Raw genomic sequence first — 57,030 nt, 5'->3', positions numbered from 1 at the left:
CGGTCGTGGCGATGCACCGGCCGGAGCGTCGGTCGACCATGAGCGACAGGCCCACCCAACCGGGCATGTCCGCCAATTCGGACATCACTTCATCGCGCATGTAGGCAATCCCGGCATCAATAGAGGACAGCTGCGCTTGAATCGTGCTAGAGCGTGCGAACACGTTCGATCCACCTCCTCTGAGCGGGGGCAGCGCCTCGGTGACGCCACCGACGCCCCTCAGCCTGCCCCGGCAAGATCGCTGTGGCAATAGCCTGTCGGCAAACGCCCGGCAGCCATGGGTGAACAGTGGAAACAGATCACCCGGCGCCGCCCCGGTGTCTGAGCGGCAATCCCGACTTCCGGTGTATGTGGGCCGACGGCGGCGTGGTCGCAGTACCGCCGATTTGACGAATGCAGCTGCGAGACCTGGAAAACGGCAGAGAGCGAACGGTTCTCGTGCAAACCGGCATGGTGCGCACCGCGGCTGGCAGGTGACGCAGTTCCTGCCGCCGGTGCACCCCTGAAGCTCCGCGGCCGTTATCCCGCAGCTTCCTGCTCTCGGCGGACTGCGGCTTCGTAGGCGGCAGTCAGTTCCGACAGGACGCCGTCGGTCGGGGGCGGTGCGCCGTGTAGGTGGATGGCACGGAGTTCGGCCATGAATCGCTCCCACAGTGCGGGGCCGCCGGCGGCCAGGAGTTCGGCTCGCACGGTCAGCTCCGGGGTCGTATCGAGCCAGCGTGCGCCCCAAGCGCCGAGTTGAGCCATGACCGGCACGAGCTGGATCGCCGCTTCGGTGAGGTGGTATTCCACCTTCTGCCGGTGGCTCGGATCGTTGTCGCGGGTGAGCAGGCCCGCGTCGACGAGTTTCGACAGGCGAGCCGCGAGGATGTTCGAGGCGATGCCCTCGATGGATCCGGAGAGTAATTCGCGGAAGTGAGTGGCGCCGCTGAACATGATGTCGCGCAGGACGATCAGACTCCACCGGTCCCCGAGCAGCTCGACCGTCATATTGATCGGGCAGCCCGACTTGCCCGGGGGCGTCGTCAGCTTGTCATGAGCAACTGGTTGCACCATGAGATCAGTCTAGGTACAGTCCGAACTGATTGCAGATTGCAACCAGAAGGGATTGTCGATGGCGCAGATGGTTCGGGTTCACAATTTCAATCTCTCCAGCGATGGGTACGGCGCCGGTGAGGGGCAAAGCCTCGCGCACCCGTTCGGTGATGCCGACGCGACCGCGCTGTTCTCCTGGTCCGGCGCCACCGCTCACGCGCCCACCCGGACCGAGCCCGGCGGCAGCTACGGCCTCGACGACTACTGCACCCGGGAATGGCACCGCAACATCGGCGCAGAAATCATGGGCCGCAACAAATTCGGTCCCCAACGCGGCCCGTGGGAGAACTACGAGTGGGAAGGCTGGTGGGGAGAGGAACCGCCCTTCCGCACACCGGTATTCGTCCTCACCCACCATGTACGGCCGTCGATCACCCGGGGCGCCACCACATTCCACTTCCTGAACACATCGCCGAAGGATGCCCTGGAACAGGCGCTGGAGGCCGCCGCCGGCAAGGACGTTCGCATCGGCGGCGGCGTGGCCACCGTCCGCCAATTCCTCGACGCCGACCTCATCGACACCCTCCATTTCGCCGTCGCACCAGTCGAATTCGGGCACGGCGAAAGACTGTGGACGAGCCCCGACGAACTCACCGACCGCTTCCATCTGGAGCAGATCCCGAGCCCGAGTGGCGTGACGCACCACTTCTTCTGGCGCCGATAGGTCGGATCAGCCGATGGTGCCGCCCGGGCGCATAGGGCGGCACCGAGTCCGACCCGGTCCCGCCGACAGCGGCAGCGGTGACGTTGCAGGACACTGAAGTGATGGCTAATCGCTGGGTTGGGGTGACCATCGACTGCGTCGACGTCGAACGGGTGGCGGGCTTTTGGAGTGCGCTGCTGGATCGGCCGCGAGGGCCCTCCGAACCCGGCTGGGTCTATCTCGGAGATCCCGGAGATCAGCAGCCTCGCCTTGTTTTCCAGCCAGTGGCCGAGCCCAAGCATGGCAAGGTGCGCGTGCATCTTGATGTCGCAGTGGACGATATCGATCAGGGGATCGCCCAGGTTGTCGCGCTCGGTGGAAGATGGACGGGGGAGCGGCACGACTATGACGAGGGTGTAGTCGTCGTGATGGCTGATCCCGAGGAGCATGAATTCTGTCTGGTCCAGTACCACTCGTAGTTCGGGGCTGACCCGACTGATCGCGGTGGAACGGATCATCCCACCGATGACGGATTCGATGACCAATTCAATGCCCTACTGCGAGATGCCAAGTCCCTGTTAAAGTTCGCCGCCGTCTTTGTTTCGGGGGTGGCGGGGATTCGACAAGAGGAATGGGTTGGGGATGAAGCGTGTGTTCGGGGTGGGGTCGGCCGGCGCGGCGGCGTTCGCGATGGCAGTGGGTGTAGCAGGTGCCGCTCCCGGCGATGTGAGCAACGGCGACCCGAATGTGCTTGCACAGCAGCAGATCCGGCACGTGTCGGTAGGAGTGGACATCCCATCCGACATGTGGGTCTTCTCGCCCCCGGCCGCCGGACTCGCCTGCTACTGGGGTTACGTGCCATACCCCGGCTATGACGCCCAGGGCAAGCCGTATTCGCCGTGGACGGACACACTTCACGTGGTCGGCCCCGGCGGCTGGACCGAACACCTCGACCCCGGTTCGGTGATCGAAACCAACTGCTACATGCACCGATCCGGAGTGTAAACCGGCACCGGTGGATCAGGTGGCCTGTGCGGCGAGTGCTCGCGTCCAGAACTCGATCACGACCTCGACGGAGGATTCGATCGTGTGGCCGTCGAGTGGCTCGAGCACGACACCGTGGATCTGCGCCTCGACCGCTTGAATCAGTAGCAGCGCGGTCAATGCGGGATCGGCTCCGGCCACACCGAGACGGCTGAGGTGAAATGCGACCTCGCCGGCCAGCAGTTGCTCGAACTGTCGCAGCTTCGCCGTGCTGGCGGGAGTGCGAGGCGCCTGCTCGTAGAGCAGCCGATGCATGTGCGGCGCGGCAGTGTGCAAGCGGGCGACCGCAGTGATCAGCCGTCGTACGGTGTCGGCCAAAGGTGGCTGTTCGCTGCGTAATTGGGCTGCTTCGGCCAGCAGGTCCTGGGCGCCGTCGCGGAGATGGCGTTCGGCCAGGGCGTAGAGCAGCGCGTCTTTGTTGGGCACGTAGTGGTAGAGCGTCCCGATGGACACGCCGGCGAGCTCTGCCACCTTGTTGGTGGTGGTCGCGGCGTAGCCGTGCTGCTGGAAAAGTCGAGCAGCCGCATCGAGGATCGCGTCGAAGGTGAACTCCGATCGCTGTTGGCGCGGTGTTTTACGGGGTGTCGACATGGGCTCCCGAAACCGAGTTGTCAGAACCGAGGATTACTCGAATTATTGTGACATGCACGGCATCTACCTCGCCTTTCTTCCCGCTGACCTCCGGCACGGCCTGCAACTCCGACCCGAGTCGACATGGTGGCGATGGCGTGGCGCGCGCATCCACATCGAGCGCGTCCCCCGACCGCAGGCGCGCGTGCGGATGCTGCTGGTGCACGGTGGTGGCGGACATTCGGCGCTGATGTGGCCGTTCGCTGCCTTGGCCATCGCTCAGGGCTTCGAGGTATCGACGCTCGACCTGCCGGGGTATGGCCGCACCGAGGTGGGATCGCCTCGGGCAGTGCGTTATTCGGACTGGGTGGACTGCGTTGCCGACCTGGTCCGGGCTGAGAAGGCGGCCGATCCGCGCCCGTTGGTCGTGTTCGGGGCCAGCATGGGCGGGATGCTCGCCTACGAGGCGGCGGCCCGCACCGGGATGGTCGACGCGATCGCTGCCACCTGTCTCCTCGACCCTCGATCGCCGCGAGTCCGTAGCTCTATCGGGAGATACCGCTGGCTCGGCCGCTACGGCACACGGCTGCTCGTCCCCGCGATCGACCGTGTCCGGGTGCCGATGCGATGGGTCGCCAACATCACGGCAATGTCCAGCCTTCCCGACCTCACCGCCACCGTCATCGCGGATCCCCGGGGTGGGGGAGTCCGGATACCGCTGGGCTTCCTGCGCACCTACATGCGAACAGCCCCACTGGTCGAGCCGGAGAACTTCGCCGCCTGCCCGGTGTGGCTGCTGCACCCGGGCGCAGACCGCTGGACACCATTGGCGCTCAGCGAAACGTTCTTCGACCGACTCGCTGCCCCGAAACACCTTGTCGTCCTGGACGATGCAGGCCATTACCCAGTGGAAGACCCCGGAATCCGCCAGCTGACCACAGCATTGGCGGACATCCACCACCAGATTGCCGCCGCCACCTGACCGAGATGGCATCGGAACACCGGCCAGCTGACCGCCACCGAGGAGACAGACTCGATTCTGTGGCTCGCGACTCCCCGCCGACGGACCTACCGTGATCTTCCTCGACCGTTTACCTTGGCGTTCAGGGGCAGTTGGTGGCCAATGGCGCACCACGCAGCGCGGAATCGATCAACTGCTGCAATGCACCGTCGATCGGCTCTTGGCCGTGGGAGACCGTACGGCCGGGGCAGAAGGATTGGATACTGACATTGGTCGCACCCGGCAGCGGGCTCTTCTCCGCCCCAGCGTTGTCGGAGGAGAAGTGGTAGGCGATCAGGCCCGACGGCACTGCGGGATCCGCATTGAGCCGAGTCAGGAATACCGAACCCGGCACCAGATCTTGGCAACCCGGGGACACCCCGGAGCATAGGGTTCCGAGGTCGTCACCTTGTTCGGGTGTGCCGTAGTCGATGTAGGTTCCGACCGAATCGATTCCGCCGAGGAATTTCACATAGGCCCGCTGTGCGAGACCGCCCATGGAGTGACCGACCAGATCCCCCCGTCGCGCCCCGGTCTGTCGACGGATGTCGGCGACCTTGTCGGCGACGGCCTGTGCTGACTCCGAGATCGCTGCTGTCCCCGTGGGATTCCCGGCCAGCACCATCGAAAAGGTGGAATATCCGCGTGCATCGAGCCAACCCTGGAGGCTCTCCAACCGCGCCTGATCCGCATAGATGCCGCCGATCACCAGGACCGGGTCCCGGTCACCGCCTTCGGCTGCCGCGGTCCCGACGTGCCCCGTGACCAATCCTGTTGCCGCGCACAGCAGGACGATGCCTGTGCGTGCGATCTGCCTGAAGGAGTGCATCGGCCCGCTTTCGTTGAAGATCTGACTGCCGTTCTACCACCGCAGTTATCAGTGTGCCGGGTCGGTGCAGTCCATCCGAATTTCTCGAGTGCGTTGCAGTGGTTCGTGACGGCTTGGCTTCAGAGCCTAGGCATCGACCTGACGGCCCAACCGGTCGCCGAGATCCTGTGCAAACAGCAGAAAGGCCCGGCGGAAGCCGGGCCGGATCTGGTCGAACTCTGATACGCGATACTGGGATCGAACCAGTGACGCGCACGTCAGCTGCATACTCGATGTACAGCGAAAATAGCTTGCTGCCAGTGACTTTCGCGAAGATGCGGCGGTGCACTGGTCTGAATGGGTACCGCCAACCAGCTTCCAATCCACCACGGCGACGGTCTGCCCAGCATCGACGAGCCGGCCGGCCAGGGGCGGTTCTGCCTGCCCCGCTCCGACGATGATGGCGTCGAACGCCATTGCCTCAGTCGACATTCGGCCTTACAGGCTCATGGCCAGAGCGACGATGACGAAACCGCCGCCCACCGCGAGGACGTCTTCAGCCAACGCCACCGGAAGGTCGCGGCCGCCGGTCCGCTCGACCAGCAGTCGCCGCGCGTGGAACCCGCCCAGTGTCCCGATTACCGCGCCGACCACGCCGCATACCAGCCCGGTGAAGGTGTGGTGCCACCCGGCACCAACGACAGCACCAGCGAACGCGCCGGTGACGATCCGGGCCAGGAACTGCGACGGTACCGTCCGCGGCGGGGTCGAAGGCAGTTGATCGGTGATCAGCTCGACCACCAGCAGGATGGTCAGCACGGTCACGGCGACCGGGTGTGCGATCCAGCTGGCCCAGGTGTCCGCCACCGGCAACCAGCCGAGCGCGGCACCCCAGGCCACCACCGCGGGTGCAGTGAGCGCCCGCAGGCCCGCAACTACACCGATAAGCAGGGCTGACAGCAATACCAGCGCGTGTGTCATGTAGCCCTCTTCTCGTGCAAGTGGGTGAAGGAGTATCCGCCGTTGACCGGGATCGTCTGGCCGGTGACCCGGCTGGCCGCGTGCGAACGGGATGCGAGCGGGTCGGCTACCACGTGAGCAGCCCTGCTGATGACCACGAGCGACCGAGCGCGGTGTGTCATATGCCGCTCAGACCTGCGAATCTTCCACCTCCGACGTCGTCGGCGCCGCAGGTGCGGCGGCGGCGTTGCCTCGGCAGTGGACGTAGCCATCGAGTTCGATGATCATGACGCGCTCGTCGTGCTGGTTCGAGAGTTCCCCCTGGACGCGGACTTTCGCTCGCCCGCTCCGCCTCTGCGCGACCTCAGCGATCGTGACCCGGCCCGTAAGGGTGTCTCCGGGGTGGACCGGTTTCGGCAGCGTCATGCCCCTGATGTCGCGTCCGGCGACGACGGCCCATCGCGAGTAGACGCCGGCCACGGCGAGTCGTTGGAACACGCACAGAGTGTGTAGGCCGCTGGCGATCACACCGCCGAAGTGTTCGCCATCGCCGACATGGATCGCCAGCGGATCCCACTGCTGCGCGAACGCGCGGATGGCCTCCTCGGTCAGGCTGTATCGGCCGAGTTCCTGCGTGACACCGATTATCTCGGTGAGGTCCTCGGCGTAGAGGCGCTCGCCGGTGGACTGGTTTCCGTTCATGGGATATCTCCTTGGCGTGGCTCAGTGAGGAGACACGGTGGACGGCGGTGACGTCGACGGCGAGGATCACTTGGTTGGCGGACCACTGACCACAGCAACCAGATGATCCTCGCCGGCCTATCCGGCAGGCGCCGTCGTCACCGGGTGTACAGACCGCGGGCGATGATCATCTTCTGGATCTGCGGTGTGCCGTCACCGATCTGGTAGCCCGACACGTCGCGCAGCATGGCCTGCAACGGCATTTCCTCGGACCAGCCGATGTGGCCGTGCAGGACGACGCAGTCGTTGACGGCGGCCATCGCGACCTGCGGAGCCCACCACTTGAGCATCGCCGCCTGGGCGGTGTGCGGCTCGCCCGCCATGCGCAATCCGAGGGTCTGATAGGCCAGCGCCCGGACCGCGGTGATGTAGGTGCTGTGCTCGGCCAGCGGGAACTGCACACCCTGGTTCGCCGCCAACGGCTGCCCGAAGGTGGTGCGCTGCTTGGTGTATTCCACTGTCATGTCGACGGCGCGCTGCGCGGTGCCGATCACCATGAGCCCGATCAGAGTTCTGGTGAGGTCGAATTCGCGCATGATCCCGTGGAAGCCGGTGCCCGGTTCCATCATCACGGCGGAGTCGGGCACGAAGGTGCCGTCGAAGGTGAGCGCGCCGCGGCCGATGGGCTTGCAGCCCGGGTCGTGGAACCCCTGACGCGCGATGGTCGGATCGTCCAGCGGCACCACGAAGGCGCCGATTCCCTTGGCACGCTTGCCCGGATCGGTCTGCGCGATGACGGCGGCGACATCGGCATGCGGGGCCTGGGTGATGGAGGACTTCTCGCCGTACAGTTTCCAGCCGCCCTCGACCCGCTCGGTGCGGCAGGTCAACGCGGAGGCGTCGGAGCCGGTGCCGGGTTCGGTGAGTGCGGTGCAGCCGATGGCTTCGCCGGAGATCAGTTTGGGCAGCCACTCCTCGCGCACCGCCGCCGGGGCGTGTGCGGCGAAGAAGCTGGTCTGCACATTGACGAAGAAGTACGCCAGCGCCATGGTCGAGCAGGCGTAGCCGATTTCTTCGGCGCCGATCCCGAGGGCGAGCAGGTCCGCGCCCTGTCCGCCGTATTCCTCCGGCACGGCCAATGCGGTGAGACCCGCGGCGGCCAACTCCCGCAGCTCCGCGCGCGGGTATTGCGTGCTCGCGGCCCGTTGCAGCTGGCCGGGAGTGAACTTCTCGCGGGCGAACTTGCGGACGTTGTCGCGGAAGACGAGGTGATCCTCGTCGAGGATGAATGCGTTCATGATGGTCCGATCTGGTTGCAGGAGTAGGTGATTCAGCGGCCGACGAGGCTGCCGTTCTCGGCAGCGGCCACCACCGAGGCGGGCGGGGAGAATCGAGGGCCGTAGGCGGCGGCGAGTTCGCGGGCCCGGGCGACGAATCCGGCGGGGCCGCCTTGGTAGGTGTTGATGAACGACAGCGCACCGCCGGTTCCGGCCGGGAATCCGCCCATGACCGAACCGACATTGGCCGTGCCCGCGGATTCGACGATGCCCTCCTCGAGGCAGGCGACCACCTCCAACGCCACCCGGAACAGGTAGCGGTCGCGCAGATCCTGGAACGGGATGTCCCGGGCAGGTCCGAACGCCTCGCGCAAGCCCGGCCACAGCCCGAGGCGCTTGCCGTCCGCGTAGTCGTAGAAGCCCGCGCCGGCGGCACGGCCCAGGCGCCCGAATTCGTCGACCATGCGGACCACGACGCCCTCGCCCGCGGTGCGGTTGTCCGCGCTACCCGCCGCGGCTTCCCGGTCGGCGATGATCTGCCGGGACAGCGACAGGCTCACCTGGTCGAGCACCAGTAGCGGCTGGGTCAGCATGCCGTTCTGGAGCGCCGCCTGTTCGATGGAGGTGGCAGGCACGCCATCGGCCACCATCTCGCACGCCTCGAATGTGGCCGCCATGAACAGGCGCGTCAGGTAGAAGCCGCGACCGTCGTTGACCACGATCGGTGTCTTGTTGATCATGCGGACGGCGTCCACCGCGCGCGACACCGTTTCCCGGTCGGTCAGAGCACCCTTGACCACCTCGACCATCGGCATCCTGTCCACCGGCGAGGAGAAGTGCATGCCGATGAACGCCTCCGGCCGGGTGACTCCCTCGGCGAGTCCGGTGATCGGAATCTGCGAGGTGTTCGACGCCAGCAGCGCACCGCCGTCGAGGACCGGCTCGACCTGGCCGTAGGTCTTCTTCTTCAGTTCGGGGTCCTCGAACACGGCCTCGATCATCAGATCTGCACCGGCGAGGTCGGCGTCGTCGGCCGTCGGGGTGATGCGGGCGAGCAGATCGTCGGCGCGCTGCTGGGTCCAGCGGCCCTTGGCGACCGCGGCCTCGACCAGGGTGCGAGAATACGTCTTGCCGTGTTCGGCTGCCTCCAGCGAGATGTCCTTGAGGGCTACGGCCACACCGGCTTTGGCGTATTCGTAGGCGATACCGGCGCCCATCATGCCCGCGCCGATCACCGCCACCTTGGTCGGACGGAAAGGCGCCGTCCCGGCGGGGCGATCAGTGTTCCGGTTCACCTGCTGCAGGTCGAAGAATGCCTGAATCCCGTTGGCGGTCAGCGGATTCATCGCCAGGTTGACCAGGTACCGGGTCTCGATCGTGGACGCTGCGGTGAAGTCGACGAGGCTGCCCTCGACCGCGGCGGCGATCAGGTTGCGTGGGGCCGGCAGATCGGCGCCCTTGAGCTGCTTGCGCACGGTGGCCGCCAGCGCCAGCACCTGCTGCGACAGCTCGGCCTCGGTGGCGCGCCCGCCCGGGAGGGTGTAGCCCTTGCGGTCCCACGGCTGTACGGGAGCCGGGTTGGCTGCGATCCACGCCCGCGCGGCGGGCAGCAATTCGGCATCGGTGCCGACCACCTCGTCGACCAGCCCGGCCGCGAGCGCCTTGCGCGGGCTGAACTTGGTGCCCTTCAGCAGCACGTTCATCAACGCGCCCGCCAAGCCGAACATGCGCACGGTGCGCACCACGCCGCCCGCGCCGGGAATCACACCGAGGGTCACCTCGGGCAAGCCGATCTGAATTCCTGAACGGTCCACAGCAATTCGGTGGTGTGTGGCCAACGCGAGTTCGAGGCCACCGCCGAGCGCGGTGCCGTTGATTGCGGTCACGACCGGCTTACCCAGGCGCTCCAGGCGACGCAGCAGCGCCTTCGCCCCGTCGAAGAAGGCGGCGATCTGTACCGCGTCCGCGCTCTGGAACAGTGGCCCGACCTCCTTGAGATCCGCTCCGGCGCTGAAGATTTCCTTGCCGGAGGTGATCACGACACCCGCATAGGTCTCCCGTTCGGCCTCCAGGCGGTCCACGGTGACGGCCAGCGACTGCCGGAAGGCGGCATTCCAGGTGTTGGCGGTCTGGGAGGGATCGTCCACAGTCAGCACCACGATGCCGTCCGCACCGAGTTCCCAGCCGATGATGTTCTCGCTCATTGTCTTTCAAGTCCTCTCTGGTGCGGGCGGATCAGCTCAGGCGCTCGACGATGGTGGCGATGCCGATGCCGCCGACCGCGCAGAGCGTGACCATGCCGTAGCGTTTGCCGGTGCGCTCGAGTTCGTCGATGACGGTGCCGAGCAGCATGCCGCCGGTCGCGCCGAGCGGGTGCCCCATGGCGATGGCGCCGCCGTTGACGTTGATCTTGTCCACGTCGATGTCGAACTGCCGGGCGAAGGTCAGCACCACGGCGGCGAACGCCTCGTTGACCTCGATCAGGTCGATGTCGTCGATGCTCAGTCCGGCCTTGTCCAGCGCCTTGCGGCAGGCCGGGTAGGGACCGGTGAAGCCGATCGACGTATCGGATCCGTGGACCGCGGTGACCACGATCCGGGCGCGCGGGGTGAGCCCGAATTCCGCACCGACACGGGCGTTTCCGATGGCGAGCAGCGACGCGCCATCCACGATGCCCGAGGAATTGCCCGCGGTGTGCACGTGCTCGATGCGCTCGAGCTCGTGATAGCGCTGCAGCGCGACGGCGTCGAAGCCGCCGTGCTCACCGATGGCCGCGAACGCCGGCTTCAACGCGCCCAGCGACTCCACGGTGGCGTCCGGGCGAATCAGTTCGTCGTGGTCCAGCACGATGACACCGTTGAGGTCCGCGACGGGCACCACGGAATCCTTGAACCGGCCTTCGGCCCACGCTCGGGCGGCGTTCTGGTGCGAGCGCGCGGCGAAGGCGTCGAGATCGGTCCGGCTGAATTCGTATTTGGCCGCCAGCAGATCCGAGGCCGGTCCCTGCGGAATGATCGGAGTGCGCTGGTAGGCATTGGGATCCGAGGCGACGACCATGCCGCCGTCGGAGCCCATCGGAACCCGGGACATGGATTCGACGCCACCGGCGAAGATGAGGTCTTCCCAGCCCGAGGCGATCTTCTGGGCGGCGGTGTTCACCGCTTCGAGTCCCGAAGCGCAGTACCGGTTGAGCTGCACGCCCACCGCGGTCTCGCCCAATCCCGCACGCAGTACCGCCATTTCGGCGATGCCGAAACCCTGCTCACCGATCGCGCTGACACAGCCCAGGATCACGTCGTCGATCCGGTCCGCGTCGATGCCCTCATTGCGCCGCAGCAGTTCCCGGATCAGGCCGGTGGCGAGCTCAACCGGCGCGATCGTGTACAGCCCACCGGTCGGCTTGCCCAGACCTCGCGGGGTGCGAATCGCGTCGTACACGAATGCTTCTGTCGTCATTGCTCTCTTTCTTCCGTTCTGTCGCTTCGACGCGACGGTTCGTACGATTGGAAATGCCTGAGCGGCAGCATGTTCAGGTCCGGTCGCGCGTGTAGAGCCCATCGATCTCGCTCGCGTATTTCTCGGCGATGACGGCGCGGCGCAGCTTCATCGTGGGAGTGATCTCGTCGCTGCCGAGTGCCCAGAAGACCGGCAGCACGGTGTAGGCCTTCACCTGCTCGACCCGCGACAGTCGCGCGTTGGCGACCGCTACGGCCGCGTCGAGCCGGCGGCGAACGGCCGGATCGGCCGCCAGCACCTGCGGCGACCCCTCGACGCCGTGCTCGGCGGCGAATACAGCCGCCGCCTCGGGCTCGAGGGTGATCAGCGCGGTCACATATTTGCGCCGATCGCCGATGGCCACCACGGAACCGACCAGCGGGCTCGCCGCACGGATCGCGTTCTCGATATTGGTGGGCGACATGTTCTTGCCCGCGGAATTGATGATCAATTCCTTCTTGCGATCGACGATGCTGACATAACCGTCGGCATCGATGACTCCGATATCGCCGGTGTACACCCAGCCGTCGGCGTCGACGGCCTCGGCGGTGCGGACCGGGTCGTTGCGGTAACCCTTCATCGATCCGGGTGTGCGGACCACCAATTCACCGTCCTCGAGGCAGCGCACCTCGACCCGGTTCAGCACCGTGCCGACAGTGCCCACCCGCTGCGCACCCGGACGATTGGACGTCGCCAGACCGATCTCGGACATACCCCACGCCTCGGCCACCGGAATCCCCAGCGCCAGCAGGAATTCCAGGGTCTCCGGGGTGATCGGCGCGGCACCGGTATAGGCAATGCTCATCTGGTCCAGACCGATTCGTTCCCGCAGCCGCGCCAACACCAGACGCTCGGCCAGCAGATACCGCAGCCGCAGCGCCACGGAGATCGATCGGCCCGCGAGATCCGCGGCGACCTTGCGCCGGCCGACCTCGAGCGCCCACGCGGCCACCGCACCGCGGCGGCCGGTCTGTTCGGCGAGTGCGGCATGCACCGCCGCCTCGATCTTGTACCAGAGCATCGGCACGGTGATGAACACCGTCGGCCGCACCATCGGCAGAGCGGCCGCGAGGTTCTTGCTGTCGGCCACCGTGTACACCGCCGCACCGGTGACGGCGGGCATGTAGTGGGCTACCCACCGGTTGATGGCGTGCGCATCGGGAAGATAGGACACGACCCGCCCACCGCAACCCGCCGCGAACTCCGGGATCCCCAGCATCGCTTCGGTGCCGAAGACGGCGTTGCGATGCGACATCTCCACACCCTTCGGCGCCCCGGTGGTGCCGGATGTGTAGATGATGGTGATCGTGTCGTCCGCTCGAACCGCGCGCCACCGGGATTCGAAATCGAACTCGGGATCGCCCAGAGCTTCGAGCTCGGCCAGCGTCATCGTGCCTGCCAGGGCGTCATCGAGGCAGATCACGTGCTCGACCAGGCTGTCTGCCTTGGCCTCGAGCACACGCGCCAGGAACTGTTCTTCGCACACGACGACACGGTTCGCCGCATTTTCGAACAGGTAGGCGATCTGCGCCGGAGCGTTGGTGTTGTAGACCGAGAAGGGGATCGCGCCGAGGTGGTACGCGGCGGCGTCGATCAGGTGGAACTCGGGCCGGTTGGTGAGCATGATCGCGACCGTGTCACCGTGCTCGACACCCAGTGCCGCCAGCCCGGCCGCGAGCCGGCGCACGCGAGCACCGTATTCACCCCACGTCAACGCAGTCTTGCCGTCGAGTGTGCGCAGCGCGAGATCTCCGGCTCGAGTCGCGCAGGTGCGCTGGAACAGCTCGCACAGCGACTTTGCCTGCGACAGCCGTGAAGGGGTGTCCGTGGTGCTCATGACGGTCAGTGTGCTGTGGTAGCGGAACTGCACGCTTGTACCGTGAGTCACAAGGTGACCGGCTGCGGTTGTGCCGCCGCGGCAGTCTGTAATGTGCCACCGCTGCCATCTGTACATCGACGTACGCTCGGGAGAATCGATATGCGTCAACCCCGTGACCTGGTTGCGGAGGCCAGAGCCTGGTTCGAATCCTTCGCCAACCGTGAAGTGGCCGAGCCGGAGTTGACCACCCTGTCCGGACGGATGATCGACGCCATCGCCGCCGACGTGCCCGAGATCGGATCCGACGCCGCGCTTCGGCAGGAATTGCGGGTCGCGGTGCACGACGGCGTCGGCGCGTACTTCAGCCAGGGCCCGCACGAACGCCCCGGCGATATCCATCTACCCAACGCCGCCAAAGCCCTGGGGCGCGGACTGGCCCGGCGTGGCTATGACATCGCACTGCTGCAACGCTGCTACCGGACCCTGCAACGCATCAGCTGGGCCGAGATCATGACCTCCGCCTGCCGTGAGATCACCGATCCGGAGTTGTTGCCGGTGGTGCTGGATCTACAGTGGGATCACCTGAGCCGCACCATATCCGGCGCTACCGAGCGCGCTGAAATGGCCTTTCTGGACGAGACGCGGCGGCAAGCGAGCAGCGCGCTGACCCGCAGGCGCGAGCTCGTCGAGGCAATCCTGCACGAGGACAGGGTCGATATCGAGCGCAGCACACGGCAACTCGGGCACAACCTCTACATCCAGCAGACCGGCCTGATCATCTGGACTCTGGACCGCACCGAGGACGACGTCACGGCGATGCTGGAGACACTGGCCGTCGACATCGCGACCGCCCTCGGCGCTCCGCGTCCGCTGATGCTGCCCGCCGGCGGCCGGATGCTCTGGGCCTGGCTGGCCACACCGGAAGTGCCCGACCTCCGGAAGATCGCTCACCTGAAGGCATTTCAGCAGCGTCGACCAATCGTTCAGTTGGCCGCCGGGGTCCCCGCGACCGGAGTGGAAGGATTCCGCGTCAGCCACCAGGAGGCCCTGCGGGCCTACCGGATCGCCGCGGAGACCGAGCCCGCGCCGGTCACCCTGTACCGCGACGTCGAACTCGTCAGCTGTCTGGCCGCCGACATCGCCGCGCTGTCGCGGTTGGTGCGCCGCGAACTGGGCGGCCTCGCAGAGCGGGGCGCGGCCACCGCACGGCTGCGCGATACCGCCCTGGTCTACCTCGAACAAGGCAGCATGGCCAAGGCCGCGGAATCACTGAACGTGCACAAGAACACCGTGCTCTACCGGATGCAGCAGGTCGAGGAATTACTGCCGCAGCCGCTCGACGAACACAGGATGACCTTGGAGGTCGCTCTCCGGGTAGTGGCCACCCTCGGCGAACGGGTGCTCCCGGAGTGAGGACCGACCGGCTTCGGCACGAAATGCCGGCGGCCGTCGATGGCCGGGGCGGGCACAAGTCGAGCAACAACGGCCTGTCCGCCGAGTGCACGTGCGGACGCAAGATCCGGGTATCCCGAACTACTTTCGAGGCCGGACTACTGCGGCACCTGCGGCGGTGAGTTCGTGGTCGAGGGCGAACCTGAGAGCCGGGCCTCAGTTCAGATCGAGTTCGCGGACCTCAGTTCACGTTGAGTTCACGACAGCAGAAAGGCCCGGCGGAAGCCGGGCCTGATCTGGTCGAACTCTGGTGCGCGATACTGGGATTGAACCAGTGACCTCTTCCGTGTCAGGGAAGCGCTCTCCCGCTGAGCTAATCGCGCCGACAAAATCCCCCGTGGAGCGGATGACGGGATTCGAACCCGCGACCCTCACCTTGGCAAGGTGATGCGCTACCAGCTGCGCTACATCCGCGTGCTCACCCGGCCTTGTGGGCCGATCGGCTTGCGGGACAGAACATTAGCCTATGGGTGGGTGGTTAATGCAAATCGCCAGGAAAACGGGGGATTTCGGGCGTGGCGGCGATGGTCAGTCGGTGGCGGGCCGGGGTTCGGGGGCGGGTGCGGCCTGGGCGCGGGAAAGGCGCACCGCCGCAACGCACATGACGACGACCGCCGCGGCGACGAAGGCGGTGCCGACGGGGCCCGAGCGTAGCCGCTCGTCGAGGACGGTCATGCCGAGGAAGGCCGCGCCCAGCGGTTCGGCCACGGTGAAGGCCGGCAGCGAGGCCGACAGTGGGCCGACCTGATAGCCGCGCTGTTGCACGTACAGGCCGAGCATGCCGCACGCGGCCAGGACGTAGAGCTCCCAACTGGTCAGTGCGGTGCCGATGCCGACCCGGAACAGCTCGGTGACATTATCGGTGAGAGCGGCGGAGATGCCGAACAGTAGACCCGCGGCCGTGCCCAGCAGCAAGGCTTGCAGGGTCGGCACCCGCACCGTGGTTGCCACCGCGATGCCCGCGACGATCACACCCAGCGTCAACCCCAGCGGCAGCATCCATCGATGCCAGGGTGCGTCGGCCACTCCTTCGGTCGGGTCCCCGACCACCAGGAAGCAGGCCAGCGCGATCGACAGCGCCGCCGCCTGCATCCACATCACCGCCGTCACTCGGCGACCGCTGTAGTGTGCGGCCAGCGGCAGCGCGAACACCAGCGCCGTCACCAGAATCGGCTGGACCACCAGCACCGAGCCCAGCGCCAGCGCCGCCACCTGGAACGCGAAACCGCCCGCGTCCCCGATCAAACCCGCCAGCCACCGCGGATTCCGAATCAACTTGGCGACCAGCGCATCCCCTTCGGGCACATCCGCTGCGGCGCGCTGCTGCGCCACCGCCGACACCGCGAACAAGATCGCACCGATGAACGCGCAGACCATCGATGCCACAGGTAGGTTTCCCACCCGGCCAGTCTGCCCGACCATCCCATGCTGGTCGGTCACCAGGGGCCCGCTACCAGCAGAATGCGAGGCGGTCGACGGTAGGGCAGCACCGTCAGCGGTCGATTTCCTCGGCCCAGGCTTGCAGGCCGGCCAGGAAGCCCCGGCGTTCCTCGGCGCCGAGCCGGGACATGGCACGCAGCAGGGCGTCGGAGCGGCGGTTGATGAAGGTGGCCACATCGTCGCGGCGGTCGTCGGGGAGCGACAGCAGGGTGCGGCGATTGTCGTCCGGGTCGTTGTGGCGCTGCAGCCAGCCGGCCCGATTCAGTTCTCCCGCGAGCTGACTCGCGTTGGTGAGGCTGATGCCGAGGCGACGGGCCAGCTCGCTCACGCTGATGCTGCCCGCGGCCAGCACCTGGGCCAGGACGGCGCCGTGGCGATTGCCCAGCCCATCCGCCTCGAAGGACGTGCGCAGGGACGAGGGCATATCGCCGTGGGCGCGGCGGAAATGCGTGGCGATGAGCGGTGCCAGCGCCTCGAGCCGCCGCTGTTCCTCGGCGCTCACCGGTGCGCCTGCGGTGTCCGCCGCTCGCGGTGAACGAGGCACGAACCCTCCGATCGATGTCGAACCGCCGTCTTGACAGAGTCAGGATACAGGTTCAAAAATCAGAACTGTTCAGAAATATGAACTACCTGCGCACCACTGACCTCTCGAAAGGCTCGCCCATGCGCACCCGCCTGCTCACCGCAGCCGCTCTGCTCACCACCGGATACCTGTGCGGCGCATTCGGTTACGGCTTGATCAATGTCGCCCAGGCATTCAAGACCGTCCCCCTGGACGTCCGCTTCACCTTCCACACCGCCCTCATGAAGGTCAACGGTCCCGTCATGCAATCGGCCATGGCGCTGGCCGCGCTGACCTCGCTGCTGCTGGCCGTCTACAGCGGCGGCCTCGTGCGCCGTTTGGCCGCCACCTCGTTCGGCCTCGAGGTGACGAGCTTCGTCATCACGCGATTCGGCAACGTCCCCATCAACGGCAAGATCAAGCAGTGGGCGGTCGGCCCGGTTCCCGCCGACTATGCCCAGCTGCTGCACCGCTGGGAGCTGTTCCACATCGCCCGCACCACGACGGCACTGCTGGCCTTCGTGCTCATCGTCACCGTGGCGGTCTTCGCTCAGCCCGCACCATCGCGTCAGGCGGTTCTGGTGGCCCCCAACTGAATTCGGGCGGCCGGGGCGGCGCCGTGATAGAAGTACCGTCCCAGTCCGACGGAGAACACCAGCATCCCGTACAGCGCGTGCTCGACCGAGGCGGTGAACAGCGACTGCGTCCGCATGTACCGCGCGGCGAACAACCACCCGCCGACGCTGCTCGCCGCCACCGAGAACCAGCTTCCGAACACGATGTGCACGTAGCCGAATGCCGCGGCACTGGCCGCCACCATCGCCCGCCCGTCACCGAACACCGGCTGGTAGCGGTGGAACAGGAACGACCGGAAGATCAACTCTTGCGGATACACGCTCAGGGCGGGATACAGCACCATCACCGCCAGCCAGATGAGCGGATTCCGCCGCGGCAGATCGAACAGATCCTCCCGCCGCAGTGCCGCGGTCACGGCGGTCAACGCCACCGCGTTCGCCCCGGCGGTCACCGCCATCGACCGCGCCTGCTCCGGAAACGCCTCCGCCCGCCACAGCGACCCTCGATCGAATCCCTTCGACCGCCGCAGATACACCGTCACCCCGGTCCCCAGCACCAGCAGCGCCGGAATCGGCGGCTTCCCCCGCAGTACCGCGTTGTAGAGGGTCGTCCCGCCGAAGAACAACGCCGCGTACTCGGCAGCCAGATAAACCCGCCGCCACCGCCGAATTCTCATGCGCTCCACCATAATTTCCCGCGCGTGAACGCGCTGATCAGAACCGATTCTCCCGATTCCTACTTCGCTGACTACATGTCTAGTTAGTCTGTGCAGTGTTAGCGAATCTGGATTGCTAGGACTTCTCGTGAGCTACTCACTCATCATCGGCAACGGCACGATCGTCGACGGGACCGGAGCGGAACCGTATCCGGCCGACCTCGCGGTGGAGAACGGACAGATAGCGGTGATCGCCGCGCCCGGGGCGCTCGCGAACGCGGTGGCGCAGAACCGGATCGACGCGACAGGGCTGCTGGTCACCCCGGGCTTCGTGGACATCCACACGCATTACGACGGGCAGATCACCTGGGACCCGCAGCTGACGCCCAGCTGCTGGCACGGCGTGACGACCGTGGTGATGGGGAACTGCGGAGTCGGGTTCGCCCCGGTCACCCCCGAGAAGCGGGAGTGGCTGATCGGGCTGATGGAGGGCGTCGAGGACATTCCGGGCGCGGCGCTGTCGACCGGAATCCGCTGGGACTGGCAGTCTTTCCCGCAATTCCTCGACGCGCTGGACCGGCTGCCGCTGGCCATCGATGTCGGCACGCAGGTGCCGCACGGCGCGGTGCGCGCGTATGTGATGGGGGAGCGGGGCGCGAAGAACGACCCGGCCTCGCCCGAGGACATCGCCATGATGGCCAAACTGGTGCGCGAGGGCATCGAGGCCGGGGCACTGGGCTTTTCGACCTCACGCACGATCGTGCACCGCGCCATCGACGGCGAACCCGTGCCCGGCACGTTCGCGGCCGAGGAGGAGCTGTTCGGCATCGGCCAGGCGCTGGCCGACGCGGGCGCGGGCGTCTTCGAACTCGCCCCCGCCGGCATCATGGGCGAAGACCTCGCCGCCCCGGATCGCGAACTGGCCTGGATGCTGCGCCTCGCCGAACAGACCGGCCGTACAGTCAGTTTCGGTCTCCTACAGCACGACGGCGCACCCGACGACTGGAAGCGCCTGCTGGACGCGGCCGCCGCCGCCTTCGACTCCGGAATCCCGGTGCGCCCACAGGTTTCCGCGCGGCCACTGGGCCTGCTGATCGGCCTGCAGACCTTCAACCCGTTCTCGTTCCGGCCCTCCTACCAGGCCGCGGTCGAGCGCGCGGGCCAGAACCTGGACGCTCTCGTCGCCGAACTCCGCGATCCCGCGCTGCGCGAGACGATCCTGACCGAGGCCGATCTCCCCGACAATCCGATGGCCTTCATCAGCATGGGACTCGACCGCACATTCACCCTCGGCGACCCGCCCGACTACGAACCGGACCCGGAAACCAGCCTGGCCGGCGACGCCGCCCACGCGGGTGTCGAACCGTTCCACTACATCTACGACCAGCTGCTCTCCCGCGACGGCCGGGCACTGTTCTACCGCCCGCTGCTCAACTACTCCCGCTTCACGCAGGATCCGATCCGCGAGATGCTCCTGCATCCGGCCACCGCGGTGGGTCTCGGCGACGGCGGCGCGCACGTCGGCGCGATCTGCGACGCCTCCAACACCACCTACCTGCTCACCCACTGGGCGCGCGATCGTGCGCGGGGCGAACGCATTCCGCTGCCCCTGGCGATCCGGAAGATGACCTACGACACCGCCCAGATGTACGGCCTGGACGACCGCGGCGTCATCGCCGTCGGTAAGAAGGCCGACCTCAATGTGATCGACTTCGAGGCGCTACGCCTGCTGCCGCCCGCCATGGCCTACGACCTGCCCGGTGGTGCTCGCCGATTGCTACAGCGCGCCGAGGGCTACCGCGCGACCATCGTCTCCGGCGAGGTCGTGCTCCGCGACGGCGAGGACACCGGTGCCCGGCCAGGAGCCCTCATCCGCTCCCAGCGTTCACACTGATTGCCGGACGCGACCGCCGCGTTCACCTTCGGCGACGGGTGAACGCCCTACATCGAGCCCAGGACTGCAGCAAGTAGGTGATATCGGCCATGATGCCGGTGATCGCCGCCGGGATCAGCTCAGCTGGACCACGGCGGTGGCGCGGCCGAATACCTTGCGGCCCTCGTGCATTGCGGAGATCGCGACCGCGGCGGTGCCGGCCACCGGATCGATCGACTTGACCTTGCCGGTGAATTCGATCGCGGTCGGCCCCTCGCTGCCCACGTAGACCGGATTGCTCATGCGCACACTCAGTTGCTTCAGCGCGCCCGGATCACCCAGCCAGGACGTGACGAAGGCGCCGGCATAGGCCATGGTGAGCATGCCGTGCGCGACCACGCCGCGCTCCAGACCCACCATACGGGCGGCGTCGGGGTGCCAATGGATGGGATTCGCATCGCCCGCCACCCCCGCGTAGCGGACCAGATCGCCGATGGTGAGAAAGACTGTGCGACTGGGCAACTCATCGCATTCGCGGAGCGAGCCGACCGCCCGCGAGTGGGTGCTCCGGTACGTGGCCGGCGTGGCGATCCAATCGACGAGCTCGACCCGTTCGGGCGAATGCCGCACGAACGTGTCCAGGCCGCGGTGCACCAGCGCCTCGATCCGCTGTGCCACCTCCGCGGTCTGTGCCGACCGTTCCGACCGCGAGATCATGCTGGTCGTCCCCGTGACCACCGCCTCGCCCCGCTGATCGGTGACGACATTCTCGAACACCAGCATGTCTCCGCCGAACGCCTGCCGGAACGACTGCAGCACCACATTGCTGGTCAATCGATCCCCGACCACAACCGGCCGATGGAATTCCAGCACCTGATCCGTGTGCACCGAAGCCCGCAGGTCATAACCCATCAGCAGCTCGCTCACCCCGTGTAGCACCGGGCCGCCCAGCAGCGCCACGAATGTCGGCGAAGCCGGCAAGGCCGAATACCCCAGCGCGGCTGCGACCTCGTCATCCCAATGCGCCGCATGCTCGTCCTGAACCGCTGCCGCGAACTCCAGCACCTTCTCGCGCCCGACCTCGTAATACCCGTCCAGCCGGAAGCGTCGCCCCGCCATCTCCCGCGCGTGTTCGACCGCATCGAACCCGTCTCGGGTATCCACGCCGACCCCGGCCTCCATTACCCCACCTCCTCCACCAACCGAAGCGAACATCTCGAGTCATCGATGTAGGGCAACAGCCGTGTGGTCCAGCGAACCCCGGGTCGATCGAACGTGGGTCGAGCGAAACCTGTAACGGCGTGACAAGGCAGAGTAACCAACTCGAGCCCATTTCTGTCGCAGCGACCCCGAAGCGGACAAAGACCCCCGAGTGAGTGGACGGCTCGGTGACGGTGGGGATCCCGAGTCGATGCTCAGCGAGGGAAGCGGGCCTCCGACCGATCACCGCGCCCGGAATCCGCACGGCAGCGGCCCATGAAGCGAATCGGCCGCAGGCACCACCGGATCGGCGTGATCGAATAGGGCCATGCTGTTCCGCCAGCTCGAGTATTTCGTTGCGCTCGCGCGGGAGCGTCATTTCGCGCGGGCCGCGGCCGCCTGCTACGTGTCGCAACCGGCGTTGTCGGAGGCGATACGCAAACTGGAGAACGAATTGAAGGTGCCGCTCGTGAAGCGCGGCCGCACCTTCGAGGGGCTGACTCCCGAGGGGGAGCGGCTGGTGCTGTGGGCGCGCCGCATCCTGGCCGACCACGACGCGCTCAAACAGGAGGTCACCGCGCTGCGGACCGGTCTGTCCGGCGAGCTGCGGCTGGGTGTCATCCCCGCCTCCGCCGCGACCATCGCGCTGCTCACCGACCCGTTCTGCGCCGCGCATCCGCTGGTGCGGGTCCACGTGGAGACCAGCCTGGCCTCCGCGGACATCGTCGATCGGTTGCGCCGGTTCGAACTCGACGCGGGCGTCATCTACCCCGACGGGCAGGACACCTCCGGACTGACCGTCACGGCCCTGTACCGCGAAGAGCAGGTGCTGCTCGTCGGCGCCGACCTGGTCGCCGAGCGGACGAGCCCGCTCGACTGGATCGACATCGTGGAATTGCCGCTGTGCCTGCTGAATCCCGGAATGCGAGGCCGCCAGCTGGTCGACTCCGCCCTTGCCACCCGGAATCTGGTCGCGCACCCGCGCCTCGAAACCGACTCGGTCGCAACCCTTTTCGCGCATGTCGCCACCGGTTGCTGGGCCACGGTCATCCCCTCGACGTGGCTCCGCACCACGCCGCCACCCGCCGGAGCCCGGGTCGTGCGCCTGCGAGACCCTGCCGTCGGCTCGATGATCGCGCTGGTCATCCAGTCGGACGAACCGGTCTCTACGCTGGCCCGGGCCCTGATCGAAACCGCCCGCGCCGCGCGCCCCGATATCGTCGAGCACGAGCCCACAGACCGCCCGCCCACCCAGCGTGGTCCAGAAGCGAGTTGACCTTCGGGGAGTGCGGTGGTCACGAAGTGCGCTGATTGCCGGGCTGTGCACCGCCGTGCCGAGATGCGGTGGTCGCCGGGCCGGGTCGACCGGCGTTGATCGGCGTTGTTTATCGGGGGATAAGAATTGCCGTTTGAACTGGGCATTCATGATCGACGACAATGGGTTGGCGGACGAATACCCGCGGATCGGTGTCCCCTCCGTTGTCGGATCGTGAGCGTCGGTCCGCTCGTCCGTCATCACCTCGCGCGAACTCCGGCTCACACCGTCGGTGGGCGTGCCGTATTGCTATGCCCGGTGGCGCCATTGTCACCGGCAGGCGATGCGGAGCTGCTCGTACGACGATCGGAGACCGGCTGTGCACCTGATACGCGGACTGACACGCGAACTGCTGGTGCTCGGTCCCCGCGACGACGACCACCACCATGCGGTGCGCGTCGCGTCCGGGCTGGCGATCCCGGGCACCGTGCTGGTGCTGACGGGCCGGACGGATCTGCTGGTGTTCGCGGTATTCGGCTCCTTCGTCGGCATGTACGGGCGTGGCCGCACCCGCTGGTCACGCCTGCGGCACCAGCTGCTCGCGGCCGCACTGATCGGTGCGGGCGCAGCGATCGGCGTCCTGCTGGCGGCGATCCATGCCCGTCCGGTGCTCCTGGTCGCCGTCGAGACCGGATTCGCCGCTGCCGGTTCGCTGTTCGCCGACCGCGCCGGACTGCGGCCCGGCGGGCCCTTCTTCGGATTGTTCGCGCTCGGCGCGCTGGCGTCGGTTCCCGCGTGTGCGGCCGCACCATTGCCGGGACTGTCGCTGTTCGCCGCCACCGCGGTGCTCTGCGTCCTGCTCGGGACGCTCCACGCCGACACCGTCGCGCCGACCGCAGAAGTCCGGGCGTTCGAGTTGGGGGAGTCGGCGCGCCACGCCGGCCGCTATGTCCTCGCGGTGGCCCTCGCCGGTGCGATCGGGGTGGGGTGGGGTGTGACCCATGCCAATTGGGCGATGGCCGCCGCTGCGGTACCCCTGGCGGCCGGGAATGCGCGCGGCCGCGTCCTGCGCGGAATGCACCGCGTACTCGGGACTTTCGTCGGCCTGGCTGCCACCGCGGTCCTGCTGTTGCCGCATCTGCCCGCGGCTCTGCTCGGCGTGGTGGTCTTGCTGCTGCTGTTTCCCACCGAACTGTTCATGGCCCGCAATTACGCTCTCGCCCTGGGCTTCTTCACCCCGCTGATCATGGTGATGACCGACCTCGCCGCGCCCGCCGACCCGGTTCGGCTACTGCTCGACCGCGGCACGGACACCATCCTCGGGGTCGGCGTTGGTATCTGCGTAGCCATCGCCACCCGGCCGCGGACGACTGCCGGGCCGTCGCAGCCCGAGCTCCCGGCCGAGGATCGGGTCGGCGTCGCGCCGGGGCCCGGAACCTCGCCCGTGAGCCGAGTGTCGAAAGCTCTGTATTCGCGACGCCCGGTCAGCGACCCGAGGCCTCGACCCGTACATTGACGTTCTTCATGATCGGCTGGTCGCTCTGGGTGCTGTAGTCGCCGATCGCGCACAGCACATTCATCTCCGGCATGTACCCGGCCGCGCAACCCCGCGGAATGTCGTAGGGAATGACCTTGTAGCCGCTCAGCTTCCGCGTGCTGCCGTCCCGGGCGATGCTGGTGATGTCGACCTCGTCGAACTCGCCGAGCCCACGCTCGCGCATATCGTCGGTGTTCATGAAGATCAGGGTGCGCAGATTCTTGATGCCCCGGTAGCGATCGTTGTCCGAATAGATGGTGGTGTTCCACTGGTCGTGCGAGCGCATGGTCGCCAGCGTCAGCACGTCCGCGTTCTGTGCCAGTTGCGGCAGCGGGGCCGCGGAGAACTCCGCGCGCCCCGATGGCGTGCGGAAGACGAGTTCGCGTGCGGGCTGGCGGATCCGGAAGCCGAGCGGCAACCGGACCCGGCGGTTGAAGTCCTCGAATCCGTCCAGGACGGCGGCCATGGTGTCGCGGATGCGGTCGTAGTCGCCGACGTAGTCCTGCCAGGGGGTGCGGCTGTCGGGCAGCGCGGCCCGCGCGATCCCGGCGATGATCGCCGGCTCGGAGAGCAGATGCGGGGACGCGGGCTTCTTCATGCCGGTCGACAGATGCACCATGCTCATCGAGTCCTCCACCGAGCTGGACTGGATCCCGTTGCGCTGCATGTCCTTCTCGGTGCGGCCCAGGCAGGGGAGGATGAGCGCACGGCGTCCGTGCACCAGATGGCTGCGATTGAGTTTGGTGCTGACGTGAACCGTCAACTCGCAGTTGCGCAATGCCTCGAAGGTGTAGGCGGTGTCCGGCGCGGCGAGCGCGAAGTTCCCGCCCATCCCGATGAACACCTTCACCCGCCCGGCCGTCATCGCCTCGATGGTGGCGACCGTGTCCAGGCCGTGTGCGCGCGGCGGCTCGATGCCGCACACCTGGCCGAGCCGGTCCAGGAACGCCTCGGTGGGCCGATGGTCGATGCCGCAGGTGCGATTGCCCTGCACATTGCTGTGCCCGCGCACCGGTGACGGACCCGCACCCTCGCGGCCCAGATTGCCGCGGAGCAGCAGCAGGTTCACGATCTCGCGCACCGTGTCGACGCCGTGCTCGTGCTGCGTGACTCCCAGACACCAGCTGACGATGGTGCGGTCGGCGGCACGATAGATGTCCACCGCCGCGCGGATTCGCGCTTCGCTGACTCCGGACAGCTGTTCGATCTCGGCCCACGAGGTGGCCTCGCAGACCGCGCGATAGGCGTCGAACCCGCTGGTGTAGCGGTCGATGAATTCGTGGTCCAGCGCCTTCGGATCCGACTTAGATTGCTCCAGAACGGCTTTGGCCATTCCCCGGAGCAGGGCCATGTCGCCGCCGATGCGGGGCTGCAGGTTCAGGTTGCTGGTCGGCGTCGCCCGGAAGGTGGCCATCGCGACGAATTCGTGCGGGATGATCGCCTTGCGCGCCGCGGCCTCGACCAGCGGGTTGATGTGCACGATCCGCGCGCCCCGCTTGTGGGCCTCGACCAGCGCCGTCAGCATGCGCGGCGCGTTCGAGGCCGCGTTGACCCCCAGGATGAACAGCGCGTCCGCCGCTTCCCAATCCTTCAGATCGACTGTGCCCTTGCCGGTTCCGAGCGAGGCCTGCAATGCGCGGCCACTGGCTTCGTGGCACATGTTCGAGCAGTCCGGCAGATTGTTGGTGCCGAGCTCCCGCGCGAGCAGCTGATACAGGAACGTGGCCTCGTTGCCGAGCCGGCCGGAGGTGTAGAACGCCGCCCGATTCGGGTCGTCCAGCTCCCGCAGCGCGCGCCCGGCCATCTCGAACGCGTCCGCCCAGGAGATAGGGACGTAGCGGTCGGTATCGGGGTCGTAGCTCATCGGTTCCGTCAGCCGGCCCTGATTCTCCAGGTCGAACTCGCTCCATCCCGACAGTTCCGTGACGGTATGGGCGGCAAAGAATTCCCGCCCGACACGCTTGTGGGTCATCTCCCAGGTGACGTGCTTGATGCCGTTCTCGCAGATGTCGAGATGCAGGCCCTTCATGTCGTCGGGCCATGCGCACCCGGGACAGTCGAAGCCGCCGTTCTCGTGGTTCATCTTCAGGATCGCGCGCGGCCCGATGATGGGCTCGCCCTCGCGGGCCAGGAGACCGGTCACGCTCTTGGCCGCACCCCAGCCGGCCGCGGGGTGATGGTAGGGGTGGAAAACGGGTTCGTGCTCGTCGCTCTCGCCGACGCTCTCGGGTGAAACCGTGGCCATCACGTATCCCTTCGACGATCCGATGATCCGACCGGGCCGGGCCCGAAACTGTCCTCATCCTCGCCACTGCTCGCCGATGACGTCCAAGACGCATCAACAGACAAACGATAGATCTCGCCGATCACCGCGCGCGGGCGCCCCGCCGATTTTGCTCGAGACAGCAGAAAGGCCCAGCGTGAGCCGGGCCTGATCTGTATGAAACATGGTGCGCGATACTGGGATTGAACCAGTGACCTCTTCCGTGTCAGGGAAGCGCTCTCCCGCTGAGCTAATCGCGCGGGTCTTCTGCTCTTCATAAAAGAAGAGGCGGCGACGGGAATCGAACCCGTGTGCACGGCTTTGCAGGCCGTTGCCTCACCACTCGGCCACACCGCCAAGCAGGCCGTGTTGGCCTCTCGAGCGGATGACGGGATTCGAACCCGCGACCCTCACCTTGGCAAGGTGATGCGCTACCAGCTGCGCTACATCCGCATTTCGTCCCGGGCGCCTTTCGGCTGTCCCGCTGACGAGAGAGAACATTAGCCGACGATCTGCGCAGGTAACAAATCGCCTGGTAGGAGGGGGTAAATCTGAACTACAGGCATGTAGTTCCGCCGGTCGTCCGAGGCGGGGAGAACCGGGTGGGCGTGAATCGCGGTCCATCCCACCGCGCCCGGGCGACGGGCCCGTGTCGCCTCGGCAACGCGCCGGTGAAGCCTCACCCACCACACCACCCTCAGAAACCTCAGTTTTACGCTGTTGTGCACGCGATTTGGTGTGACAGCAACCGGGTGTGTAATCTTCATTCTCGTTCGAGCGGCACCGCAAACGCCGGTCCGAACAGTCGCCTCGGCGACAACCCGCGGTTCTATAGCTCAGCGGGAGAGCACTCGCCTCACACGCGAGGGGTCGCTGGTTCGATCCCAGCTAGAACCACCATAAGGGGCTTATTCAAACCGGCGTTCGCCCGCTGGTTCGGGTAGGCCCCTTTCGGCATGTCGAGGCCGATGCGGTGCACGAGCAGCTCATGCGACGTGAAGTGATCGGGGATCTGCTGGCACGCGAACCGGACACCCGTGCATCGATAGTTTTCCGTATCCGCGCCACGAACCTGCTCGAGGACCGGTTTCGCCACCACTGTGCAGAGCGAGGGCCGCAGCCGCTCAGAATGCCGCGTGATTGGGGCGCTGGTGCATCGCGGCGAGGCGGGCCGGGATCGGGAGCCGTCATGCCGCGGCCTCGGACACCGGCGTCTACTGAAAGTTCCTTTTGAACCAGTCGACCAATTCCTGTTCGGACTTGGGACGGTTGTAGGGGGAATCGGGCGGGTCGGATAGGAAGCCGATGACGATATCGGCGCTCTGATCCACAGCGAGGAGCGAGGGAAAGGGCTGCCCGGTCGATCGATCGGTGGCGCAGGTGAACCGGCCGACCGTCGTGCCCTTTCGAATCCACGATTGGTCGGGAACCGTCGCATCGTCGCACGCGTGGCCGTCGAGCAGGATCCTGAAGAAATCGAAAACCCGGCTCGCGGCCGCATGGTCGGGTGACTGCGAGAAACCTGCAAACGGTACACCGGACTCGTTGCCGAAGCAGAAAGCGGCGGCGGTCACATTGTTGGAGGGGGGTTCGACGTGTCGGCAGTACCGTGGGTTGTAGGCGGCGGGGAGTTTGGCGAGCAGCACGCGGTCGGCCGGAGTGTAGAAGTCAGGGTCCGCCGGAGTGGTCTTGAAAAGCGAATTCCCGTCCCCCTTGTCGCGCACCTGATAGGCCAATGCGGCGCTGCCGCCGGCCGACTCGTCGAAGAAGAAAACCGCTATGACGAAGGCCGCCTCGTCTGTTTGGATCAGCGCCGGTGTCGGTGGTGTCGTCGTCGCACTCGTGAAGCAGGCCATCCGCCCGACCTCCCTGCCGGCCTTTGTCGCGGGGCCGTCGGGGCCGGGTGGATCGCCCGGACAGCTGCTGGCGTGGAGATCGCGGCTGACGCGGCGGTAGGTCAGGTGTAGTGCATCGGCATTGGGAAACAGATGGAAATCGCCGCTGGCCGAACGGATTTCGGCAATCCCGTCGCATGTGAGATGGGCTTTGTCCCCGTAGGTCCCCGGGTTCTGGTGATGACAGGTGCTGCGGCTGTACGGCGGGGGCAGGATTTTCAGCAGGGTGACATCGTCGTCGGTGAATTCGGCTTTCGCCGGCCCTGTCCTCGGTGGTGTGGACTTGTGGAGCAGCGGCCAGGCGCCGACGGCCGCGGCGGCCACGACCGCGACCGCGGCAGCGGCGATCCAGAGGCGGCGTGGTCGGCGCCTGCCCGCCGGCACGGCCCCGGCCTCGGGTGTGGAGGTCGCCACAGGTGTGGGACGCGTCGTCATGGTGGGCTCGCCGTCGACTGTGACGGTGGGACTGCCGTCTTCGGCGTCGCTGGGCGAGGATGCCAGTGCGGCGCGGGCGGCGGCGGCAAGTTCGCCGGCGCCGGTATAGCGCTGATCGGCTGGCTTCGCCATGCCGCGAGCAACGACAGCGTCGATCGCGACCGGTACTCCCGGTGCGCGGGTGCTCGGTCGGGGTGGAGGTTCGAATATGTGCGCGTGCATGACAGCGGCGTCGCTGCCGTCGTTCGGGTAGGGGCGGGTGCCGGTCAGGCATTCGTGCAATACGCACGCCAGGGCATACACGTCGACAGCCGCCGTGGTCGGGCCGGATTGGAAACGCTCGGGTGCCATGTAGTTGAACGACCCGATCGCCGAACCGGTCTTGGTCAGGCGTTCGTCGGTGTTCGTGTTGGCCAGGCCGAAGTCGACCAGATAGGCGAACCCGTCGTGGGTGAGCAGGATGTTGTCGGGCTTGACGTCGCGGTGGATCAGGCCTTCGTGGTGTGCGGCGTCGAGCGCGGCGGCGATCTGGCCGATCACCGCGATCGCTTGCTCGGGTGGCAGGGGACCGGCGGTTCTCAGCACGGTGCCCAGGCTTTCGCCGCGCACCAGCCGCATGTCGATGTAGAGCAGCCCGTCGATCTCGCCGTAGTCATGGATAGGGATGACGTGAGGCTCCTGCAGCACTGCGGCGATGTGGGATTCGCGCCGGAACCGGGCCCGATAGACCGGGTCGTCGGCCAGTTGTTCGGGCAGCACTTTCAAGGCAACTACCCGGCCCTTGGTGGTATCGAGCGCCTCGAACACTCTGCCCATTCCGCCGGAACCGATCAACCGCCGCAGCCGGTACTTCCCGAACGTCGACCCGGGCGTCAGCGGTAGCCGTGGGCTATTCACGCCCGCCCCGTATGTATTGCAGGTGACCTGCGCAGGTCGGTTGCTGCGGCACCGTGCCGGGCGCGATCGGGCTTGTGCCCGGCTCCCAGGATCGTCCGATCGGATATCGCATCACCGCACCGACTTCCGGAATTCCCGCCGACGAGGGGCACCGACACGAAGCCTCGTAATCAAGGATGTCACGAATTCACTGCACCCGGCGACGCTGCGGACAACCTGTCCAGCAAACCAAACGCGACCTCGCAGTCAACGCCGAGATGCGGCTGCCCTGCCCGAGCGTGTCGGGCGGTTGTCACCGGACAAGCCGTGCAGGCACCTCGCCGTCGTCGAAATGCACTGCGCTGGGCACGAATACGGCCTCGGCGCCAGCGGCTCGGACTGTATCGAGGAGTTTCGGAAGCAGGCCGGCACGACATGTTCGAGTACGGTGTCGAGCCTCCGCTGATGGTGTTCGAAAGGTTCATGCACGCGTGCTTCGACGCTGTCCGCGACGGCGCCGTGCGACCTGGGGCTCGGGCACTGCGGGCCCGATCGTGACGTGTGCGAGCAACCCCGGTAGGTCGATGCCCAGATGCCGGGTGACCTCACACAGCGCGTTGTCGAGTGCCGTCCGCATGGACCCCGGCTGGGGGTGCAGCCGGACAATGGTGTCCGCGTGGCGGATTTCGACGCGGCAGACCTTGTCACCGTGGGCGCACCCGGCGACCGGCCGCGGTGCACCGATAACGACATGGGCCTCACCGCCGCGGCGGCTGACCCGGCCGGTGATGAACATCTGCACTCCAGCACTTCCCCTCGAGCGACTATTTCCACCTTGACGGTCCAATTGCTGCTCAGGCCGGGTGGATAGGAAGAGCCTGCGGGCCGATCCACCCGGCCGTCGAGCACGGTGCACCGCTCGGAGTCGGCGAAGCGGGGCACCTATTCCGGAGCCGTCCACTGTGACCCCGGCCCGATGATCCGAAGTGAGAATGCGGCGCGATAACCCGCCCGGATTCCCGCCATGCTCCACGATCGGCTCACCCGCACCGAACCGTATCGAGATCCTGCGTTGGAGCGGCCCGAATGCCGCGGTGGTGGCACGAATCGAGAGTGCCCAGGCACGGAAGGTCAGCGATATCTTGAAATTAGCTACGCGATTGAGATCCTTGACGCCTTCATCGCTCGTCTGCACCTCCTCCTGGACACACCCACAGTCGCACGCCCTGTCGCAGTGGCGCCCTCGGCCGATGGCCGGCACCGGCTCGCAGAGCCCAACGGGCCGAGTGCCGATGTACCGCAGCCCACCTCGCCTATGTGGCTGAAACCGGGGGTTCCGGGCTATTGAGAGGCATGCGCAGTCAGGGTCAATCCGTATGCGTCGATTGCGGATTGGAGATCCTGCACGCAGGTCGTATGCGCTGATCAGGAATTTCACGGCGGTGACGACTCCGCCCTGAAGTCGAGGTGAGCCGTAGGCGGCCGCGTCGAGGACGGCGCGAGTGAGGACGCTGACGGCCTCGAGCGTCCGGGTCGTGAACTTGCTGCGCACGCGGGCGGACCGAAACGTCACCCGCGAACGCGACTCGCCGAGGTCGGGGCTCCAGCTTTGGGAGGCCAGGACGGTGTGAATGCGTCCGCGGGTGCGGTTTTGGCGGTGGTCTATCCGTGCCAGGCTGTGCTCGAGGCGGTTCGATCCTCGTATGACAGCACACATTCCGCGATTACCGACCGCTGCGGTCGGCAGGCCGGGATCCAGCCGGTGTATGCGGTGTGGTCAGGTTCTCCAAATCCTTCGAACGGTTCCACGGGCCGTCTATCGGGTGTCAGTCGCCGATTGTCCGTGGTGGTGCGCTGAGTGCATGCACCGCACCGAGAGATGCGCCTATGCCGGCACCGATGGCCGCAATTGGAACCTCCATGAGGGCCGCACCGTAAGCAGCTCCTACGGGAACCGCCGCAAGGCCGATCGGCGCAAATGGCAGGCCGATCGCCGTGCCCATCATGCCGCCGACGACCCCACCGAACAGCCCGAAGGGGCTCGCCGCCACTGCCCCTGCCGTTACGCCGACCGCAGCGCCGCCAATAATTTCTCCTGCGACGCGGTCGGACCGGCTGCGCTCCATTCCGATCGAGTCGAGGAAGGTTGCGGTGGCCGCCTCGGCTTGGGCGGCGCCATCGTTCAGCTGGATTGCCTGCTCACGATTCAGCCACTCCGGTGAATCGACTTGCACGTCACCGAAGCGCAATTTGCCGGGCGGGGGCGCAATTGGCGGCACCGGGGCTACCGGCACGGGCGCATGCAACTCTCCCAAGGGAGCGAGGTACTTGTTCTCCGGCATCGGCCGCGCCCACTGCAGCGAACTCAGCGTGTCATCTGGAATCCGAAGCCCCTGGTACGGATGCACATTGGGTGCTTCAGCCGCGGGCCACTGCACCGGCTGGTCGGATCGAGGCTGGTCGCCCTGGAGCCGGTCAGGCTGCGATCCTTCAGGCTGAGTCTGGCCGGGCCGAGACGGGTCGGCCAGACGCTGGTCCTGTTGAGACTGGTCGGACTGCAACACTTCGGTGCTCTCAGTGGGCGCGGCGTTCGCGGGCTCGGTTCCCGCCAGCCCCAACGTCACCGGAACTACTCCCACGACGGCCAACGACGCCAATTTGTATCGGGGCTGGTGGGGGGCTCTATGTTTGCCCGTGCTCATAGATCGCCTTTCATATGGAAAGAGAATTTCAGCTACTACGTCACAACTGCCGGTGGCGAGTGTAATTCTCTCGCGTACGTTTTAATTCGACCTCGAGTCAAGCCTCGGTAACCTGCGAGCGTTCGGTGCGGACAGCCGAAACGCCTGTATGGAATACTTACATCCGCTCTGTGCTATAGAAGTTCGGATAAAATCAACTGGACCTGCCGAAGAACAATTGCAGCATTGATCGCGTCGTGTCGCAGATGGCTTGGAGCATGGCTGGATCAACACCGCTGTCATCTTCTCCGTCTGTGTGAGTCGACACCCCCGCAGATCATGCCCGCGAACCGCGCGGTATGCGGCAACCGCTGAAATCGTGGCCGTAAGCGACGCACGGACGGGAACCGACCGGAAATCTATCCACCGCGGACTCGGACGTCAAGCATTGCCACATGCTGGCGTGTCACATGGCTTATTCGTGCAAAACGGGCAAAATGTAAATATTGGTCAGGGTGCACGCCAGGGGTGATTCGGCCAGGGGTGCCACCACACGATTGTGGAGTTCAAAGACACCGCGAAGACCTCATGCAATTCTGTTCCAGCCAGAATCTGATCTTGATATCTTTGTACGAGAAGTCCCTTCGAATCCAGAAGGTCGCAAATTCGAGCCAGGCGGTTGTTTTTGATCGTTCGGTGGCCCAATCGTCGGCTTGTCGATCTGCGTAGATACCGGAGTTCGCTGATGCTCGCGGGTACCAGGTGAGCTGTTCGCTGCCACGGCCGGCGGTGGCGACCCCTCTGCCGCCCCGTCGTTCATCGGCAATCGTTCATCGGCATCGGGCGACGGAAGGGTAATACTGTGGCGAGTTCACCAGACCACCGGGAATCGTCGAGTGTGTTCAGCTCTTTGACGGATCCGGACCGCACCCGCCCCGATGTCTCGGATCCCACCGAGCAATAGCAACACCCGTCGCAGATCACCGTGATGGCTGGCGGGTAGCTCTGGCGCTTCCGTAGGCGCGCCGACATCAGATCTGCGACCGGCTTCGTTCTCGCTGTCACCCACGTGCTGCCGTTCCCCCGGTCCATCCGCGCACGTCGCCGCGCCCGCATGTTCGCACCCTCAGGATTCATAGCAGATGACTCTAGCCGTTCTGTCGTGGCTGGCCATGGATTTGCAGGATTAAGTCACGTCAAATCCTTGAAATTCCCGGCGGGTCTCGTGGGTCAGGCTGACTGGGGAGTCCAGCCGCCGACCCGGCGCTCTGCGGCTGAATCTCGAGGCGGCGGCCGGTGCAATCTCGATGCGAATCCGACCCAGCCGGGTTGTTTCGATCGAATTGTCCGATTGCGGACCGTCCTCAAAGCGGCAATCAGGACGGATTCCCTGGAATATTTGTAGGTTCCAACACGTACGTGCGCCGAAGCGGACCAACGGCCATCCCGTCGACGCAGTACGATGGCCCGTCAGCGTTTGCCACCCATCATGACCCAGCCGAATAAAAGGCCTAGAAGCGTCCAGATGGAAATCACCTCGGCGAGGATCGCAATGCTCATGAGATCACGGCTTTCATCGAGCGGCCTCCGAACATGAGCGAAGCTGTCCAGGGGATATGTCGACGTCTCCGACGGTGAGTCATTCGGTAGTCGCATCGGAATCCTTTTCCGCATGAAGTGCCCTTTGGCGTATTTCGACGGATCCAAGCGCACCACCGTGCGGAACTCACGAAAGGTCGCTGCACACCAGCACATTGCGTGCCAGGTCCTCCAGACTCCGTCTAGCGCGCACCGCTGACCAGGGGTCTTTGGCGAACAGTCCCGGATAGCGTTCGCAGTAGGCAATGAAGGTAGATCTTTCGGTAACCCAGACAACCCGGAAATCGTTGAATGTTACGTGCTCGGCGTACACTGCGCTCCGTCCATGCAATCGGCACCTAAGACTTGCCCAAACACTTACTCTCGAGTTGACATGCGAATCAGTGGAACAGCCGGTAACGGCCGGCTCGGATGAATTGGTTGCCGACTCGCGATTCGAGCCTCGGCCACCACTCTCTCATCGCGACAGTCCAACGCCTCCCAAGTCCAACGCCTCCCGATCGGTGAACATGTTCCCCCCGAGCGGTGGTGTCGGGGATAGACGACACCACCGCGACGTTGCGGAGCACAGAAGGGCATTCGTTCCACAACATCGGGATCCGCCTGAGGGGGATAGCGGATCATTCGCCACATTACAGCTATTGGGCGATAATTGATGGATAAAGAGGAAAGGTTTCCTGTTTGCCGGATTGGTGACCGTCTCTATCCGGACGAAACGCCCGCAGCCTCGGTCCTGGTATTCCGGCAAACGTGCCAGTCACCCTGCGCCAGGGATGGATCGACAAGTGCCAGACCCATCCCATTGTGTTAGCTGGATGATGGCCATATTGCTGCGCGGCCTCGGTTAGCTTCACCGGCCCCGGTGATCGCGAGGAGTGCGTTGAACACGGCGGCGGCCGGCTTCAGCAGCGCCTCGCGAGACTTCGGATCGGCCGGGACGCGCAGATCGTCGGCACCCTATGTCCAATGTTCGGATTTTGTCCGTTTTGCACGAACAAGCCACGTGACACGCCAGCCATGTGGCAGTGCTTGACGTCCTGGTCCACGGTGGTTAGGTTTCCGGTCGGTTCCCATCCGTGCATCGCGCGGTGACGGAACACCGCGCAGTTCGCAGGCATGATCTGCGGCAAGTATCGACTCGCGCGGACAGAGATGACGATGGTTTGATCTAGTCATCCCTGGTGCGTACATGCCATGTACGCGCCAGGGATGATTGTCTTGCTCCTGGCCACCTGCTACACGACGCAATCAATGCTGCAATTGTGAGGCGAGAATGAGCACTAACCCATTCGATGACGAAGACGGCAGGTTCTTCGTTCTGATCAACGACGAAGAACAGTATTGCCTGTGGCCAAGCTTTGCCGATATCCCGAGCGGGTGGCATCGAGCGTTCGGTGAGGACAGCCGAAACGCTTGCGTGGAATACATCGAGAAGAATTGGACTGATATGCGTCCGAAATCCCTGAGACAGTCGATATCCGCCAATGCCGCAGCAGCTCAGGTCGCCGAGGCTTGACCTGAGGTCGAATTAGCGCATACGTGCGATAAGACGATAGCGCCATGGCAGTCGGCGCAGACCACGAGAGTCTCGCGCCGCCGATTCGCCACAGTCATGCCCTCGTTCTGGTGATGAAGCGGGATCAAGGCATGGCCGATCGGCGCAAGCAGTTCTTGGGCGTCCATATCCGCCCGGCGTGCCGTTCGAATCTCTTGCACAACTCATCAGAAGTCGACAGAGAGGTCTTTCATGGCAGGACAGCATCTCGCTCGCTCGACCAGGCGGTTCGGGCGTGCTGGATCACTACTGGTCCTCGCGACGGTTCCATTGTCGGTGGCGTTGTTCGAGATCCCCGCGGCGTCGGCGGATGCGACCAATTCTCCAACGGCGACCAGTCGCAACGATATGAGCGGGAAGCGGTCCGTTCCTGACGGCCGCCTCGCCCCGGTCGACCCGTCCAGTCTGCACCTGCCAACGGCTCTCGCCCCGCCCGTCGCGCCGATCCAGGCGCCGGACGGGACCATTCGCATCGGCTCAGTTTCGGTCGGACGACCGGACTGGGTCGACCCTGGGTTCACCGACGGGATCAACGACTCCTACGGGCAGACGGAGGCCATGCTGGCCCAGGGATTCGACTCGGTCGGATTCGCGCCGACGCGGTCGGACCGCATGGCCGCCGACGCTCTCGCCGGTGCACTTGCAGGCAATGTGGTGGCGGGGATCGTTTCCAGCCCGTTGACCTCCACCGGTGCGATGGTCGGTGCCGTCGCCGGTTTCATTGCCGGTATTCCCTTCCTCCCGGCGGGCTTGGTGGTCGTACCGGTCATCGGCGCTGCCATCGGTGCCGCAGTGTTCGCGATCCCTGCGGCCGTGGTCGGTTCCGCGGTCGGGGCGGGGGTGGGTGCCCTTGTAGGTGCGCTGGAACCCGCGACACCGAACCTGCCCGCCGATCAGCCGCTGCAGGCCTAGGTCCACCAGAAGGGCCTCATCTTCACCAATTCAGGGTGAAGATGAGGCCCTTTTCGGCTTTCGGCGGCGTTGGTCCAAGGCTGAGCCGTGGGCGCTGATTCGGCCGAGCGGATCGTCGCCGCGGGCGGCGTCGGCGGGCTATGGTCGGGTATCGCAAGTAGGCGGTGACGTCCCTGCAACCTTCCGGGAGGCAGGCATACCGGCATGAGCCAGTCGGCGGCGGACTCGCGGGTAGGCACGACATTCGGGCACTACCAGCTGAAAAGGCTGCTCGGGCTCGGTGGTGTGGGGGATGTCTACGAGGCGTATGACACGGTCAAAGACCGCACGGTTGCGCTCGAGCTGGTGCCTGGAGACCTGGCCGCCGATTCCCGCTACCGGGAGCAATTTCGCCGCGAATCACGTCTCGCGGCACGTTTGCAGGAACCGCATATCGTCCCGATTCACGACTTCGGCGAGATCGACGGATTGCTCTACGTCGATCGGCGGTTGGTTCGCGGTGACGACCTCGGAATGCTGCTCGCCCGGCACGGCCCGATGGATGCGGCCACCGCGGTGGCCGTGGTCGGTCAGGTTGCGGCGGCACTGGACGCGGCGCATGCCGATGGGCTGATCCACGGCGACGTCGAGCCCGCCAATATCCTTGTCGGCGACGACGACTTCGCCTATCTGGTCGACTTCGGTATCGGCCGCTCTTTTGCCGGTTCCGGATCGACCGGCAGGGACACCCGGGCAGGAGTCTCTGGCAACGAGGCTCCAGAAGTCTTGCAGGACAAAGAGATCACCGGCCGAGCTGACATCTATTCACTGGCGTGTGTTCTCCACGAATGCCTCACCGGCACCCGCCCGTACTCCAGTGGCAGTGCGGAGGCGGGGATCAGTGACGATCTGTTCGAACCGATTCCGCGTCCCAGCGTGGTGCATCCGGGAACTCCGGCGGCGTTCGATGCGGTGATCGCGCGCGGCATGGCTACGGAGCCTGCCGACCGTTACCGGACAGCGGGCGAGCTGGCCCGCGCCGCCCGCGATGCGCTCGACAGCACCGAGCAGCAGTCGGCCGCGACGATCCTGGGCGACACCGAGGCCGGGCCGCCCATCGCCACCGAAGCATTGCTCGCCGCCACCGCCACCGAAGCCGCGCCCATCGCCACCGACGCAATGCGGGCGCCGGAGTTCGAGGCGACCGAAGCGGGCGGTCCATCAGTGACCCTGGCTCCGCAGCCGCAGCCGCAGCCGCAGCCGCAGCCGCAGCCGCAGCCGCAGCCGCAGCCGCAGCCGCAGCCGCAGCCGCAGCCGCAGCCGCAGCCGGCCCGGCCCGTTCTTTCGAAACGGCGCGCGGGGATCGTCGTTCTGGCGACGCTCGTGGTGGCTGCCGCCCTTGCGCTGGCGGGAGACGGTGCGCCCGTACCGAATCGATACTCGACTGCCGACCTGCGGCTGCTCGAGCTCGTCCCCACCGGATACACCCGAGCGAATTGTTTGCACGATGCCGGACATTCGAAGGCTTCGGTACAGATGGATGCCTTGAATTGCCAGCCGGCGACCGGGGTTCCGGCGGCCCGATTCTTTCTGTTTCCCACCGTGGATCTGGTTCGCGCGTTCTACAAGGTCGTCAGTCAGCAAGTACATCCCGCGCGGTGCGCGGATGGTTCGCAAGGGGGCGACTACTACAACGGCAGCCGACCCGAGCGCGACGTCGTCGGCCAGTTCGGCTGCTTCGCCTCCGATGACGATCCCTCGGTTCCGGGGATCATCTGGAGCAACGAACCCGATCTCGCCGTGGGGATCGCGTACGCGGACAAGCCGGGCGACGCGCAGGAATTACTCGGGTGGTGGAAGAGCCGGGGTGGTTTCCAATGAGCGAGACAGCGCGAAATTCGCGGGTAGGCACGAAATTCGGGCACTACCAGCTCGTGAAATTGCTCGGACGGGGCGGTATGGGCGCGGTCTACGAGGCTTACGACATCACCAAGGACCGCACGGTGGCGCTCAAGCTCCTGCCGGAAAACCTGGGGGCCGATGCCCGTTATCGGGAACGGTTTCGTCGCGAATCTCACACTGCCGCACGGTTGTTGGAGCCGCATATCATTCCGATCCACGACTTCGGCGAGATCGACGGGCTGCTCTATATCGATATGCGCTTGATCCGTGGCGAGGATCTCGGCAGCATTTTGTCCCGCGATGGACCGCTGCCGCCGAGTCGGGCGGTGGGCATCATCGGCCAGATCGCGGCGGCATTGGACGCGGCTCATGCCGACGGTCTGATCCATCGGGATATCAAGCCGGCCAACATTCTCGTCGCCGACGATGACTTTTCTTATCTCGTCGACTTCGGTATCGCCCGCTCGGCGACCGGTCCGGGATTGACCAGCACGGGCACCGCGATCGGAACCTATGCCTACATGGCGCCCGAACGATTCCGTAAAGGGGAGATCACTTCTCGCACCGATGTCTATTCACTGGCCTGTGTGCTACACGAATGTCTCACCGGGACAAGGCCTTTCCCCGGCAACAGCGTCCAGGTCGTGATCAAGGCCCATCTGTTCGATCCGATCCCGCATCCCAGCCGGGCCCGCCGGGGCATCCCCGCCGCCTTCGATGACGTGATCGCGCGGGGCATGGCCAAAGACCCCGCCGATCGTTACGCCCGCGCAGGGGATCTGTTCCGCGCCGCACACGACGCTCTCGGTGACACCGACCGGCACACTGCGGCCACCATCCTGAGCAGGAACCGTGCCCCGATCATCAGCGCACCGCGACAGCCGGCCGAAGTGCTGCGACCGCGGAAGCGGTGGCGCATCGGGACGGCCGTGGTGGCGGTGCTGCTGGTGATTTCCGTCGTGGCCGGGATATGGCTGGCGAATCGTTCGAACCGAAACGGCACCACGGCATCGATCACGGGGTCCGCGGCACCTACATCGGCCAAGCAGTTCACGCCTGCGGAGCTCGCGCTGGTGAAGCTCGTGCCGCCGGGAAACGACGAGCACACCTGCTCGCACGTTGATCCACCGCCCGGTGGCACCGCCAAGTTGTATTGCGTGCCGGGCGGGAAACCCTTTGTTCGCGACGCCTTCTTCTCCCAGTACGGCACCATCGCGGCACTCCACGACGGCTACAACCAATGGACCTCCGGGCACTCCGCCGGAGATGAAAAGTGCCCGGACGGAAGCACACCGGGCCCGTACACGGCGCACGGCCAGGACCAGGCGACCGGTCAGGTCGCTTGCCTGCCCACGCTCGCCGCGATCGTCTGGACCGCTGAACCCGATCTTGTCCTGAGCATCGTCTTCGGCAACGCCACCGGGGACCTGCCGCAGCTGTTCACCTGGTGGCAACAGCAGGTCGGATCCACGTAGCGGAGATACCGGTGAGCGGAGACATGAGCCAGGCGGCGCGAAATTCGCGGGTGGGCACGGTATTCGGGCACTACCGGCTCGTGAAGTTGCTCGGTCGCGGCGGTATGGGCGAGGTCTACGAGGCCTACGACACGATCAAGGACCGCACGGTGGCACTCAAGCTGCTGCCCGAAGATCTGGCGGCGGACAACCGCTTCCGGCAGCGGTTCCGCCGCGAATCGCACACTGCCGCAAGGTTGTCGGAGCCGCATATCATTCCGATCCACGACTATGGCGAGATCGACGGGCTGCTCTACATCGATATGCGCCTCATCCGCGGGGCGGACCTCGGCAGCTTGCTGTCCCGTGACGGTCCTATGCCACCGGAACGGGCGGTGACCATCATCGGCCAGATCGCGGCGGCATTGGACGCCGCGCACGCTGACGGACTGATCCATCGAGATATCAAACCGGCCAATATTCTCATCACCGACGGCGACTTCGCTTACCTCGTCGACTTCGGTATCGCCCGCTCGCCGACCGGTCCCGGATTGACCAGCACGGGCACCGCGATCGGAACCTGCGCCTATATGGCACCCGAACGATTCCAGAGTGAAGAGGTCACCCCCCGGACTGATATCTATTCGCTGGCGTGTGTTCTGCACGAGTGCCTCACCGGCACTTGCCCTTACGTCGGCGACGTTATCGAAAGGGTGATCAGCGGCCATTTGTTCGACCCGATTCCGCGTCCCAGTGTGGTGTATCCAGGGGTTCCGATTGCATTCGACGAGGTGATCGCACGGGGCATGGCGAAGGATTCCGACGATCGTTTCGGGACGGCCGCGGAATTGGCGTACGCTGCTCGTCGCGCATTGCACGGTGGGGATCAGCGAATGGCGGGCACGGTCCCGGACGGTACCGCGGCTGCACCCACGGGAACCGAGCTGCCCGCCCGGCGCGGTCGATCGAAACGGCGCAGGTGGTTGATGGTTTCCGCGGCCGTGGTCGTGTCGGCGGCCGGCCTCGGGGTGTGGATCGCCGCTCGCCCGCCGAGCCCCCCGTGGGCCGGGACCTCGAAGCTGTCTGCCGCGGAGGTCGCTTTACTGAAGCTGTTGCCTCCCGGGTATTCCCAGGACACGTGCACGCCCGAATGGCCGCCGACTCCCCGAATAGCGTTGGCGCAGTTGCATTGTGCGGGCGGCGATCCTCCGGATTCGGTCCCGTCGGCTCGCTATCTTTCCTTCGCCGACGTCACCTCGCTGCGGGATGCCTATACGTTGTACGCCGACCATCTTCAGATCGTCGATTGCCCGGACGGCAGTCGGCCGCACTCCTTTACGGCGCCCGGGCGAGCCCAGCCGACAGGGCAGGTCGGATGCTACCTGTCCACCGATAATCCGCCGATGGCCGGCGTTTTCTGGACCTCGGAGCCCGATCGCGTCCTGGGATTCGCGGTTGGTCACTCCGACCGGGCGCAGCAGTTGTTCGCCTGGTGGCAGCAGGTCTCATCGAGGTAATCGAGCCCGGAGAACTTCGTGAGAAGTCGGGAAGAATCGGCTCGCATCCTTTTTCTCCTCAGACACTCCACACCCGAGAAGAAGGAGTCACCACTATGTTCACCAACCGCACTCGATCCGTCGCCCGGACCTCCGCAGTCGCCGCGATCATCGGAATCTCCGCACTGGGAGCGGGTATCGCCTCGGCGGCGGCCACGCCGCCCCCGTGCCGGAGCAGTCCGCCGTTGCCTTCGGAGGCGAGGGCATGATCACCGTCGATCTGGCGCAGCCCGATAGCTGCACCGTGGACGCGCTGCAGAACGGCCAGATTCAGGACACCAGTTTCGACGGCCTTTTCGGACCGGTGGCCGAGTACACCCTCAGCGGGCTGGACGGCCTGTCGCTGGGCGTCTACGACATCCACATCGTGTGCGGTGACGACAACGACGTGACCACCTTCGACCAGTACATCTACGGCGTCGAGGTCACCGGCTCCGACTCCGGGTGGAACTACGACAACCCGGACAACAGTCTCTCGCCCGACGATCAGGGGCTGGATGGCATCCCGTTCGACGGTGTCGGCGGCGCCGACGGCGTGTAGTCGTCGCCACGCAGAATCGTCGACGTACCTCCGGCCGGCGAGTGAGCGGGGGCGCTGCACCGATGCAGGCGCCCCCGGTTCGCTGCTCGGCGAGGGATAATCGACTTGATCATGCGGGTGCGGCCCAGCGGCAATCCTCGGAGCGGACAGAGCATGCCCAGCGAACGTCTTCGATTCCGGCTCCTCGGCCCGTTGCGGATGACGATCGACGGGATCGAGCAGAGGCTCGGCGGGCCCCGGCAGCGCGCCGTGCTCGCGATGCTGGTCATCAACCGCCGCCGGGCGGTCTCGGTGGAGGCGCTCGCGCAGGCGGCCTGGGGCGAGGAACTCCCGTCGGACATCCGGGCCGGCATGCAGGTGGTGATCTCCACCCTGCGGAAGTTGTTGCGCGACGCCGGAATCGATCCCCGAGCCGTCCTCGCCACGGTCGCACCGGGGTACCGGCTCACCATCGACGACCGGTCCTGCGATCTGGGGCGATTCCTGGCCGAGAAGACGCTCGGTCTTCGATCGATGGCCGATCGTCGCTTCGGTGAGGCGACCGACCATTTCACCGCAGCCCTCGACGAATGGCATGGCCCGGCGCTCGCCGACCTGCGTGAGCTGTCCTTCGCGGACTCGTTCGCCACCGCGCTGGAGGAAGAACGGCTGATCGCCCTCACCGCCCGCGCGGAAGCGGAGATCGCCCGGGGCCGGGCGCAGGAGATCACGCCGGAACTGATGACCCTGGCCGCCGAGCACCCGCTGCGCGAACCCCTCTGGTGCCAGCTGATCTCGGCGCTCTATCTGTGCGGGCGTCAGTCCGATGCGCTGGGCGCCTGCCGGCAGCTGCGCAGCGCGCTCGCGGACGAGCTGGGCATCGATCCGAGCCGCCAGCTACAGGAGCTCGAGGGCCGGATACTGCGGCAGGAGCCGCTGCCCGCGCAGGAGGCCGCGGCCGCGACCGCCGCGGTGGCGGTCACGATCATCGACGAGCGTTCGCCGTCGGCAACCGCGCAGCTTCGCGACGACACCGGGAAGATCATCCGCCTCGGGTCCACAGCGCTGTGCATCGGACGTCTGCCGGACAACGATCTGGTGCTCTCGCACGGCAAGGTCAGCCGCCATCACGCGGTCATCGTGGACACCGGCCTGAGCTTCGTGATCCGCGACCTGCGATCGTCCAACGGGGTGTTCGTGCACGGTGAGCGGATCAGCGACAGCGCGGTGCTGTCCGACGGTGACGAAATCCGGATCGGTACCAGCGATTTCGTCTTCGAGCTGGTGGAATAGCCGGTCCATCGGAGATCTCCGATGGACCGGCCATCGTCGAACGGCAGAGCTAGTGGTGCTGCAGTTTCCGCTTCATCTCCTTGGTTCGGTCCTCCATGTCCGACCGCGCCCGCTGGCCTTCTCGCTTCATGCCGTCGCCCACCCGGTCCATATCGCGCTTGGCGTCGTCGGCCAAACGGTCCACGTCACGTTCCATGCGCTGGCCCTGGTCCTTCATGCCCTGCTTGGCCTTGTTTGCCGTCTGGCTGGGTTTTCGGCCCTTGCGATCAGACATTTCAACCTCCGCATTGGTAGGTTCCGTCCGAACTATGAGATCGGACGCGGATGACACCGCGTCCGCCGAATCTCCGTGCGCTGTGCAGCTCTCCCCGCCGCTCCGGCGACGATCACTGACAACCGGATACCGCAGCAACTGTCTAGACAACAATTGCGCCTCGTAAAGCCTGCGACGCCGGATCACCCTTGTCAATGATTTCGTCGAACCCGGCCGGATTCCCCCGGTCGCATACGCCGCGCGGAAAAGAACGCGATGGGCACACGGGGGAGCGCTCGCGTCGGTAGGGTGACACCTCGGTCCGGGTCCGGGACGTGCGGTGTCGGGCGTCGGTGGAGTGCTGCGCAGTATGTGGAGTGGGTTCGATGTCAGAGTCAGTGCCGACCGCGGGCGGCCGGTATGCCGCGGTAGTCGATGCCGCCGGTGCGCGGGTGCCCATCTACACGCCGGAGTTCGCGGCCGACCCACACCGGGTCTATCGGGAGATGCGGGACAAGTTCGGGGCGTTGGCTCCGGTGGAGTTGGCGCCCGGGGTGCCGGCCACACTGGTGCTCGGATATCGCACGGCGGTAAGGATTCTCAACGACCCGGACCGTTTTCCCGCCGATCCACGGGAGTGGCAGGCAGGGGTTCCCGCCGACTGTCCGGCCCTGCCGATGATGCAGTGGCGGCCGAATGCCTTGCGTAATGCGGGAATCGAGCACGCGCGGTACCGGCGGATCAATACCGCCGGGCTGGCCGGAATCGATCAGTACGGTCTGCAGGGCACGGTGGAACGGGTCGCGGTGTCGCTGATCAATACGTTCTGTACGTCCGGGTCGGCAGATCTGGTGCGCGACTACGCTTTTCCGCTGGCATTCCGGGTGCTCAACCACCTGCTCGGCTGCCCGGTGGACATCGCGGGGCAGGCGGCGGAGGGTTTCCGCGCCATCTTCGAGGGCGTCGGCGCGGAACAGGGCAACAAACTGCTCGTGGACGCTCTGCTGCGGCTGACCGTGTACAAACGAGCGCACCCGGGCGACGACGTCACTACCCGCATGCTCCGCCATCCCGCCGATCTGAGCGAGACCGAAATGGTGCACCAGCTGGCCACGCTCTACGGCGCGGGTATCGAGCCGCAGCAGAATCTGATCGCCAATACGCTGCTGCTGTTCCTGGTGGACGACCGGTTCCGCGGCAGTGCGCTGGGCGGCAGCCTGTCCACCCGGGACGCGCTCGACGCGGTGCTCTTCGACGATCCCCCGATGGCGAACTTCTGCATCAGCTTTCCGCCCCGGCCCGTTCTCCTGGACGACCACTGGCTGCCCGCGCACCAACCGGTCGTCATCAGCATGGCGGCCTGCAATACCGATCCGGCCATCCGCGACAAGGAGCTGGCGGGTAACCGTTCGCATCTTGCCTGGGGTGCGGGCCCGCACTCCTGCCCCGCCAATTCGCTGGCCTATCTGATTGCCCAGGAGGCCGTCGACCAGCTGCTCGACGCCCTCCCGGAAATCCAGCTGGCGGTCCCGGCCCCCGAATTGTCTTGGCGGCCAGGACCGTTCCATCGCGCCCTGACCGCCCTCCCGGTCGTCTTCACACCCTCGCCGCCGCTGCCCGAGGTGTGAGAGCTGCGGGTGCCACCGGGTGCTTGCCGCCGTCTCCCCCCCGCGGTGGTATCACACGTAGTATCATCACGTTGTGGCCTGGACGATGCGTTTTCCCGCCGATGAAGAGGCTGCGCTCGAGGCGCAAGCCGAGACCGAAGGGCGCTCCAAGCACGAGATCACCCGGGACGCGGTTCGGGAGTACCTCATGCGGCATCGTCGCTGGGAGGAGCCGCTGGTCGACGATGAGGACACCTTCGATATGGGTGGTCCAATCGGCAAGGACGATATCCACGATGCGATGAATCGGCCCGCATGATTGTCGTCGCGGATACTTCGGGCTTGCTCGCGTTGTTCAATCGGTCCGATCCCGAGCATTTCGCGGTCCGACGGGCGGCGGATGCCGCGAGCGCCCTGGTGGTGAGCCCGCTGACGCTGACCGCGGTGCATCATGTGGCGAGCGTCCGTGCCGGCCGGAAGGTCGCCGATGCGGTGCTGGGCAAACTGGCCGACCGTATCGCAGTTACTCGTATTGTGCTCGGGGAAATCGGTGCCGCACAGTTGCGTTCGGCTCTGGAGTTGCGTTCGGCATACTACGACCTCAATCTCGATATCGTCGATGCGACCTGCGTCGTGCTGGCCGACCACTTCGACACCGATCGGATCTTGACGTTGGACCGCAGGGACTTTCGCACGCTCCGGCCGTTGAGCCGCTACTCCGCCTTCCAGATCCTCCCAGATGACTTCGCTGGGTAGCAGCGATGCGGGTCGAGTGGGGCCCTTGGCTCGGTGGGATGGTTGGAGGCCGTCCAGCGTCGATTCGGCGTGGATGGTTTCGGGCGGCTATGTCCGGTTTACCGAAGCTGTTGCGCGGCCGATCAACTCGTGGATGAATCGCATCTTGTCCAGTGCCGCCGGGGTCAGGACGAAGGGATAGAGGTCGGGGTGGCCCATCGATCGGTTGACCTGGTTGAGGGCCCATGACAGTGGCAGCCAGTGCTCGATGAGGCCATCGAAACCGGTGTTGGCGGGTAGCCGCACTTCTGATCGGGTGCTTGCCGAGGTCATCGCGAATGATGCTGCGGTATCGAGGGTTTCACGGATGTGGAGGTAGTGGGCGAAGGTCTCGGCCCAATCCTCGACGGGATGCATTGCGGCATACGAGGAGACGAACCGATCCGGCCAGTCCGGTGGCGGGCCGATCCGATAGTTCCGGTCCAGTGCGGCCACATAGTCCTCGTCGGGGTCGCCGAACAGTGCTTCGAATCTCGGCTCCCGCAGGCCGTCGCCCACCAGAACCTGCTGGTAGTGGTGGCCGAGTTCGTGGCGGAAGTGGCCCACGAGCGTCCGGTATGGCTCGTCCATCGATACGCGGAGTCGTTCGCGGTGCACATCGTCGCTTTCGGCGAGGTCCAGCGTGATCAGCCCGCTGTGGTGGCCGGTCGTCACCTCCTCACCCGCGCTGGACAACAGATCGAAAGCCAGGCCGTGGTCGGGATCCTCGTCTCGCCCGACGATCGGCAACCCGAGTTCGTTCAGCTCGAAGATCACCCGCCGCTTGCTCGTCTCGGCTTCGGCGAATTGGGCCAGCGCCAGGGAGTTGTCGTCCGCGGGCCGGGTTCGGGTCAACCGGCACGAACGGCACAATTCACCGCTGGCCCCGGTTGCCGCTGGGACCAGCCAATTGCACCGGGCGCGCTGCAGATTGCCGCATGTCCGCCAGCGCTGACCGTCGACAGTGGTCGTCCCGCGCGTATCGAGGACGAGCAGGGCGCGACTGGGCAGGTGAAACCCCAGTGCCCCGCCGCACCTCAGGCAGACCGAATTCTCGAACGACAATCGCTGTCCGCACCGACCACACGTGAAGTCTCGCAAGGGATTCCTTCCAGTCGTACCTTCTGCGATTCCCGCATTCATCGTTTGGACCCCTGGCTGCGGGTACCCCCGAAGAGCAGGCGTCGGGCGTGTCGCCCGGGCCGGATGTGAGGTATCGACAATGACCACGGAAGGAGCGTCGGAGTTTCCGCCGCTCGACGGCGCTGCGGATCTTTCCCGCGCGACGCAGCTGCAGCAGGGAGAGGTGCTGGCCGACAGCCGGAACTGGGCTTCGCGTTGATGTTCTTCGGCGTCCTCGCCACTGCCGTCGCGTTCCTGGCCCTCTGGCTGTATCGGCCGACCCTGGGCCTGGTCGGCACGATCCTGGCCGCCGTCGGCCTCGTCGGCGGCGCCGCGCTCATCGTCCTGGAACGACGCAGGCGAACGACGGCGACGACCGACATTGACGAGCCGATCGTCTGGCGTCCAGCCGGGCCGCCGCGGTATTGAGTCTGACCCGGTGCAGCGATGTGGTGTTGAGATGGCGGACCGATCCAGAGTCGAGAAGCTATCCGTCGGTCGAATCATTCTCGGCCGAAACGCTTTTGCGCAGGATGCGGAAATCACGCTGCAGATCGCTGAGCGATACCGCACACACCCGGCCGCCGCCGACAGGTCGAACCTCCGCGTACGGAATCGGGTTGTGTCGCACCGCTGTGACCTGAATGGAAGCACCGAGCGCGGTGTCGTGGATGGGGACCAGACGCGTTCCTTTTGCGATTTCCACGGTTCTCGACCTCCGGGTGTATGCCGCGATCTGTTTCGTATTCGCGTACCCGCCTCGGCGTCGGTCAAACGGCACCAGGTCGTCTTCACGCCCTCGGCGCCCCGGCTCGAGCGGTGAGGGTCATGGGGAACCGAAGCCTGGCCAGGCGCGATGCGCTGGCCAGGTGCACAGTCGTCAGTTGATGGAGAAGCTGCCCGCCATCGGGGGCGTGCCGGCCGCTCCGGCCGCCACGGTGCCGATCGGATCGCCCGAGCAGTCGATGCTGGCGTAGAAGGTGGCGTCCTGGTCGGTCGAGTTCGTCACGGTAGTCGTGTCCAGGTCGGTGAGCTTTATCCGGACACAACCGGACGGGTTGACGAGAACCCTGCCGTTCGAGACCAGGGTGCCGGTCGACGCGCCCGCGGTCGCGGGCACCAGCACCGCCACCATCCCGGCCACCGCGGCAGCGCCGAGTACTCCAGCAATACGCAACTTCATTGGATCCTCCGTGGTGAATCTGCACCCGATCGCTCGGGCACCGTAACCCTGGCAAAGTACACCGGCCGAAGGCGCCGCCATGTATCCACCAAAATACGACCGTGTTTCGGCATGCGACCGGACCGCTGCCCGCGAATGCCCCACCAGTGCAAACGATTACCCTGGCGCCGGGCTTTTCGCTTACTCCCGATCGAGCGAGTCGCGGCGGCTGTCGGACAACCGATCCAGACCGGCCATCCGGGTTTCGTCTTCACGCCGATCACGTACTGGCCGGGGCGGTTGGGACCGGTCACCGACCCGGACCAAGCGCGAGAATGGCCCGAACTGGTGCTGCTGTCGGCTCCCGGGCATGTGCAAGACGAGTCGCGGCGCCCAGTAACTAGAGATGGTGCTGCGGGCGCTCGGGACCTTCGGGCCCGAGGGGCCTGATCTACTATGACTACATCAGCGCGCGACTGCCTGAGGCAGCCCGTATCGAGCTGGAGGCCATCATGTCGATTTCGGTCGAGAACTACCAGTGGGAGAGCGAATTCGCCCGGCGTCACCAGGCGATCGGTCATGCGGAAGGCGTGGCGGAAGGTCGGGCGGAAGGCATGGCCGAAGGCCGGGCCGAGGGGGAGGCTTCGGCGATTCTCACGGTTCTGCGCGCTCTGGGGATCGAGGTTGACGGGCCCGCCCGTGAGCGGATTCTGGCATGCGCTGATCTGGAGCGGCTGTCGGATTGGCTGACCCGGGCTGTCACGGTGGCCGCGGTCGCCGAGCTGTTCGATTCGCCGTAGCGCCGGCTCGCTCCTGCGGATCTGGCCATGGCCGCCCACGTCGAAGACAACGTCACTGCCGCTGAAATCGCCCTCACTGCAGCAGAATTCGACGCCCCGGCCGACACCGACCGAGTCGGCTACCACGCGTCGCAGCGAGCGATGGTGCACCCGATTTGGCATGACGGTGGGTGGACGCGCTAATGTTCTCTCAGCCGGAGCGGGGAGACCCCGAGCCGGACAGTCGCCTCGAGCGACGAGCTACGGTTCTATAGCTCAGCGGGAGAGCACTCGCTTCACACGCGAGGGGTCGCTGGTTCGATCCCAGCTAGAACCACCATAAAGGAAGCCGCAGGTCAGAGACCTGTGGCTTCCTTCGTTCCACTACAGCAGTTCGGAACCGGTGCTATTGAGGTGCAAAAAGGCAACCGGTCGGTGTTCGAACCCAGCAAGGGGTTGTGCGGGCAGGGGCTGGAGTGGCTGTTGTGGCTTACAAATGTCCACGGCGGTTACCTGCTCGGTGAACATCTGCTCATCGGTTACTTCTGGCGTGGCAGTTCGTGGCCGGTTGTGCCGGACCAATCCACATCACCCGCGTCCTGGGCGATTTGGTCTGCCATTGCCGCCCACAGGCCTGCGGGCGGCAGAACCGGCACCGTTGTGGATGCGCGGGTCGCGGCGGCTATGGATGCATCAATCCAATTGTGCACCAGTATGTTTCATCAACATATTGACGGATTGGCAACTCGTGACTGGTGACAGCACGGCATAGCTGGTGGATGATTCCCGTGTTGGGAACGGGCGGGTGCGTACGGCGGCGAGGGTGCTGCCCGGAGGATGCTGGGTGTTCGAGTGGGGATAGAACACACGTTCTCGCGTCAGCGTGAGGCCAGAACGTGCTCGGGTGTTGCGCGAGGCGGGACTCGAACCCCGCTGCATCGCATCCGTGCCGGTCCGCCCGTGAAACCCGGGGCTTGTCCGGGAGAAGCCGCGATGGTGTCGTGGTCTACGCGGGAGGACGGGTTGACGTGCTCGCCGTGAGAGGTCGTTGAGAGGGAGTGTTGGTGGAGGATCTGGAGCCGGGCGTGCGGCATGGGGCGGAGCTGACGCAGGAGTTGCTGGCCTACTTCGGGTCGATGGCCGAGATCGAATTGGCGCCGGAGGACGACATTTTCGCGCTCGGACTGGTGAATTCACTGCGGGCGCTGGAGATTGTCGTGCACGTGGAGAGCACCTACGGGATCTCGGTCGATGTCGATGATCTCGAGCTCGACAACTTTCGGAGTGCCGCGCGTGCGGCGGCCTTCGTTGTGCGCAAGCAGGGCGGGAACAGCCACTCGTGATCGAAGTGGACGACCTCGTGCAGGCTGCGGCCCGCGATGCGGCACGGTGGGATCGGGACGGTCTGCCCGACGAGATGATCGAGCTTGCGGCTCGGAACGGGCTGCTGGGAGCGGATCGGCCCGCGTGCTTCGGTGGTGCGGAGCTCGATGCGCGGGAGCTCGGGCGATTGGCCGCGACGCTCGGGCACGCGTGCACCAGCCTGCGTTCGCTGGTGACCGTGCACGGCATGGTGGCCGCCGCAGTGGATCGGTGGGGTACGGCCGCGCAGCGCGAGGCGTGGCTGCCCCGGCTCACCGCCGGTGAGGTCATCGCCGCGCTGGCGGCGACCGAAGCCGGCGCCGGAACCGAGTTGTCCGCTGTCGCTACGGCTTTCGAGTCCGAGGGCACGGATGTCCTGGTGTCCGGCACTAAGCTGTGGGTGACCTTCGGTCAGCGTGCGGACGTCTACCTCGTGCTCGGTCGAGCGCCGGGCGGACTGTGTGCCGCACTGGTGGATCGGGACCGGCCCGGGGTCGGTGTGGAACCTGCCGAGAGCGGTCTCGGGTTGCGCGGCGCGCGGCTGGCGACCGTCCGGTTCGACCGCGTGCGCATACCCGCCACCCAGCTGATCGCACCACCGGGGTTCGGTCTGTCCCATGTCCTCGGCACCGCATTGGATCACGGCCGCTACACCGTCGCCTGGGGTGGTGTCGGGCTGGCCCGCGCCTGCCTCGGCGATGCGGCCGCCCATGCGGCCGCCCGCGTCCAGGGCGGCACCGCGCTGGCCGAACATCAGCTGATCCGCGCCGCGCTCGGCCGCTGCTGGGCGGATGTGGAAGGTGCGCAAGCCCTCTGCGAACGCGCGGCCGATGCGCGGATCACGGGATCGCCCCAGGCGCTGATCTTCACGATTGCCGCCAAATACGCCGCGGCCGGCGTCGCGGCGGCGGTCAGTGAACGGGCCGTGCAGGTACTCGGCGCGGCGGGCTGCGCACCGGACAGCCGGATCGGCCGCTTCTATCGCGACGCCAAAGTCATGCAAATCATCGAGGGAGCACAGGAGGTCGCCGAGGTGGCCATGGGCGAGCACGTCATGCGGGGTGCGCGATCATGAACGAACGCGTGCTGCTGGGTCCGGTCGCGACCTGGTTCCCGGACCGGACCGCCGCGGTCGCCACGCTGGGGGAGTTGGCCGATCTGCCCACGAACCGCCGGGAACACGCCCTGGCCCTGGGCATCGACACGGTGCGCACCGCTGACGATATGACCGAGGTCGATCTCGCCGCCGAGGCGGCACGCGCGGCGCTGGACGAGGCCGGTCTCGCGGCCGCCGATCTGGACGCGCTGATTCTGGTCACCGGCCGCGCGCCGCAGTATCTGCTCGCCTCGGAAGCGACCCGACTGCAACACCGGATCGGCGCGGCCCGCGCCTTCACCACGGCGGCCGGGGACCTCGGCTGTGTATCGGTCTCCGCCGCACTGACTCTGGCCGCGAGCCTGGTTCGCGCGGATGCCCACTGCCGCAATGTTCTGGTGGTCACGGCCGCCAGGACGCCCACCCGGAATCGCTACCGCGCCCCCATGACATTGCTCGGTGACGGCGCGGCCGCACTGCTGGTCACCACCTCCGGCCCCGGCCGCTGGGAGTTCGTCGACCAGATCGTGCGCAGCGAAGGCAAATACGCGGACCTGTTCCGCATCGACTACCGCGATATCGGCTCCGGCGACTGGGCCGAGGTGTGCGCGGACGAGTCCACCTACTCGTTCCGGCTCGCGGTCGAGAGCAAGAAGCGATTCGACGCCATTATTCCGGAGCTGCTGCGACGCAATGGCATTCGAGACGGCGAGGTGGGAACGATCCTCATGCAGAATCTGTCGGCCGGCGCCTTCGCCTTCTGGGAGGAGGCCCTGGACCGCCCCGTCGACAAGGTCTGCCGAACCAATCTCGCGGCCTACGGCCACCTGGGCTCGATGGACATGCTGGTCAATCTGGAGGCCGCCGCGGCCACTCGTGCATCCGGTGAATACGCGCTGTTGTTGAACAGCAGCCCGGTCGCCGCGTGGAGCGCCGGCCTGCTACGGAGGGTGTAATGGCGGCGACGGTGAAGTGCCTGGTCTGGGATCTCGACGATACGGTGTGGCCCGGCGTTGTGCTGGAGTCGGACGGCGGTACGCCGAAACCGGAAGTGCTGCGAACGATCCGGACACTGGATGAACGCGGCATTCTGCATGCCGTAGCAAGTCGTGGCGAACCAGACGTTGCCACAGCGCATTTGCGCATGCACGGTATCGAGGACATGTTCTCGGCCGTCGAGATCGGCTGGGGTCCCAAGTCGGAGGCCATTCGCCGGATCGCGGAATCCCTCAATATCGGCCCGGATACGATCGCCTTCGTCGACAATGATCCGGTCGAGCTGGCCGAGGTGGCCGCCGTCCTCCCGGAGGTCCGGTGCTACCCTGCCGACCGGATCGCCGAACTCCCCGGCCTCTCCGAATTCACCACGGCCACAACGACATCCGAGGCACGGCAGCGCCGGTTGCTGTATCGCGCGGAACGGGAGCGCAAAGCATCCGAAGCCGAATTCAGCGGCTCGGACGCGGATTTCCTGGCCTCGCTGGATCTGGTCATGACCGTCGGCCAGGCGACCGAGGCGGATCTGGTTCGCGCACACGAGCTGACCGAACGCACCCACCAGCTCAACACCACCGGCGCCACCTTCGACATGGACGAGCTGCGGGCATTGTGCGCGTCCCCGCGCCATGAGGTGCTCGTCGCTTCCCTGACCGACCGTTTCGGCGGCTACGGCACGATCGGGCTGGCGGTGACCGAACGGCGCGGCCCCGATGCGGTGCTGCTCCTGCTGCTCATGTCCTGTCGTGTCATGTCGCGCGGCGTCGGCACGACTCTCATCGCCGAGGTGGTGCGCCGTGCCCACGCGGCCGGTTTGCGGCCTGCGGCGGAATTCGTTGCCACACCACGGAATCGGGTCATGCTCGTGACTTTGCGCTTCGCCGGGTTCGAAGTGGCCGAGAAGGACGGCGATCGCATCCTGCTCGTGTGCACCGTGCCCGCCGAGAACATCGGCGGCACCGGTCATGTCGAGGTGGTTCGATGAGCGTGGATCTGCTCGGCGGCCTGATGCGCCAGTTCGAGCGGGTGCCCGATCGTCTCGCGGTCGTGGTCGGGGATCGGTCTCTCACCTACCGCGAACTGGACACCGCGACAACGGCTCTCGCACGCCGCCTGCTCGTGGCCGGGGTGCGGCCCGGGCAGACGGTCGTCGTCTACCAGCAGCAGCACCTGGACACCGTGATCGGCATGATCGCGGCCCTGCGCGCCGCTGCGGCCTGGTGTGTCATCGAACCCGGCCACGGCGGCGAGTCGTCGCTCGGTGCGGTGCTGGAGGCGCTGGACTGTGCCGCGGTGATCATCGATGGCCGGGATCCGCTCACTCCGGGCGATGCGGCGGCGGTGCTGGCGGACGCGACGATTGGTCCGGCGGTGATCGATATCGCGGCGCGGGTGGATCCACCCGAGATCCCGCTGCCCGGCCCGCCGCCGCGGCTCGCCCCGGCCTATGCCATCACCACCTCCGGCTCCACCGGTGTTCCGAAGGCGGTGGTCGTGTCGCGCGCGAACCTCGCCACCCAGATCGGGTCCCGGAACAATGCGCACACCGACGGTGCGCTGGTCACCTTCTCGGCCCTGCGGCTGATCTGGGACGGTTCCCTGCTGGGTGTGGTCTGGCCGCTCGCGGTCGGCGGCACCAGCGTGTTTCCCGATTACCGGATGGTGCGAGATGTCGACGCCGTCGCCGAACTCGCTCGCAGCCGGGGTGTTTCGCATTTCATCGCGACGCCGTCGTTCTATCGGCTGGCGCTGCCACGGCTGGCCGAGCTACGGCCGACGCTGCGAACGGTGATCCTGGCGGGGGAGGCGGTCCCGCCGCGCCTGGTGGACGAGCACCGCGAAGTACTGCCCGCCGTGGCGCTGCACAACGAATACGGCCCCACCGAGGCGACGATCACCTGCATCGGCCCGTACGTCGCGGACACGCCGCGGCGGGTCGTCCCGATGGGAAAGCCGGCCGCGGGCACGACGGCTCACCTGCTGGACGACAAGCTGCGCCCCGTGCGCAGCGGCACTCGCGGCGACCTGTACCTCGGTGGCGGGCAGATCGCCGACGGTTATGCGGCCCGTCCCGGACTGACCGCGACTCGATTCGTGGCCGACCCCTTCGCCGCCGAACCGGGTGCTCGCATGTACTGCACCGGCGACCTCGCCCTCGCGGACACGAACGGTGACATCGAATTTCACGGCCGGGTCGACAATCAGGTGAAGGTCCGTGGCGTGCGGATCGAACGCGGCGCGGTGGAGGCGGTGCTCGAAGACCATCCCGCCGTGCGTGAAGCGGTCGTGCTGCCGGTCGCCGATGTCGACGACTCGGTGTATCTGGCCGCCTTCTGGGTGCCGCTGGACACCGCGGCGACCACGCCCGCATCGAGCGCGCTGGCCGGATTCTGCGCTGAACGCCTCGTGCCGGAAGCGGTTCCGGCACGGTTCGTGACCGTCGATGCCCTTCCCATCACGCCGGGCAGCAGCAAGCTCGACGAGGCGGCGTTGCGCGCGTTGCTGACCGGTTCCACGGTCCGGCAGGCGGTGTCGCGGGACGACTGGACCGAGACCGAGCGTGCCCTCGGCGAGATCTGGTCGGAGGTGCTGCTGCACGACGAATTCGATCGCGCGGACCGCTTTCTCGACGTGGGCGGCAACTCCCATCGCGTGGTCGCTCTGCACATGCGTCTGCAGGTGCGCTGGCCGGACGCCATCTCGGTGGGCCTGCTGTTCGATCTGGACACCGTGGCCGCGCAGGCGGCCGCACTGCCCGCCGACCTGTTGCAGCCCGCCGCACCGGCGGACGTTCCCCTGGCATTCGAAGTGTGAAGGACATCGTGACCGCACCCGCACCACGCGACGGCGACATCGCCGTCATCGGCATCGGCGCGCGCTTCCCGGACGCGGCGAGCCTCGACGAGTTCCGCGAGAACCTCGCCGCCGGAAGGGATTCGATCGGCCCCATGCCGGAGTCTCGTGCCTCGGCGACCGCCCTGGACCGCCGCGTCCGGTATCTGCCCATGGGGCACCTCACCGATATCCACACCTTCGACTACGCGTTCTTCGGCCTGTCCAAACGCGAAGCGGCCCTGATGGATCCGCAGCAGCGGATCGCCCTGGAGCTGGCGCACCGCGCCATCGAGGATGCCGGCTACGCACCAGCCACCCTGCGCGCGGCCACCACCGCGGTGGTGTTCAGCGCGCCCATGCCCAGCTATCACGCCATGGCCGTCGACCCGGGCCCCCTCGCCATGCTGGGCAATCTGCCCTTCGGCGTCCCCGCCCGCATCGCACACCTGCTCGGCTTCGACGGCCCCTGCTACGCCGTCGACAGCGGCTGCAACGCCTCCCTCATCGCCGTCCACCACGCCTGCCGCGAATTGCGCAGCGGCGACGCCGACTACGCGCTGGCCGGCGGGGTCAGTGTCCGCGCGCACGGCGCTCCGGCCTGGGCCGTGCAGACCATGACCGAGATCGCCTCACCGAGCAGCCGGGTCCGAGCCTTCGACGCCGACGCCGACGGCACAGTCCCCGGCGAAGGCGGTGCGGCGCTGCTGCTGACCACGCTCGAGCGTGCCCGCGCCGACCGTGCTCCGGTCTACGCGGTCATCCGGGGCAGCGCGGTCCTGCACAATGGCCATGCCGCCGCAACCATCAGCACCCCCAGCGCCGCCGCGCAGGCCCGGGTCATCGCGCGCGCCTGGCGCAAGGCCGGTGCCGATCCCCGTGATGCCGGATACCTCGAAGCCCACGGCTCCGCCACCCGGCTGGGCGACGCCGTCGAGCTGGAGGGCCTGCGCACCGCGTTCGCCGAGCGCGCCACCGCCCTCCCGATCGGATCGGTGAAGACCAATATCGGCCACCTCGATCACGCCGCCGGTGTGGCCGGCCTGGTGAAGGCCGTCCTGTCGGTCGCCGACGGACAACTCTTCCCCTCGCTCCACTTCCACCGTCCCACTGGCGATCTCGACTTGGCCGCGGCCGGCCTCGAGGTGGTCACGCAATCGAGACCGTGGCGGAGCGACGGCCCGCGCCTGGCGGGTGTCAGCTCCTACAGCCTCGGTGGCGCCAACGCCCACTGCGTCGTGCAGCAGGCCCCCGATGCGGTACCGCAGCCGGAAGCCGAACCGGCCGAGGCGAGTCGCGAGCCGGTGCCCCGGCTGATCGGGGTTTCGGCGCGGACGGCGACGGCGCTCGCGGACCTGTGCGGCTCGCTGGCGGGGCGTATGCGGGACGATTCGATCGATCTCGCGGATGTGGCGTTCACGCTCGGCCGGGGCCGTGCGCACTTCGGCCATCGCATCGCGGTATGTGCGAGCAGCACCACGGAATTGGCCGATCTGCTCGAAACGCGCGGCGCTGCAGTCGATTCGGACGGTGTGCAGCCGGTTGCGCCGCGAGTGGCGCTGTTGCTCTCGCCGGGTGCTCTGCCGACCGGGCAAGGTGGCACCGCACTGCCGGAACAGCTGCCCGCGAACGGGGAGACGGCCGCAGTGCTCGCAGCACAGCTCGCGGTGCACGATCGATTGCGGGCCTGTGGGATTCAGTTCACGGCCGTGCTCAGCGGGGGCGCGTCGAAGTTCGCGGCACGCTATCTGCTCGGGTCGCGGGAGCCTGTCGATCCGGGCGAATTGGCTGTTGCCGCGGAGACCCCCGCGGTGGACCGGTCGCGTCTGCTCGCGGCGGCGGAAATGCTGTTGCGGGATGGGCCGGTCGTCTTCGTCGATCCCAGCCGGGAGGGCATGCTCGGGCGGTACCTCACCGAGGATCTCGCGGGTCGTGCGGATGCCGAGATCCTGTTCGGCTCGGCCGATTCCGCGGGGGCGCTCGGCATCCTGAGTCGGCTCTACGAGCGTGGAGTGGATCTCGACTGGGCGCGGGTGCAGGGCGGGGCCGGTCGCAGGCTGCGGTTGCCCGGGCACCCGCTGCACGGCGCCCGGTGCTGGGTCGAACTGCCCACTGCGGCGCAGCATGCCGAGATCGCGTCCGAGCCCGTCGAAGCCGTCGCCGCGCCCGAGCCTCCGGTGGTCGC

At 66.5% G+C, this 57,030-nt stretch carries 51 protein-coding genes and 7 tRNA genes (1 of these 58 only partly in view); 31 read left to right on the top strand and 27 right to left on the bottom strand.

Annotated features, from left to right (window positions below; translation table 11 throughout):
- Together ACFXN1_RS03795 and ACFXN1_RS03790 are read right to left on the bottom strand one after the other, a co-directional pair.
- Positions 1-163, bottom strand: the beginning of a protein-coding gene (locus tag ACFXN1_RS03795; protein ID WP_379445777.1) for a hypothetical protein. The gene continues 464 nt to the left of window position 1, outside the view; only the first 163 of its 627 coding nucleotides appear in the window; the start codon lies at positions 161-163; the stop codon falls past the left edge of the window.
- Positions 164-519: 356 nt separating this feature from the next.
- Positions 520-1,056, bottom strand: a complete 537-nt coding sequence (locus ACFXN1_RS03790; RefSeq protein WP_379445778.1) for a winged helix-turn-helix transcriptional regulator — start codon at positions 1,054-1,056, stop codon at positions 520-522.
- 58 nt (positions 1,057-1,114) lie between these two features.
- On the opposite strand from ACFXN1_RS03790, the gene ACFXN1_RS03785 reads away from it, so the two are divergent.
- The 3 genes from ACFXN1_RS03785 to ACFXN1_RS03775 all read left to right on the top strand — a co-directional run bounded on the left by ACFXN1_RS03785 (position 1,115) and on the right by ACFXN1_RS03775 (position 2,743).
- Positions 1,115-1,759, top strand: a complete 645-nt coding sequence (locus tag ACFXN1_RS03785; protein WP_379445780.1) for a dihydrofolate reductase family protein — start codon at positions 1,115-1,117, stop codon at positions 1,757-1,759.
- A gap of 77 nt (positions 1,760-1,836) precedes the next feature.
- The gene (locus ACFXN1_RS03780; RefSeq protein WP_379445782.1) at positions 1,837-2,217 is read left to right on the top strand and encodes a VOC family protein; all 381 of its coding nucleotides are present in this window, start codon (positions 1,837-1,839) and stop codon (positions 2,215-2,217) included.
- A gap of 163 nt (positions 2,218-2,380) precedes the next feature.
- On the top strand, positions 2,381-2,743 hold the full coding sequence (locus ACFXN1_RS03775; RefSeq protein WP_379395509.1) for a hypothetical protein: 363 nt from the start codon (positions 2,381-2,383) through the stop codon (positions 2,741-2,743).
- Between the two features lie 15 nt (positions 2,744-2,758).
- Here ACFXN1_RS03775 and ACFXN1_RS03770 read toward each other — a convergent pair whose 3' ends face one another.
- Entirely contained in the window at positions 2,759-3,373 is a 615-nt protein-coding gene (locus tag ACFXN1_RS03770; RefSeq protein WP_379445783.1) for a TetR/AcrR family transcriptional regulator, read from the bottom strand.
- Between the two features lie 52 nt (positions 3,374-3,425).
- Here ACFXN1_RS03770 and ACFXN1_RS03765 point away from each other — a divergent pair, with 52 nt between their 5' ends.
- Positions 3,426-4,334 (top strand): alpha/beta hydrolase, encoded by a 909-nt coding sequence (locus ACFXN1_RS03765; RefSeq protein WP_379445784.1) that lies wholly within the window; start codon positions 3,426-3,428, stop codon positions 4,332-4,334.
- Between the two features lie 121 nt (positions 4,335-4,455).
- On the opposite strand, the gene ACFXN1_RS03760 is transcribed toward ACFXN1_RS03765, so the two are convergent.
- From ACFXN1_RS03760 to ACFXN1_RS03725, 8 genes are all read right to left on the bottom strand, one after another.
- Positions 4,456-5,181, bottom strand: a complete 726-nt coding sequence (locus ACFXN1_RS03760) for an esterase/lipase family protein (RefSeq protein WP_379463481.1) — start codon at positions 5,179-5,181, stop codon at positions 4,456-4,458.
- Between the two features lie 126 nt (positions 5,182-5,307).
- On the bottom strand, positions 5,308-5,637 hold the full coding sequence (locus ACFXN1_RS03755; RefSeq protein ID WP_379463492.1) for a hypothetical protein: 330 nt from the start codon (positions 5,635-5,637) through the stop codon (positions 5,308-5,310).
- A 21-nt stretch (positions 5,638-5,658) separates the two neighbouring features.
- A complete protein-coding gene (locus tag ACFXN1_RS03750) occupies positions 5,659-6,141 on the bottom strand; it encodes a DUF4126 family protein (RefSeq protein ID WP_379446186.1) in 483 nt (160 codons plus the stop codon).
- Positions 6,142-6,309: 168 nt separating this feature from the next.
- On the bottom strand, positions 6,310-6,822 hold the full coding sequence (locus ACFXN1_RS03745; protein ID WP_379446187.1) for a MaoC/PaaZ C-terminal domain-containing protein: 513 nt from the start codon (positions 6,820-6,822) through the stop codon (positions 6,310-6,312).
- Between the two features lie 137 nt (positions 6,823-6,959).
- Entirely contained in the window at positions 6,960-8,099 is a 1,140-nt protein-coding gene (locus ACFXN1_RS03740) for an acyl-CoA dehydrogenase family protein (protein ID WP_379446189.1), read from the bottom strand.
- Between the two features lie 32 nt (positions 8,100-8,131).
- Positions 8,132-10,282, bottom strand: a complete 2,151-nt coding sequence (locus ACFXN1_RS03735) for a 3-hydroxyacyl-CoA dehydrogenase NAD-binding domain-containing protein (protein WP_379446190.1) — start codon at positions 10,280-10,282, stop codon at positions 8,132-8,134.
- 31 nt (positions 10,283-10,313) lie between these two features.
- On the bottom strand, positions 10,314-11,534 hold the full coding sequence (locus ACFXN1_RS03730) for an acetyl-CoA C-acetyltransferase (RefSeq protein WP_379446191.1): 1,221 nt from the start codon (positions 11,532-11,534) through the stop codon (positions 10,314-10,316).
- A gap of 73 nt (positions 11,535-11,607) precedes the next feature.
- On the bottom strand, positions 11,608-13,410 hold the full coding sequence (locus ACFXN1_RS03725; RefSeq protein WP_379446192.1) for an AMP-dependent synthetase/ligase: 1,803 nt from the start codon (positions 13,408-13,410) through the stop codon (positions 11,608-11,610).
- 141 nt (positions 13,411-13,551) lie between these two features.
- Between ACFXN1_RS03725 and ACFXN1_RS03720 the strand changes: the two genes are divergently transcribed.
- Positions 13,552-14,805, top strand: a complete 1,254-nt coding sequence (locus ACFXN1_RS03720; protein ID WP_379446193.1) for a PucR family transcriptional regulator — start codon at positions 13,552-13,554, stop codon at positions 14,803-14,805.
- 287 nt (positions 14,806-15,092) lie between these two features.
- Here ACFXN1_RS03720 and ACFXN1_RS03715 read toward each other — a convergent pair.
- The 4 genes from ACFXN1_RS03715 to ACFXN1_RS03700 form a co-directional block, all read right to left on the bottom strand.
- Positions 15,093-15,167 (bottom strand) — tRNA-Val (locus tag ACFXN1_RS03715).
- A gap of 15 nt (positions 15,168-15,182) precedes the next feature.
- Positions 15,183-15,258: transfer RNA gene (locus ACFXN1_RS03710), tRNA-Gly, on the bottom strand.
- Positions 15,259-15,372: 114 nt separating this feature from the next.
- Positions 15,373-16,245, bottom strand: coding sequence for a DMT family transporter (locus ACFXN1_RS03705; protein ID WP_379444936.1), 873 nt, complete (start codon positions 16,243-16,245; stop codon positions 15,373-15,375).
- Positions 16,246-16,336: 91 nt separating this feature from the next.
- Positions 16,337-16,786 carry a MarR family winged helix-turn-helix transcriptional regulator gene (locus tag ACFXN1_RS03700; RefSeq protein ID WP_379395488.1) on the bottom strand — a complete coding sequence of 150 codons (450 nt, stop codon included), beginning with the start codon at positions 16,784-16,786 and terminating at the stop codon, positions 16,337-16,339.
- 119 nt (positions 16,787-16,905) lie between these two features.
- Here ACFXN1_RS03700 and ACFXN1_RS03695 point away from each other — a divergent pair, with 119 nt between their 5' ends.
- On the top strand, positions 16,906-17,442 hold the full coding sequence (locus ACFXN1_RS03695) for a DUF1772 domain-containing protein (protein ID WP_379444935.1): 537 nt from the start codon (positions 16,906-16,908) through the stop codon (positions 17,440-17,442).
- On the opposite strand, the gene ACFXN1_RS03690 is transcribed toward ACFXN1_RS03695, so the two are convergent.
- On the bottom strand, positions 17,415-18,098 hold the full coding sequence (locus ACFXN1_RS03690) for a CPBP family intramembrane glutamic endopeptidase (RefSeq protein ID WP_379444933.1): 684 nt from the start codon (positions 18,096-18,098) through the stop codon (positions 17,415-17,417). The genes ACFXN1_RS03695 and ACFXN1_RS03690 overlap by 28 nt on opposite strands.
- Positions 18,099-18,225: 127 nt before the next feature.
- Between ACFXN1_RS03690 and ACFXN1_RS03685 the strand changes: the two genes are divergently transcribed.
- On the top strand, positions 18,226-19,971 hold the full coding sequence (locus ACFXN1_RS03685; RefSeq protein WP_379444932.1) for an amidohydrolase family protein: 1,746 nt from the start codon (positions 18,226-18,228) through the stop codon (positions 19,969-19,971).
- 114 nt (positions 19,972-20,085) lie between these two features.
- On the opposite strand, the gene ACFXN1_RS03680 is transcribed toward ACFXN1_RS03685, so the two are convergent.
- Positions 20,086-21,132, bottom strand: a complete 1,047-nt coding sequence (locus tag ACFXN1_RS03680; RefSeq protein ID WP_379444931.1) for a fused (3R)-hydroxyacyl-ACP dehydratase subunits HadA/HadB — start codon at positions 21,130-21,132, stop codon at positions 20,086-20,088.
- 346 nt (positions 21,133-21,478) lie between these two features.
- Here ACFXN1_RS03680 and ACFXN1_RS03675 point away from each other — a divergent pair, with 346 nt between their 5' ends.
- Together ACFXN1_RS03675 and ACFXN1_RS03670 are read left to right on the top strand one after the other, a co-directional pair.
- Entirely contained in the window at positions 21,479-22,426 is a 948-nt protein-coding gene (locus tag ACFXN1_RS03675; RefSeq protein ID WP_379444929.1) for a LysR family transcriptional regulator, read from the top strand.
- A 358-nt stretch (positions 22,427-22,784) separates the two neighbouring features.
- The gene (locus ACFXN1_RS03670; protein ID WP_379444928.1) at positions 22,785-23,921 is read left to right on the top strand and encodes an FUSC family protein; all 1,137 of its coding nucleotides are present in this window, start codon (positions 22,785-22,787) and stop codon (positions 23,919-23,921) included.
- On the opposite strand, the gene ACFXN1_RS03665 is transcribed toward ACFXN1_RS03670, so the two are convergent.
- The 4 genes from ACFXN1_RS03665 to ACFXN1_RS03650 form a co-directional block, all read right to left on the bottom strand.
- Entirely contained in the window at positions 23,890-26,187 is a 2,298-nt protein-coding gene (locus ACFXN1_RS03665; protein WP_379444927.1) for an FdhF/YdeP family oxidoreductase, read from the bottom strand. The two genes, ACFXN1_RS03670 and ACFXN1_RS03665, sit on opposite strands and share 32 nt — an antisense overlap.
- 203 nt (positions 26,188-26,390) lie before the next feature.
- A tRNA-Val gene (locus tag ACFXN1_RS03660) sits at positions 26,391-26,465 on the bottom strand.
- A 26-nt stretch (positions 26,466-26,491) separates the two neighbouring features.
- A tRNA-Cys gene (locus ACFXN1_RS03655) sits at positions 26,492-26,562 on the bottom strand.
- Positions 26,563-26,585: 23 nt separating this feature from the next.
- Positions 26,586-26,658: transfer RNA gene (locus ACFXN1_RS03650), tRNA-Gly, on the bottom strand.
- A 372-nt stretch (positions 26,659-27,030) separates the two neighbouring features.
- Between ACFXN1_RS03650 and ACFXN1_RS03645 the strand changes: the two genes are divergently transcribed.
- Positions 27,031-27,105: transfer RNA gene (locus ACFXN1_RS03645), tRNA-Val, on the top strand.
- 10 nt (positions 27,106-27,115) lie between these two features.
- Entirely contained in the window at positions 27,116-27,439 is a 324-nt protein-coding gene (locus ACFXN1_RS03640) for an iron-containing redox enzyme family protein (protein WP_379444938.1), read from the top strand.
- On the opposite strand, the gene ACFXN1_RS03635 is transcribed toward ACFXN1_RS03640, so the two are convergent.
- From ACFXN1_RS03635 to ACFXN1_RS03625, 3 genes are all read right to left on the bottom strand, one after another.
- Positions 27,420-29,432 carry a serine/threonine-protein kinase gene (locus tag ACFXN1_RS03635; RefSeq protein WP_379444925.1) on the bottom strand — a complete coding sequence of 671 codons (2,013 nt, stop codon included), beginning with the start codon at positions 29,430-29,432 and terminating at the stop codon, positions 27,420-27,422. The genes ACFXN1_RS03640 and ACFXN1_RS03635 overlap by 20 nt on opposite strands.
- A gap of 460 nt (positions 29,433-29,892) precedes the next feature.
- Positions 29,893-30,207, bottom strand: coding sequence for a hypothetical protein (locus tag ACFXN1_RS03630; protein WP_379444924.1), 315 nt, complete (start codon positions 30,205-30,207; stop codon positions 29,893-29,895).
- A 1,030-nt stretch (positions 30,208-31,237) separates the two neighbouring features.
- Complete coding sequence (locus ACFXN1_RS03625) at positions 31,238-32,035, bottom strand: hypothetical protein (protein WP_379444922.1); 798 nt, start codon at positions 32,033-32,035, stop codon at positions 31,238-31,240.
- Between the two features lie 2,929 nt (positions 32,036-34,964).
- On the opposite strand from ACFXN1_RS03625, the gene ACFXN1_RS03620 reads away from it, so the two are divergent.
- The 7 genes from ACFXN1_RS03620 to ACFXN1_RS03590 all read left to right on the top strand — a co-directional run bounded on the left by ACFXN1_RS03620 (position 34,965) and on the right by ACFXN1_RS03590 (position 42,862).
- Positions 34,965-35,207, top strand: coding sequence for an MbtH family protein (locus tag ACFXN1_RS03620; protein WP_379444921.1), 243 nt, complete (start codon positions 34,965-34,967; stop codon positions 35,205-35,207).
- A gap of 387 nt (positions 35,208-35,594) precedes the next feature.
- Complete coding sequence (locus tag ACFXN1_RS03615) at positions 35,595-36,158, top strand: hypothetical protein (protein ID WP_379444920.1); 564 nt, start codon at positions 35,595-35,597, stop codon at positions 36,156-36,158.
- 204 nt (positions 36,159-36,362) lie between these two features.
- On the top strand, positions 36,363-38,018 hold the full coding sequence (locus ACFXN1_RS03610) for a serine/threonine-protein kinase (RefSeq protein ID WP_379444918.1): 1,656 nt from the start codon (positions 36,363-36,365) through the stop codon (positions 38,016-38,018).
- Positions 38,015-39,514, top strand: a complete 1,500-nt coding sequence (locus tag ACFXN1_RS03605; protein ID WP_379463480.1) for a serine/threonine-protein kinase — start codon at positions 38,015-38,017, stop codon at positions 39,512-39,514. The genes ACFXN1_RS03610 and ACFXN1_RS03605 overlap by 4 nt, the downstream gene beginning before the upstream one ends.
- Positions 39,515-39,525: 11 nt before the next feature.
- Positions 39,526-41,010 (top strand): serine/threonine-protein kinase, encoded by a 1,485-nt coding sequence (locus tag ACFXN1_RS03600; RefSeq protein WP_379445524.1) that lies wholly within the window; start codon positions 39,526-39,528, stop codon positions 41,008-41,010.
- Positions 41,011-41,215: 205 nt separating this feature from the next.
- Positions 41,216-41,590 (top strand): hypothetical protein, encoded by a 375-nt coding sequence (locus ACFXN1_RS03595; RefSeq protein ID WP_379445523.1) that lies wholly within the window; start codon positions 41,216-41,218, stop codon positions 41,588-41,590.
- Between the two features lie 153 nt (positions 41,591-41,743).
- Positions 41,744-42,862: a BTAD domain-containing putative transcriptional regulator gene (locus ACFXN1_RS03590; RefSeq protein ID WP_379445521.1), complete on the top strand. Its 1,119-nt coding sequence runs from the start codon at positions 41,744-41,746 to the stop codon at positions 42,860-42,862.
- Positions 42,863-42,911: 49 nt separating this feature from the next.
- Here the strand turns inward: ACFXN1_RS03590 and ACFXN1_RS03585 are convergent, their stop codons facing one another.
- Positions 42,912-43,136, bottom strand: coding sequence for a hypothetical protein (locus ACFXN1_RS03585; RefSeq protein WP_379395456.1), 225 nt, complete (start codon positions 43,134-43,136; stop codon positions 42,912-42,914).
- 365 nt (positions 43,137-43,501) lie between these two features.
- Here ACFXN1_RS03585 and ACFXN1_RS03580 point away from each other — a divergent pair, with 365 nt between their 5' ends.
- The 3 genes from ACFXN1_RS03580 to ACFXN1_RS03570 all read left to right on the top strand — a co-directional run bounded on the left by ACFXN1_RS03580 (position 43,502) and on the right by ACFXN1_RS03570 (position 45,478).
- Complete coding sequence (locus tag ACFXN1_RS03580) at positions 43,502-44,743, top strand: cytochrome P450 (protein ID WP_379445520.1); 1,242 nt, start codon at positions 43,502-43,504, stop codon at positions 44,741-44,743.
- Positions 44,744-44,816: 73 nt separating this feature from the next.
- Positions 44,817-45,041: a ribbon-helix-helix protein, CopG family gene (locus ACFXN1_RS03575; protein WP_379395452.1), complete on the top strand. Its 225-nt coding sequence runs from the start codon at positions 44,817-44,819 to the stop codon at positions 45,039-45,041.
- Positions 45,038-45,478, top strand: coding sequence for a type II toxin-antitoxin system VapC family toxin (locus ACFXN1_RS03570; RefSeq protein ID WP_379445518.1), 441 nt, complete (start codon positions 45,038-45,040; stop codon positions 45,476-45,478). The genes ACFXN1_RS03575 and ACFXN1_RS03570 overlap by 4 nt, the downstream gene beginning before the upstream one ends.
- Positions 45,479-45,565: 87 nt before the next feature.
- Here the strand turns inward: ACFXN1_RS03570 and ACFXN1_RS03565 are convergent, their stop codons facing one another.
- The gene (locus ACFXN1_RS03565; protein ID WP_379463479.1) at positions 45,566-46,597 is read right to left on the bottom strand and encodes a putative zinc-binding metallopeptidase; all 1,032 of its coding nucleotides are present in this window, start codon (positions 46,595-46,597) and stop codon (positions 45,566-45,568) included.
- A gap of 240 nt (positions 46,598-46,837) precedes the next feature.
- On the opposite strand from ACFXN1_RS03565, the gene ACFXN1_RS03560 reads away from it, so the two are divergent.
- Positions 46,838-47,047 carry a hypothetical protein gene (locus ACFXN1_RS03560; protein WP_379445516.1) on the top strand — a complete coding sequence of 70 codons (210 nt, stop codon included), beginning with the start codon at positions 46,838-46,840 and terminating at the stop codon, positions 47,045-47,047.
- A gap of 451 nt (positions 47,048-47,498) precedes the next feature.
- Here the strand turns inward: ACFXN1_RS03560 and ACFXN1_RS03555 are convergent, their stop codons facing one another.
- Positions 47,499-47,801 (bottom strand): hypothetical protein, encoded by a 303-nt coding sequence (locus ACFXN1_RS03555; protein ID WP_379395442.1) that lies wholly within the window; start codon positions 47,799-47,801, stop codon positions 47,499-47,501.
- A gap of 491 nt (positions 47,802-48,292) precedes the next feature.
- On the opposite strand from ACFXN1_RS03555, the gene ACFXN1_RS03550 reads away from it, so the two are divergent.
- From ACFXN1_RS03550 to ACFXN1_RS03510, 9 genes are all read left to right on the top strand, one after another.
- Entirely contained in the window at positions 48,293-48,580 is a 288-nt protein-coding gene (locus ACFXN1_RS03550; RefSeq protein ID WP_379445515.1) for a hypothetical protein, read from the top strand.
- 244 nt (positions 48,581-48,824) lie between these two features.
- Positions 48,825-48,899: transfer RNA gene (locus ACFXN1_RS03545), tRNA-Val, on the top strand.
- 26 nt (positions 48,900-48,925) lie between these two features.
- On the top strand, positions 48,926-49,318 hold the full coding sequence (locus ACFXN1_RS03540; RefSeq protein ID WP_379445513.1) for a hypothetical protein: 393 nt from the start codon (positions 48,926-48,928) through the stop codon (positions 49,316-49,318).
- Between the two features lie 305 nt (positions 49,319-49,623).
- A complete protein-coding gene (locus tag ACFXN1_RS03535; RefSeq protein WP_379445512.1) occupies positions 49,624-49,902 on the top strand; it encodes an acyl carrier protein in 279 nt (92 codons plus the stop codon).
- Positions 49,899-50,996 (top strand): acyl-CoA dehydrogenase family protein, encoded by a 1,098-nt coding sequence (locus ACFXN1_RS03530; protein ID WP_379445511.1) that lies wholly within the window; start codon positions 49,899-49,901, stop codon positions 50,994-50,996. Before ACFXN1_RS03535 ends, ACFXN1_RS03530 begins: the two co-directional genes overlap by 4 nt.
- Complete coding sequence (locus tag ACFXN1_RS03525; protein WP_379445510.1) at positions 50,993-51,973, top strand: 3-oxoacyl-ACP synthase; 981 nt, start codon at positions 50,993-50,995, stop codon at positions 51,971-51,973. The genes ACFXN1_RS03530 and ACFXN1_RS03525 overlap by 4 nt, the downstream gene beginning before the upstream one ends.
- Positions 51,973-52,998 (top strand): HAD-IIIC family phosphatase, encoded by a 1,026-nt coding sequence (locus ACFXN1_RS03520; RefSeq protein WP_379445508.1) that lies wholly within the window; start codon positions 51,973-51,975, stop codon positions 52,996-52,998. The genes ACFXN1_RS03525 and ACFXN1_RS03520 overlap by 1 nt, the downstream gene beginning before the upstream one ends.
- Positions 52,995-54,827 carry an amino acid adenylation domain-containing protein gene (locus ACFXN1_RS03515; protein ID WP_379445507.1) on the top strand — a complete coding sequence of 611 codons (1,833 nt, stop codon included), beginning with the start codon at positions 52,995-52,997 and terminating at the stop codon, positions 54,825-54,827. Before ACFXN1_RS03520 ends, ACFXN1_RS03515 begins: the two co-directional genes overlap by 4 nt.
- Positions 54,824-57,030 (top strand): beta-ketoacyl synthase N-terminal-like domain-containing protein (locus tag ACFXN1_RS03510; protein ID WP_379463478.1); only part of this gene is annotated, 2,207 nt, incomplete at its 3' end. The genes ACFXN1_RS03515 and ACFXN1_RS03510, both read left to right, overlap by 4 nt.

It is taken from the genome of Nocardia sp. NPDC059154, from assembly GCF_042755705.1.
GTDB lineage: Bacteria > Actinomycetota > Actinomycetes > Mycobacteriales > Mycobacteriaceae > Nocardia.
This window is presented reverse-complemented; position numbering and strand designations above follow the sequence as displayed.

Bases quoted from the DNA above. Each gene is read 5' to 3' on its own strand.
- ACFXN1_RS03735 (WP_379446190.1), bottom strand. From the start codon at position 10,282: ATGAGCGAGAACATCATCGGCTGGGAACTCGGTGCGGACGGCATCGTG.
- ACFXN1_RS03680 (WP_379444931.1), bottom strand. From the start codon at position 21,132: ATGGAGGCCGGGGTCGGCGTGGATACCCGAGACGGGTTCGATGCGGTC.
- ACFXN1_RS03615 (WP_379444920.1), top strand. From the start codon at position 35,595: ATGAGCGGGAAGCGGTCCGTTCCTGACGGCCGCCTCGCCCCGGTCGAC.
- ACFXN1_RS03690 (WP_379444933.1), bottom strand. From the start codon at position 18,098: ATGAGAATTCGGCGGTGGCGGCGGGTTTATCTGGCTGCCGAGTACGCG.
- ACFXN1_RS03760 (WP_379463481.1), bottom strand. From the start codon at position 5,181: ATGCACTCCTTCAGGCAGATCGCACGCACAGGCATCGTCCTGCTGTGC.
- ACFXN1_RS03750 (WP_379446186.1), bottom strand. From the start codon at position 6,141: ATGACACACGCGCTGGTATTGCTGTCAGCCCTGCTTATCGGTGTAGTT.
- ACFXN1_RS03610 (WP_379444918.1), top strand. From the start codon at position 36,363: ATGAGCCAGTCGGCGGCGGACTCGCGGGTAGGCACGACATTCGGGCAC.
- ACFXN1_RS03765 (WP_379445784.1), top strand. From the start codon at position 3,426: ATGCACGGCATCTACCTCGCCTTTCTTCCCGCTGACCTCCGGCACGGC.
- ACFXN1_RS03570 (WP_379445518.1), top strand. From the start codon at position 45,038: ATGATTGTCGTCGCGGATACTTCGGGCTTGCTCGCGTTGTTCAATCGG.
- ACFXN1_RS03785 (WP_379445780.1), top strand. From the start codon at position 1,115: ATGGCGCAGATGGTTCGGGTTCACAATTTCAATCTCTCCAGCGATGGG.
- ACFXN1_RS03770 (WP_379445783.1), bottom strand. From the start codon at position 3,373: ATGTCGACACCCCGTAAAACACCGCGCCAACAGCGATCGGAGTTCACC.
- ACFXN1_RS03720 (WP_379446193.1), top strand. From the start codon at position 13,552: ATGCGTCAACCCCGTGACCTGGTTGCGGAGGCCAGAGCCTGGTTCGAA.
- ACFXN1_RS03555 (WP_379395442.1), bottom strand. From the start codon at position 47,801: ATGAAGTTGCGTATTGCTGGAGTACTCGGCGCTGCCGCGGTGGCCGGG.
- ACFXN1_RS03675 (WP_379444929.1), top strand. From the start codon at position 21,479: ATGCTGTTCCGCCAGCTCGAGTATTTCGTTGCGCTCGCGCGGGAGCGT.
- ACFXN1_RS03585 (WP_379395456.1), bottom strand. From the start codon at position 43,136: ATGTCTGATCGCAAGGGCCGAAAACCCAGCCAGACGGCAAACAAGGCC.
- ACFXN1_RS03755 (WP_379463492.1), bottom strand. From the start codon at position 5,637: ATGGCGTTCGACGCCATCATCGTCGGAGCGGGGCAGGCAGAACCGCCC.
- ACFXN1_RS03525 (WP_379445510.1), top strand. From the start codon at position 50,993: ATGAACGAACGCGTGCTGCTGGGTCCGGTCGCGACCTGGTTCCCGGAC.
- ACFXN1_RS03665 (WP_379444927.1), bottom strand. From the start codon at position 26,187: ATGGCCACGGTTTCACCCGAGAGCGTCGGCGAGAGCGACGAGCACGAA.
- ACFXN1_RS03515 (WP_379445507.1), top strand. From the start codon at position 52,995: ATGAGCGTGGATCTGCTCGGCGGCCTGATGCGCCAGTTCGAGCGGGTG.
- ACFXN1_RS03605 (WP_379463480.1), top strand. From the start codon at position 38,015: ATGAGCGAGACAGCGCGAAATTCGCGGGTAGGCACGAAATTCGGGCAC.
- ACFXN1_RS03590 (WP_379445521.1), top strand. From the start codon at position 41,744: ATGCCCAGCGAACGTCTTCGATTCCGGCTCCTCGGCCCGTTGCGGATG.
- ACFXN1_RS03775 (WP_379395509.1), top strand. From the start codon at position 2,381: ATGAAGCGTGTGTTCGGGGTGGGGTCGGCCGGCGCGGCGGCGTTCGCG.
- ACFXN1_RS03620 (WP_379444921.1), top strand. From the start codon at position 34,965: ATGAGCACTAACCCATTCGATGACGAAGACGGCAGGTTCTTCGTTCTG.
- ACFXN1_RS03740 (WP_379446189.1), bottom strand. From the start codon at position 8,099: ATGAACGCATTCATCCTCGACGAGGATCACCTCGTCTTCCGCGACAAC.
- ACFXN1_RS03560 (WP_379445516.1), top strand. From the start codon at position 46,838: ATGTTCTTCGGCGTCCTCGCCACTGCCGTCGCGTTCCTGGCCCTCTGG.
- ACFXN1_RS03520 (WP_379445508.1), top strand. From the start codon at position 51,973: ATGGCGGCGACGGTGAAGTGCCTGGTCTGGGATCTCGACGATACGGTG.
- ACFXN1_RS03630 (WP_379444924.1), bottom strand. From the start codon at position 30,207: ATGTTCATCACCGGCCGGGTCAGCCGCCGCGGCGGTGAGGCCCATGTC.
- ACFXN1_RS03730 (WP_379446191.1), bottom strand. From the start codon at position 11,534: ATGACGACAGAAGCATTCGTGTACGACGCGATTCGCACCCCGCGAGGT.
- ACFXN1_RS03725 (WP_379446192.1), bottom strand. From the start codon at position 13,410: ATGAGCACCACGGACACCCCTTCACGGCTGTCGCAGGCAAAGTCGCTG.
- ACFXN1_RS03745 (WP_379446187.1), bottom strand. From the start codon at position 6,822: ATGAACGGAAACCAGTCCACCGGCGAGCGCCTCTACGCCGAGGACCTC.
- ACFXN1_RS03550 (WP_379445515.1), top strand. From the start codon at position 48,293: ATGTCGATTTCGGTCGAGAACTACCAGTGGGAGAGCGAATTCGCCCGG.
- ACFXN1_RS03790 (WP_379445778.1), bottom strand. From the start codon at position 1,056: ATGGTGCAACCAGTTGCTCATGACAAGCTGACGACGCCCCCGGGCAAG.
- ACFXN1_RS03695 (WP_379444935.1), top strand. From the start codon at position 16,906: ATGAACTACCTGCGCACCACTGACCTCTCGAAAGGCTCGCCCATGCGC.
- ACFXN1_RS03580 (WP_379445520.1), top strand. From the start codon at position 43,502: ATGTCAGAGTCAGTGCCGACCGCGGGCGGCCGGTATGCCGCGGTAGTC.